This window comes from Roseinatronobacter alkalisoli (assembly GCF_028745735.1).
GTDB lineage: Bacteria > Pseudomonadota > Alphaproteobacteria > Rhodobacterales > Rhodobacteraceae > Roseinatronobacter > Roseinatronobacter alkalisoli.
This window is the reverse complement of the sequence record NZ_JAQZSM010000002.1, coordinates 57,672-115,342: the sequence shown is the minus strand read 5'-3', so window position 1 is coordinate 115,342 and position 57,671 is coordinate 57,672. Positions and strand designations below refer to the sequence as shown.

Sequence of the window (57,671 nt, the reverse complement as noted above, 5' to 3'; positions counted from 1 at the left end):
AAATCCAGCGCATCCTTCATTTCGTCAAAAGATGGCGCGACCCCGTCCTGTTCCATGCGCGTATGAATCAATTTCAATAGATCAATCTGTTTTCGCGTCAGCATATTGCCCCCTGACAGGTCATGGAATACGGATATTCACCTTATGTTCTATGCGCGATCCCTAATCATGTCAAGCCGCCTTACAGTGGAATATACCGCATTTGTTCGCCTGCCTTGCGCGGCCCGCCCCCCGCCGGATGAACCAGCAGCGCGTCGGCGCTGGCCAGCATTGTCAGCAAAGAGCTGTCCTGATTGTCCATCGGCGTAATTGTTGGTCCGGGCGAAAGCGCTGCGCGTATGTAATGCGTGCGCGGGCCGTTTGCGGGCAGATCGCACCCCAGGGCCGCTGTTGCGGATGGCATGGGCCACTGTCCCAAACCCTGCATGGCGCGCAAGGCGGGGCGCATGAAAAGATGCGCGCATACGATTGAGGATACAGGGTTTCCCGGCAGACCCAGCAATACCGCACCTTTCAATTTTCCGGCCATCAGGGGTTTTCCGGGGCGCATGGCAATCTTGTAGAAGCTGCGTTTTGTGCCCAGTGCGTCAACGACCGGCCCGACCAGATCGTGATCCCCGACAGATGCGCCGCCGATGGTCACAATCATATCCGCCCCGGCGGCCAGTTCAAACACGGACCGCAAGGATGTTTCCGTGTCTGCAGCGATTGGCAAAATACGCGCCTGCGCGCCTTCGGCTTCTGCCAATGCCTTGATTGCAAAGGCGTTGGAGGCGATAATCTGATCCGCGCGCGGGGTTTCGCCGGGCATGACCAGTTCGTCGCCCGTTGCGATGATAGCCACATCGGGACGGCGGCTGACCGTGACATTCGGGCAGTTCATCGCGGCCAGCAGCGCCAGCGCCACAGGCGACAGCCTGCGCGGTGCCGTGATGGTGTCCCCGGTTTTGAAATCAACCGCTTGCGCCCGTATATGCGTTGATTTGCCCAGCGATTCAGGCAGCGTAATCAGGTCGCCATCGCGGGCGATATCTTCCTGCAGAACCACACGCGCCACACCTGCGGGTACGGGTGCGCCAGTAAAAATGCGCACAGCTTCGCCTGTAGAAATTCCTCCCGGAAATGCGTGCCCGGCGGCGGCCTGCCCTGTCACGCGCAGCCGGTCCCCGGGCTGCGCATCTGCGGTCACCCCATAGCCATCCATTGCCGAAGCCGCAAAAGGTGGCTGGTCGCGCCCTGCCGTCACAGCGTGGCGCAATACCCGGCCAGCAGCGTATTCCAGCGGGACATCTTCAGTGCTCAGCGGCTGCACAAGCGCGAAGACACGGGCAAGCGCTTCTTCGGGCGTAATCATGTGCGTCCCTCATACCGGCCAGATTTGCCGCCATCTTTCAGCACGACGCGGGTGGCAGTTATGGTCATCGATTTTTCGGCGGCCTTGAGCATGTCATAGACTGTCAGCGCCGCGACAGATGCCGCGGTCAGGGCCTCCATTTCGACGCCGGTCTGGCCTGTGGTGCGCACCTCTGCACGGATGCGTATGCCCGGCAGCGTCTCATCGGGGGTCAGGTCCACGCTGACCTTGGTAATCGGCAACGGATGGCATAGCGGGATCAGATCCGCGCAGCGCTTGGCCCCCATGATGCCCGCAAGGCGTGCAACCCCCAGCACATCCCCCTTCTTTGCGCGACCTTCGGTAATCAGTGCCAACGTTTCGGGCAGCATCTGCACTGCACTTTCCGCAATAGCGATTCGCGCGGTGTGGGACTTTTGCGACACATCCACCATATGCGCATGGCCTTCGGCGTCAAAATGTGTCAGTTTTTCCACATCACACCTTTTCTGACGGATCACGCGCAAGCAATTGCCGCGTGGCCGCCGCAACATCTGTCTGCCGCATCAGGCTTTCACCAATCAGGAAACTGCGCGCACCATAGGTGGCAAGATCAGCCAGATCTGCGGGGGTATATATCCCGCTTTCGGCCACCAGCAACTTGCCGTCCGGCACCAGTTTCGACAGGCGGCGGGTGGTTTCCAGAGTCACCTCGAACGTGTTCAGATTGCGGTTATTCACCCCCAGCAACGGGGACTTCAGGACAAGCGCGCGTTCAAGTTCCTGCTCGTCATGCACTTCGACCAGAACATCCATGCCCCAAGCGACGGCGGCATCTTCCAGTTCACGCGCCTGCAAATCACTGACCGAAGCCATGATGATCAGAATGCAGTCGGCATGCAGGGCGCGGGACTCGGCGACCTGCCATGTGTCATACAGGAAATCCTTGCGCAGCGCGGGCAACTCCACAGCACTGCGCGCGGCCACCAGAAATTCATCCGCGCCCTGAAAACTGGGGCCGTCAGTCAGCACACTTAAACAGGTGGCACCGCCTGCCGCATAGGCGCGCGCCAGCGCGGGCGGGTTGAAATCGGCACGGATAAGCCCTTTCGACGGGCTGGCTTTCTTGATCTCGGCAATCAGGCCATAGCCATCGCGCTGCGCACGAACCAGTGCATCGACAAAACCGCGCGGGGCGCTGGCATTGCGCGCCGCATCCTCGACCTGCGCCAGCGGGCGGGCGGCCTTTCGGGCTGCGACATCTTCCAGCTTGTAGGCTTTGATCTTGTCCAGAATAGTGGCCATCTGCCGTCCTTTGTTTCAGTCTCTCACAGGGCTGATTTTCGCCAGCGAATCAACCGTGCGCATCGCCGCACCGGATGCGATGCTGTCACGTGCCAGCGCCACCCCTTCGGGCAACGTTTCCGCCTTGTCGGCGACCACAAGCGCGGCGGCGGTGTTCAGCAATACCGCATCGCGGTAGGCCGGACGCCCCACCCCCTGAAGCACCGCCAGCAATTCTACCGCGTTTTCCTGCGGACTGCCGCCCAGTAATTCCTCAAACGCGTGGATGGGCAGACCGGCATCTTCGGGGTGCAGTGTGAATTCGCGCAGGCCATCCGCATCCAGCACAACAACCCGGCTTTCAGCCGCGATGGACAATTCGTCCGTGCCGTCCCCGCCATGCACCAGCCAGGCCTTTTCCGACCCGAGCGCCTGCAAGGTTTCAGCCATGGGGCGCAACAGGTCAGGGGAAAACACGCCGGTCAACTGGCGTTTGACCCCCGCGGGGTTGGTCAGCGGGCCAAGGATGTTGAAAATCGTGCGCGTACCAAGTTCCGCGCGCACCGGGCCAACATGGCGCATGGCGGGATGATGCATCGGTGCCATCATGAAACCGATGCCGACATCACGCAACGCGCGTTCCACCACCTGCGGGCCGACCATCACATCAATGCCCAGCGCGCCCAGCGCATCAGCCGCACCGGATTTGGATGACAGGTTGCGATTGCCGTGTTTTGCAACCGGCACCCCTGCCCCCGCCACAACAAAGGCCGTCGCCGTGGAAATGTTCAGCGTGCCCTTGCCGTCACCGCCGGTGCCGACAATATCCATCGCCCCCTCCGGCGCGTTGACCCTGACGCATTTCGCCCGCATCACGCTGGCAGCAGCGGCATATTCGTCAACGGTTTCGCCGCGCGTGCGCATGGCCATCAGAAAGCCGCCGGTTTGTGCCGGCGTGGCCTGCCCGTCAAACAGCAGGTTAAAGGCAATCTCAGCCTCGGGGCGGGTCAGGGCGCGTGTGGCGGCAATGCCGATCAGGGGCTTGAGGTCATCCATCACGCAACAGCCTTCGCCATGTCCAGAAAATTGCGCAACATCGCGTGGCCATGCTCAGACCGGATGCTTTCGGGGTGAAACTGCACCCCTTCAACTGGCAATTCACGGTGCCGCAACCCCATGATCAGCCCGTCATCCAGCCAGGATGTGATTTCCAGACAATCAGGCAGCGTCGCGCGGTCCACGACCAGCGAATGATAGCGCGTTGCATTCAGCGGCGAGGGCAGGCCCGCAAACACGCCCTTGCCCGCATGGTGCATCGCGCCCAGCTTGCCATGCACGATCTGGGGTGCGCGCACCACATTGCCGCCGAATGCCTGTCCGATGGTCTGGTGGCCCAGACAGACGCCCAGCAAGGGCACACGCGCGTCGGCGGCGGCCAGCGTCAGCGGCAGGCAAATGCCTGCCTGATCGGGGTCGCAGGGACCGGGCGACAGCACAATCGCCGACGGGTTCAGCGCCATCGCCTGCTGCACGTCCAGCGCATCATTGCGCCGCACCACCACATCGGCGCCAAGTTCACCGAAGTAATGCACCAGATTATAGGTGAAACTGTCGTAGTTATCTATCAGCAGCAGCATGGGCGGGGCCTTGAAGATTAGGGCAGGTGCCCTGAAAACGGGACATCTGTCATACATGCCCGCGCGCAGGCCGGAAGGTCAAGCCTGCTGGCCGCAATCTGTTTGATTGCAGTGCGCTTTTGTGGGAAAGATTGGGCAGGCGCCGGGGGCTGACGGGTTTATACCCCCATGACGGCGCAGGGGCGCATATTGCGTCTGCATAATGCGGGTTAGAGCGGGGAAATCAGGTGAACAGCATCGGTGTTGCGGGTTTCGGCCTTGGTTTGGCAATTGCCGTGGCGGGTCTGGTGGGTGTGGCGGTTGTTTTTCCACTACCGTCACCGGAAGTTCCTGCGCAGCCTGTCATGCAACAGACATCGCAACCGCCTGCGCCCGAACCTGTCACACCCGCACCGGAACTGACGCTTTCGGATGCAGATGATCCCGGGCAGGATGATGGCGTGGCAGATATTCCCGAACCACAGCCGCCCGACACTGCGCCCACGCCGGTGCCGACGGAACCCGACCTGCCGCGCCCTGTTGCAACCGCAGATATGGCAGATGCGCCGCCCCCGACCGCGCCAGATTCCGATCAGCCCGCCGTGATGCCGGATGCAACAGGCGATCTGGTGCCGCTTGCGGACCTGCCGGACATGCCATCCCCCAACGCGGAACCAGCACAGGACCAGCCCCGGTCAACGGGTGCGCCAGCCGCCATTCTGCCCGACACAACTGCAATGACCGTGCCGCCACAAGCCGTGGACACGGATATGGCACCGCTTGTGCCGCAACATGGCATGCCGATGGCCGCGCTATCCATTCCGCAAGGCCCGGAGGGCGCGCCACACGCACCCGATGGCGTGCCGCAGATTGACCCGCCCCCCCCCGCCGCGCCAGCCGACGCAGCGCCGGTCATCGATGCGGTGGAACCGCCCGCCCCGGAGGGTGAAATGCCGCCCGCGCCCGCCGACGATCTGGCAGAACCTGAAACGCCCGCCACCCCGCGCGACACTATGCCCGGAACCCGTATCAGCGGTTTGCCCGGCATGCCGCGTGCGCCGCGCGACCCCATTCCCGCCCTGCCCGATGCAGGCCCTGCCGCCGACGCGCCGCACCCCCTGACCGCGCTGGAACGCAATGCCATAGCGGTAGACCCCACGCCCGGTGGGGCATTGATGGCGCTGGTCCTGCATGACCCCGGCCTGCCGATGCCGATGCGCCGTGATCTGGCCGCCCGGGAACTTCCGTTCACGGTTGCGCTGAACCCGATGGACCCCAGCGCCGCCGAAGCTGCGGAACTTTATCATCAGTCCGGCAAGGAAGTGCTGATTCTGGCCAATGGCATTCCTGCAAGGGCCACACCATCCGATATTGACGTGACATTCGGCGCCTATTTCGAAAATGTGCCGCTGGCTGCGGGGGTCATCGACCTGCCGCGCGACGGTTTCGTGCGCAATGCGCAGCTTTTGTCGGAGGTCATGAAAGTCATCGCGCGGGACGGGTATGGGCTGGTAACCTTTGCCGGTGGCACGGGTCAGGCAGCGCGGTCCGCACAATCCATGGGCGTGCCCCATGCCGAAGTGTTTCGCAGCCTTGATGCCGGTGACGAAAGCGCCATCACCATAAGGCGGTTTCTGGACCGCGCCGTGTTTCAGGCCAGTCAGGTTGGATATGTGATCGTATTTGGTGAAGCCAGCAACGAATCCACGCTCAACGCGTTGGACTTGTGGCAGTCCGAAGGGCGCGTCGATCAGATAGATCTGGTTCCTGTATCCTCAATCCTGCTGTCGCGCTGATGCGGAAACGACTTGCGCCCTGCAATGCGGAACGCTAGGTCAGGGGCATGGCCGCTTGCTGGAACTGGTAGACAGACCAGACTTAAAATCTGAGGCCCGTCAGGGCGTGCGGGTTCGAGTCCCGCAGCGGCTACCAGACTTGTTGAAACCGCCCCGGAATCAGGCCGTTTTCAATCAGCGCAGCATCAGATGAAAATGCGGGCACCTGCCGGGCGCGGGCCGGATAGACCAAGCGTGACAATCTGCTGGAAAAAATCACTTTTTTGTGGTAACATTTTTTTGTTTTTTATCGCAAAAGGTAATTGCTATGTCACGCCTTCCACTTGCGCTTGCGCTTGCCTTAGGGTTCGCCACACCTGCCTTTGCCGCCGACAGCACTCCTGGACCCGTCGCTCCTGCAGCTCCTTTTGCTGCCAAAACAAAGTCGCGCCCTGCTATCGGGTTGGGGCTGACAGTCGCATTCGGATCGGGCCGGGTTGAAACCGGGATTGGCCTGCGCGTGTTTTCCGGCAACCGCCGCAACCGGGCCGTGGGGTCGCTGAGTCTGGACTACATGTTCAACAGCCAGAGTCTGCGTGCGGGTGTTGGCGTGGCGTATCTGGGCAACAATATTTTCGGTGGTGCGGATGTGGGGTATAATTTCACCCATCGTGATATCGATTTCGGGCTCAACCTCGGCGGTGCTAACACACGGCGTGGAAATGTGCAGGCCCCTGCGCCGGTCGCCCCGCCGGTGACTACAGCTGAGTGAGATCCCAGGCCCATTCCGCGCAACTTCTGACACGATGCGCGCTTTCAAGGCATCGCAGACAGGCGGTCATGCCGCCTTGAATTTTCGGGAAGACCTGAATTTTTAGCGTTGCGCGTTCATTTGCATGCCCACGCCCCACCCTAACTCTTCCGCATGGCCGGAAAACGCAACACCGGTTCCCACTTTTGCGCGACATGCGTCAGGTGCGTCCCTCGCGCAGCCATGCCCCCAAACTGAGTCCTGCGGCCAGCAGCAACCATAGCCAGCCAGGCAACAGCGCAGCGCTGCGAAGTTCCGTCGTGACATAGGCGTCGCGCGGGGTCAGGCCCAGCCAGCCGCGCCCGGCAGCCGCGCGCCCATCCCGCACAAGGCGCAGATCCGGCAGGCCCGTTTCGACCTGCACAACACCGCCACGCCGGTCGTCAATCACTGTGCGCAGATGGGCTTCGGTGGCAATCGTTTCTTCGAATTCACGCGGGGCGCGCGGGCCAAGCGCAACCACTGCACTCAACTCCCCTTCCTGCAACTGGTACAGGCCTATTTCGGGCGCATCCCATTCAGCGCGGTATTCCCCCGGCGCATCCTCGTGCAGTTCCAGCACAGTATCCTGCCCGTCAGGCGCGGTAATGGTAACATCGCCCACCGCATCAAGCAGGCTGCGGCGCATGACGGTAATGCGGTTTCCTTCGGTGGTGGCGGTCAGGGTTTCTTCTTCCAGTTCCGGTTCCGCCATCATCCAGTGCGCAAGGCGGCGCAGCAATTCCAGCTGCGGCCCGCCCCCTTCGAAACCGCGATCCCAAAGCCATGTCTGGTCCGATGCCAGTAACGCCAGACGCCCGCGCCCGACACGGTCCAGCATCAGCAGCGGGCGGTCATCCACGCCCGACATGACCACCTGCCCATGCTGCGGGTCCAGTTCGATCTGGCGGAACCAGCGCCCCCATGCCGGACTTCCGTCATCTGATGCGGGGGCCAGATCTTCCAGCCCGGCGGTGACAGGGTGGCGCTTGCCCAGATCGGTCACAACGGGACGGAACCCTTCTTCGATGACACGCGCAGTGGGGCGGGCCGGAAAGATATCGCCCAAAGGCGAGCGCCAGATCGATTCCGCCCCGGCCAGTTCCGGCCCGCCCACAACCAACAGCGCGCCGCCTTCTTCGACATAACGCGCAATATTACTGAAATACGCATTGGGCAGAATGCCACGGCGGCGATAACGGTCAAAGATGATCAGATCGAATTCATCAATCTTTTCAACGAACAATTCGCGCGTCGGGAATGCAATCAGCGACAGCTCGTCCACCGGAACCCCGTCATGGCGGTCCGGCGGGCGCAAAATGGTGAAATGCACCAGATCAACCGCAGGGTCGGATTTCAGCAGATTGCGCCATGTGCGTTGCCCTGCATTGGGTTCCCCCGACACCAGCAACACGCTCAGGCGGTCGCGCACCCCGTTGATCTGGACAATGGCGGCATTGTTGCGGGTGGTCAATTCGCCCGGCGCTTCGTCCAGTTCAAACTGCAGAACATTCATCCCGCCCCGGTCCAGCGTCACCGACAGTTCCAGTTCCTCGCCAATCGGCACCATGGCGGTCTGCGCGGGCGCATCGTCAACCGCATATCGCAGGGTGGTGAAACGCGACGTGTCGGGCGGGACCGCGCCCTGATCCTCCACCTTCAGGGTCAGGGTGACAGGTTCACCCAGAATGGCAAAGGCGGGCGCATTGCGGATGATCAGCCTGCGGTCCCAGTCACCGGCCCGCCCGGTTTGCAGCAAATGGGTGGGCGCGGGCACCGAAAGCGGCACATCAGCATCATGCAACTGCCCGTCCGACACGACAAAAACCCCCGCCAGCCGGTCGCGGGGTATTTCGGCCAATGCCGCTGAAAGGGCGCTGTTCAGTTGTGTGCCTTCATTGCCGGTACCATCCGGCACGGAAACAACGCGCGTGTCCATGTCCAGCCCGGCCAGTCCGGTTTCCAGATGGGCCAGCGCGGCTTCGGTCTGCGCATCGCGCCCCCCGATCCGGTTCGATGCGGTTTCATCCACCATGACCAGCGCGATGTCGGACAGGGGTTCGCGGGTTTCGTCCTGCAATGACGGGTTGGCCAGCGCGGCCAGCAACGCCAGCGCCGCCAGCCCGCGCAACCACCAGCCGCGCAACCCCTGCCACAGCGCCAGCGCCACCATGGCCGCAGCAATCCCGGCCAGCCCCCATAACACCAGCAGCGGCACCAATGGGGCCAGAATGATTTCCTGCGCGGCACTCATTGTCCCAGCCTTTCCAGCAACGCGGGGACATGCACCTGATCGGATTTGTAATTGCCGGTCAGAACATGGGTAATCAGGTTGACCCCGAACCGATAGGCCATTTCGCGCTGCCGTTCACCCGTGACCCCCATGCCGATGCGGAACATCGGTAGGCCCGCATCATCCACCGCCCATGCGGCAGCCCAGTCATGCCCGCCGATAATCACCGGCGTGACCCCATCATTCAGGTTGCGGAAGGGCATGCCTTCGGCCAGTTCCGCATCGCGCGGCGCGGCTTCCACCCAGACATCCTGACCGGTGTGGCGGCCCGGAAATTCCTGCAACAGATAGAATGTGCGCGTCAGCACATGGTCTTCGGGCACCGGTTCCAGCGGCGGAATGTCCAGCGGGCGCGCAATGGCCTGCAGGCGGCGCGCTTCGGGGGTGGTGCGTGTCAGCCCGGCCAGTTCCGCATCGCGCGTGTCAAACATGATCATGCCGCCACCGCGCAGATAACGGTTCAGCTTCGCATAGGCCGCGTCGGACGGAATGGGCGAATCCTCAGTCACGGGCCAGTAGATGAACGGAAAGAAAGTCAGCTCATCACGTTCCAGATCAATCCCGATCGGGGTTGCCGGTTCAACCGATGTGCGCTGGTACAACACCCGCCCCAGCCCCAGAAGCCCTGCCGCCGCGACATCATCAACACGGGCATTTCCCGTCATCACATGCGCCAGAACCACATCTGCGGTTGCCGCCAATGCCAGCCGGTCATCAGCGCGGGCGCCCTGCTCGGTGCCCATGACCAGAAATGCCATGGCCAGCAACGCAACAGTCGCGCCGCGCCGCAACCGCCCCGACAGCGCAAGCGCGGCCAGAATATCCAGACATAATGCGCCAAGGCCAAGCAACAGGAACAGCGCCTTCAGATCGCGTTCCTGCGCAACATTATCGCGTTCCACCGTGACTGTTGCGGGCCAGCGGCTTGGCGCAAGCGCCATGTCCGGCTGACCAAGGTTCAGCGCGAAACTGCCTACCGCACTGGAATACACTCCCGGCGGCAGGTCCGGCCCGAATTCGCGCCCCGCAAGCGCGCTGCCCGCAACGACAGGGGCTGAACTGGAATCCAGAACCTGCCCGAACCCGTCAAGCGCGCGCTGGGGCTGCCAGTCCATGCTCGCCAGTTCCTGTGCATCCGGTGCCGCGGGGCGCGTGGAAACCGCCAGCCGTTCCAGCATGTCCACAAACAACCCCGAAAGCGGCAGGTTCGACCAGTCGGCATTGGCGGTGGTATGTATCAGCACCACTTGCCCGCTGCCGCTGAACTTGCGCGTGATCAGCGGTGTGCCATCAGCAAGCGATGCAATCGTGCGCTCACCCAATCCCGGATCAGGCTGGGCCAGCACCTGCGCGCTGATGGTGACATCGTCGGGAATTCGCAGCCCCGCAAAGGGCGACTCCGGCGTGAAATCGCGCAGGCGCCGCGGCTCTCCCCAACTCATCGCGCCACCGACAGTGCGCCCGCCAATGCGCAACCGTACCGGCAACAGCGGGTCTTCGTCATTGCGCGCAACATCGCTTGCCGCCAGCCGTGGCCCCGCGAAACGCAACAACATGCCGCCATCATTGACAAAATCCAGCACCTGCGCGGTTTCCACTTCGGACAATTGGGCAATATCCACAAGGATCAACACATCAGGCGCAGTCAGCAGCAAATCATCCACAGACGCGCTTTCAATCAGTTCCGACACCGGGCCAAGCGCCTGACGCAAGTAAAGAAACGGCGATAACAGGTCCAGCCCTTCACGCCCTTCACGACCGGTCAGCAGGGCAACCTTGCGCCGTTGCAGAGCATCATCAGTCAGCGCTACGGCACCGGCGCTGCGTTCACCCGCAATCTGAAATCGCGCAATCCGGTTGCGCAGTTCCGGCTGCAAGGTCAGATCCAGCGTTGCCGTTGCTGCGCCATCGGCAAAACCGGCAGCCCCACTGGCCAGCACCCGTTCCACCCCCGCAGGGTCGCGGCCTGTGGCAGTTATCTGAATATCCTGTGCGGCCAGCCCGGCGGGGCGATGCGCGGAAATCTGGACCACACCATCGCGCAGCACCGGAGGTGCCAGCGCCATGACCACGCGCGAGGTTTCAAAAACCGTCACTGTGCCATGCGTTTGCAGCCTGTCCAGAAGCGCGCCGCGATAGGGGTGGTCCAGCCCGTCTGACAGCCAGTAACTGTCGAAACCCTCGGGCAATTGCGCCAGCCAGCTGTCCATCGCATCAGCATTCGCAGCAAAAGGTGCAGGCACCAACGCAGGCAGGCGTTCCAGCCAGTGATCTGCCGCGCGAAAGGTCAGCTCACCCGCAGGCAGGTCCGTCAACGCCACCACGGCCACAGGGCGGCCAGCGCGGCCCGCCTCGGTCAGGATATCACGCATCCGCGCCTGACGCTGCGGCCAGTCGCGGGCACTGGCCCAGCTTGCATCGCTGATGACCAGCAGCGGCCCTGTCCCTTCACGCGCGGGTTGCGGGTTCAGCACCGGCCCTGCAAACGCGATGATCAGCGCCGCCACCGCCACGGCCCGCAGTACCAGCAGCCACCAGGGCGTCTTGTCGGTCTCTGACGTTTCATCCTTCAGCCCGATCAGCAGCGCCACCCCCGGAAACCGCCGGATGACAGGCGCAGGCGGCACCGCACGCAGCAACCACCACAGCAATGGCAGCACCAGCAATACAGCCAGCAGCGCAGGGGTCGCAAATCCTATCGGGCCAAGCGTGAACATCAGACAGCCCGCCTTGCATCCAGTTGTTGCCACAGCCACATCAACGCTAGGCCAGCGGGCTGGTCGGTATGGTGGGTCAGCATGTGCCAGCCCGTCGCGCGGGCCAGTCCGGCCAGCATATCCTTGCGTTCGGCCAGACGGTCGCGGTAGCGCGCGCGCAGATCGGCCGCGCGCAGGGTTTCATGGCGCAAGCCCCCGCCCATGGATGTGAAAATGGACCTGCCGCGATAGGGGAATTCTTCCTCAGCGGGGTCCAGCACCTGCACCAGCGCCCCGCGCACGCCCTGATCCGCGGCACGGCCCACAGCCGCTTGCAGCCCTGCGGGGTCACCCAGAAAGTCAGACAGAAAAACCGTGCGGCTATGCGCCGGCAACACGGACAACGGGGGACTGCCATAGTCTTCGCCCCCCCCGTCGCCAAGCAGCCCTGCCGCCAGCGGGTCAAGCTGCGCGCGCCCCGCACGCGGGGGCATATCCGGCATCAGCCCGACACGTTCGCCACCTTTCAGCAGCAGGACCGCCAGCGCCAGCGCCAGCAGCTTTGCCCGGTCTGCTTTCGTCGCGCGGGATTTATGGCCGGAAAACCCCATGGCCTGCGACTGATCCACCCACAGATTCACAGCTTGCGCCGCCTGCCATTCGGTTTCGCGCACGAAATGCGTGTCGGACCGCCCTGACCGCCGCCAGTCGATCCGCGCGCCCCAATCTGATGCGGTTGCGGGCCGGTACTGCCAGAATTCATCACCCGTGCCCGCACGCCTGCGCCCATGCGCGCCCGGCAGAACCGAATTTGCCAGATGCTCTGCCTGCGCCAAAAGCGCGGGCAGCGGGGCTGCAAGCCCGTCTGCACGGGCGCGCAGCGTCGCCTGCGGGTCGGCATGCGGTTGGGTCAAGCAGCCTCCTCCATGCGGGTGGCGGCGGCGGCAACACGGTCAATGATGGCGCCCAGATTTTCGCCGCGCGCCCTTGCGGCAAAACCCAGCGCCATGCGGTGGCTCAGCACCGGCCGCGCAAGCGCCGCCACATCTTCAAGCGCGGGGGCAAGCCGCCCGTCCAGCAGCGCACGCGCCCGCACTGTCAGCATAAGCGCCTGCGCCGCGCGCGGCCCCGGCCCCCAGCTGACAGCATCGCGGACTGCATCATGGGCTTCGAGTTCGTCGGGGCGACAGGCGCGCACCAGATCAAGGATCGCATCCACCACTGTCGCGCCCACAGGCATGCGGCGCAGCAATGCCTGCGCATCCTGCAATTCCGCCGCCGTGAACACCTGATGCGCCGCGCCATCTTCCAGCCCGGTGGTTGCCAGAAGGATATCGCGTTCCGTGTCCCGGTCGGGATAGACAACATCAATCTGCACCAGAAACCGGTCAAGCTGCGCTTCGGGCAACGGGTATGTGCCTTCCTGTTCAATCGGGTTTTGCGTGGCCAGCACATGGAAGGGGCGTTCCAGCCGGTGATGCGCGCCTGCGACAGTGACTTCGCCTTCCTGCATCGCCTGAAGCAGGGCGGCCTGCGTACGCGGGCTGGCGCGGTTGATTTCATCTGCCATCAGCAACTGACAGAAAATCGGCCCTTCAATAAACCGGAAGGCGCGCTTGCCATCCTCGGAAATCTCCAGCACTTCGGACCCCAGAATGTCAGCGGGCATCAGGTCGGGGGTGAACTGGATGCGATTGCCTTTCAGCCCCATGACGGTGGACAAGGCGTCCACCAGCCGCGTCTTGCCCAGACCGGGCAGCCCGATCAGCAGGCCATGACCGCCGCATAACATGGCCGTCAGCGTCAGATCGACCACGTTTTTCTGGCCGATAAACCGGTTATTGATACTTGCGCGGGCTTGCGCCAGCTTGTCGCCCAAAGCCTCGATCGCGGCGATCAGGTCGGTTTCGTTGCTCATCCGGGCGCTCCTTCGGGGTGATTTCTTGTATCAAACGACTATCTGTCAGATAGTGACATATCGCATAGGCCGCCAATGACAAAAACACCTGATGAACAAAATAGCGTGACTCCATCGGCAGATATGCTGGCCCAGGCTGCAAAAGCGGCCAGCAAAGGCAAGGGTCTGCCGCCGGTGCATCTGTGGAACCCGCCCTTTTGCGGGGATCTGGACATGCGCATTGCGCGGGACGGAACGTGGTTTTATCAGGGCACACCGATTGGTCGGCCTGCGCTGGTGCGGCTGTTTTCAACCATCCTGAAACTGGAAGATGGCAAGTATTTCCTCGTCACCCCGGTTGAAAAGGTTGGGATCACGGTTGATGACGCCCCTTTCGTTGCGGTGGATTTCCGCGTCGATGGAACCGGGCAGGACCAGAATCTGGTCTTCACAACCAATGTCGGCGATGAGGTTCGCGCGGGCGCGGACCACCCCATGCGCGTGATCCGCGACGATGAAACCGGCGAGCCTGCGCCCTATATCATGATCCGCAACGGGCTGGAGGCATTGATAGACCGCAAAAGCTTCTACCGGCTGGTGGATTTGTGCCGCCATGAAACCCATGCCGGGGGGCAATGGTTCGGCATCTGGTCGGGCGGGCAGTTCTTTCCTGTGATTCCGTCGGGGGAACTGGGGTAGCCTGACCTGCCTGATGGCGCTGCCGCTTGAACCGGGCATGAAACGCGCACTCCCAAAGGCGCGGAGCAAAGGGCGCGGGCTTCGCGCCTTTGGGATACGCTATATCTGCTGTAGACATGCCCCGGCGGTCACACCCCGATCATCGTGCCTTGCAACACTGCCACCACTTTGCGCGCCTCCCCTGCGACCGCCACCACTTCGGCGCGCACAACGATAAGCCTGCGGCCTGCGCGGATAACTTCGCCGGTGGCTTCCAGCCTGTCACCAATGGCCGGGGACAACAGGTTGATCTTCATTTCAGCGGTCATCACCTCCTGCCCATCGGACATGGATGACAGCGCCGCGTAACCTGCGGCGGAATCCCCCAGCGCGAAGGCCACTGCCGCATGCGCCGCGCCATGCTGCTGGCCGAATTCAGCCAGGATAGGGGCATGAATGACACAGCGCCCCTGCATGGCTGCTTGCAATTCAGCGCGCAGGCTGGCCATCATGGATTGACGGGCGAAGCTGTCTGCGATGCGCGGGTCAATCATGGTCGCAATTCCGGCTTTCAGATAAGGGACAAGGGCATGTTGTATCAGGAACTTATCCGGCGCAAGCGTGATGGCGGCACATTGACCGCCGCAGAACTTGGCGCGATTGTTGCGGGTATTTCCGATGGCAGCATGGGCGATGCGCAGCTTGGCGCATTTGCGATGGCCGTGTTGCTGCGCGGCATGGACCTGACGGAACGCGTCGCCCTGACCACCGCCATGCGCGATTCGGGCGACGTGATGGAATGGGACCGCGGCCCGGTCATCGACAAACATTCCACTGGCGGAATCGGGGACACAGTATCCCTGATGCTGATGCCTGCGATGGCGGCCTGCGGGGCTGTTGTACCAAGCATCGCGGGGCGGGGTCTGGGGCATACAGGCGGCACGCTGGACAAACTGGAATCAATTCCCGGCTATGACATTGCCCCCGATGCCGCGCGCCTGCGGCGCATCGTGGCGCAAACCGGCTGCGCGCTTGTGGGCCAGACCGCCGCGCTTGCGCCCGCCGACAAGCGGTTTTACGCCATCCGCGATGTCACCGGCACCGTCGAATCGCTGGACCTGATCACAGCGTCCATCCTGTCCAAGAAACTGGCCGAGGGGCTGGATGCGCTGGTGCTGGATGTGAAATGCGGCAACGGGGCCTTCATGGAAGATCTGGATTCCGCGCGCAATCTGGCCCGCGCGCTGGTCGATGTGGGCAATGGCGCCGGGTGCCGGACCGTGGCATTGATTACCGACATGTCGCAGCCCCTCGCCCCTGCTGCGGGCAATGCGCTGGAAATGAACCTGACGCTGGATTTTCTGACCGGCCGCGCAGTGGATGCGCGCCTGTGGCGGGTGACCTGCGCGCTGGGTGGCGAAGCACTGACCCTTGCGGGGCTGGCAAATGACCCGGAACAGGGGGTTTCCATGCTGGAAAATGCCTTCCGGTCGGGGGCGGCGGCGGAATGCTTTGGCCGGATGGTCGCCGCATTGGGCGGGCCTGCGGATTTGCTGGAAAATGCGCAGGCATATCTTCCGGCGGCACCGGTCACGCAGGTCGTGGCCGCCCCGTCAGCAGGGGTGGTGACAGGTTATGATACGCGCGCCATCGGGCTGGCAGTCATCGGGCTGGGCGGCGGGCGACGGCAGCCATCTGACCGGATTGACCCGCGCGTGGGGTTCGCGGAAATCGCGCCTGTGGGCCAAAGGGTTCAGGCAGGCGACCCGCTGGCGATTGTCCATGCAGCAGATACGGACAGCGCGGCACTTGCCACCAAGGCATATCTGGCCGCTTGCCGGATTGGCGACACCCCCGCCGCCGCCCCCGCGCCGCTTGTTCTGGACCGGATCAGCGGCTGATCAAGCGGGCCGCGCCCCGCTGCGCAACCGCAGGGCAACCATGGCCCCCAGCACCGCCAGCAGGGCAACCCATACCGGCACATCGCCCACGCGCGCATAGAGTGTCGCGGGCAAGGCCGTCGGCAAAGGCGCGTCCAGAAACCCGGTTTCACCCAATCCCAGTTGCGCGACAATCCCGCCACGCGCGTCAATCACAGCCGACACACCGGTATTGGCCGCGCGCAGCACCGGCAACCCCTGTTCCACCGCGCGCAGTCGTGCCTGTGCCAGATGCTGGAACGGGCCGGTCATTTCCCCGAACCATGCGTCATTGGTGATCTGCAACACCCAGTCGGGGCGGTCTGTGCCGCGCAAATGCCGTGGAAAAATGGATTCGTAGCAGATCAGCGGCAGCGCATGGCCCAGCGGCCCCATATCCAGCAAGGCGGGGCCGGGACCGGGGCTGTAGCCTTGCAACACCTGCGCGGCGAAACCAGCCATCCCGCTGCCCAGCAGAAATTCCGACAGCGGCACATATTCGCCGAAGGGCACCAGATGGTGCTTGTCATAAATCTGCGTGACCTGTGCCGTGATGTCCAGAACCGCAAGACTGTTGAAATAGCGCCCATCTTCATAGCGCTGCACGCCGAAACCCAGCAGGGTTTCGGGGCCATGTGCATGCGTGGCTTCGGCCATCATGGCAAGCCCGTCGCCTGCATGTTCCAGAAAGAAAGGCACAGCCGTTTCCGGCCAGACAATCAGCGCAGGCGCGGGGCTGGCGGGTGCGGCAGTCTGGTCCAGCAGGCGGTTGAAAAACCGCTGCGGGTTGTCGCCCTGCCATTTTTCGGCCTGCGGGGCATTGGGCTGCGCCAGCCTTATGACGTGGTTCTGTGCGGGCGGCAGGTCGCTCTCGCCCCCGCCCCAGACCCACAGGCCCGCAACAAGCGCCAGACCAGCCAGCAGCCCGCCAGCGCGCTGCAATCCTGTCTGCCCCAGCGCAGGCAACAGCGCCACAACCAGCACCAGCAGACTAAGCGCCCCCGCGCCCCCCCATGCGGCCAGTTGCATCAGCGGTGTGCCCACCAACACATGCCCCAGCATGGCCCAGGGAAAGCCTGTGAATATCCAGCCGCGCCCCAATTCCAGCGCAACCAGTGCCGCCACCAAGGCAACCAGCCGCCCGCGCCCATGGCCAGCCCACGCGGCCAGCCACCCCGCTGCGGCCCAGAACAACGCCATACCCCCCGCCATCAGCACCAATGCAAACGGGGCCATCCAGCCATGGCGTTCAGGTTCAATAAAGAACGGCTCCACAATCCAGAACAGGCTTGCGGCGAAATACCCTGTTCCCGCCGCCCATAAACGCCAGCTCCAGTTCCGGGGCGTGGCCTGCAATGGCAATAGGCAAAACAGCACCGCAAGCGCCGCGATTGTCACCCACCACCACCCAAGCGGGGCCTGCCCCGCCGCCATGACAGCGCCAAGCCCGCCATAAGCGGGAAAGGCCACCCAGGCCATCTTTTGACGTGGCGCGCGCGGGTCTTGCTGCGGGGGCGGCGCTGGCTGGCCGTTACCTGTCATTGCGGAACAGATTCACGCAAGGCTTCCGGAATATGGATGCGCAACCGTTCAATCCTGCGCGGGCCTGCCTCGATCACCTCGAATTCAAGGCCGGATTCATGCGCGATCAACTCGCCGCGCACAGGCACCCGCCCGACCAGCACAAAGACCAGCCCGCCCAACGTGTCGATTTCTTCATCCTCATCTTCAGCCGTCAGCGCAAAGCCCAGCCGAAGTTCCAGTTCTTCCAGCGGCGTGCGGGCATCGGCCAGCCATGTGGCGGGTGTTTCTTCCTTGATATGGGCTTCTTCGGCGGTGTCGTGTTCGTCTTCAATCTCGCCGACGACCTGTTCCAGCAGATCCTCGATGGTGACCAGCCCGTCCACCCCGCCATATTCATCGATCATCAGGGCGAAATGTGTGCGCTCTGCCTGCATCTTGCGCAGCAACACGCCCAGCGGCATGGACGGGGGCACATACAGAATGGGCCGCAACAGCGGGGCCAGATCAAGGCTGTGATGGCCGTTGAACCCGTAATGCAATGCAAGATCCTTCAGCAGCAGCAGTCCGACCGGGCTGTCCAGCGTTTCCGAATAAACCGGAATCCGTGAATAGCCCGAATCGCGGAATGCCTGAACAATCTCATCCAGTTCAGCGCCTTGTTCCACGGCCACAATCTCGGCTTTGGGGACGGCGACATCTTCGACGCGCATATCCGACAGGTTCGCCAGTCCCGGCAATGCCGGACCCAGACGGTTACTGCCGCTGTCGTCATCATTCTGGTCGTCGGGGGAAAGTGCATCAAACAAGCGGCCAAACAAGCCGCGCGATTCGCTGTCCTTGGGATCATCCTGCGCGCGCTGCGCCGCCATAGATCCGTCTGTCGTGTCGCCCATGGGTCCTTTCCAGTGCTAAAGTGGCATTTCTGCCCCGTCCGCATATGGGTCTGCCACCCCCAATAATGCAAGTATGCGGATTTCGATTTCTTCCATCACGGCGGCATCTTTGTCACGGATATGGTCATATCCCAGCAAATGCAGGGTTGAATGCACAACCAGATGGGTCAGGTGGTCATCAAATGTCTTGCCTTGTTCCTGCGCTTCACGCGCGCAGGTGTCATAGGACAACGCGATATCACCCAGGGATTCCGGGTCGTCGGGGTCGCCATCCGGCGCATCATCGGGGCGGCCCCCGTCAGTTTCAGCGCTCAAATCCCAGACTGGCCAGCTCAGCACATTGGTCGGGACGGGTTTGCCGCGAAACTGGGCATTCAGCTCCGCAATGCGCGCATCATCGCAGGCCATAAGCACGATTTCATAGCCTGCGGGTGCAATATTCAGCCCGGCCAGAACAGCGCAGGCCGCGCGTTCGGCCAGTTCCTGCAGCGGCACAGTATTCCAGCGCGCATCCTCGATAACCAGATCAACCAGCGGCGCAGTATCAGCCATCCTGTTCTTCGTCGCGTTCATAAGCCTGAATGATGCGGGCCACCAGCGGGTGGCGCACCACATCAGCAGATGTGAAATAGCTGAACCCGATGCCCTTGACCCCGTCAAGAATGCGTTCGGCAGCCCGCAACCCCGACTGCGTGCCGCGCGGCAGGTCAACCTGGCTGCGGTCACCGGTAATGGCCATGCGCGACCCTTCACCCAGACGGGTCAGGAACATTTTCATCTGCATTTCTGTGGCGTTCTGCGCCTCGTCCAGCACAACAAACGCATTGGACAGCGTGCGCCCCCGCATGAAGGCCAGCGGCGCGATTTCGATGCGCCGTTCTTCCATCAGCTTGGCCAGTTGCTTGCCCGGCAGAAAATCATTCAGCGCATCATATAGCGGCTGCATATAGGGATCGACTTTTTCCTTCATGTCACCGGGCAGAAAACCCAGACGCTCGCCCGCTTCAACTGCGGGGCGCGATAGCAAAATCTTGTCGACATGGCCATCGCTGAACATCTGCACCGCAACCGCCACTGCGATATAGGTCTTGCCGGTGCCTGCGGGACCAATGCCGAAATTCATCTCGTTTTCCAGCAGGGCGCGGGTATAGGCCTGCTGCGCTTCAGTGCGGGGGATGATGGATTTCTTGCGGGTGCGGATTTCCAGTCGGCCGGTGCGGAACATTTCCAGTTGTTCCTGCGGTCCGTCCTCGCTCGGGGCGGCCCGCCCCATGCGGATCAGCGCCGCAATATCCCCGGATTCGATCTGACGCCCTTCTTCCAGCATCTGATATAATGCCCCAAGAACCTGCATAACCAATGCGCGGGCATCTTCGGGGCCGATCACTGTCAGTTGATTGCCGCGCCGCAAAATCTGCACACCAAGCTGGCTTTCCAGATGGGTCAGGTTGCGATCATATTCACCGCAGAGATCAACCAAAAGGCGGTTGTCGGAAAATTCCAGATGCGACTGTGCCGCTTCCAGCGGGTTATCTTGCGGGGTCAAGGCGTTGATGCCCAAGTAGGTCTCCTATGATGATCGCGGATGCGCGCGGTACCGTTTCTTCATGCTGCCAATTGCGCTGCCCGCTGGCAAGGATTGTTTGCATGGTCCTGTGCGATGGCCCTGTTTATCGGCAATGCCCTGCCATTTTGCGCCCGGAATGTAGCGCCGATGTGACACGCGGGGCAAATTGCCTGCGGTCGCAGAACAAACCCCTGCCCCGCCATGCGCCCCAGTATCACACCTGTGTCACGCCAGAATCCCGGCCAGCGAATTCGTATTACTCTCAACGATTCTGACGCGCGCGATCTGTCCTTTTTCCACGCGCGGATCAGCCACATGCACCGCGTGCAGATACTCCGACTTGCCAGTCATCTGCCCCGCCGCCCGTCCGGGCTTTTCGAACAGCACATGCACGTCGCGCCCGACCATGCTGTTCTGCGCGGCGCGTTGCTGTTCCGTCAGCAGCGTCTGCAACCGGTGCAACCGGTCCGTCGCCACATCATCAGGCACGCCCGCACGTTCTGCTGCAGGGGTGCCCGGTCGCGCCGAATATTTGAAACTATAGGCCTGCCCGTAACCCACCTGCCGCACCAGCGCCATGGTATCTTCGAAATCCTGATCGGTTTCGCCGGGGAACCCCACAATGAAATCCCCCGACAGCAGCAAATCGGGGCGGGCATCCCGCAGGCGTTCAATCACCCGCAGGTAGCTTTGCGCCGTATGCTTGCGGTTCATTGCCTTCAAAATGCGGTCACTGCCCGATTGCACCGGCAGATGCAGATAGGGCATCAGCTTGGGCTCATCCCCATGCGCGGCAATCAGGTCATCATCCATGTCATTGGGATGCGATGTGGTAAAACGGATACGCTCCAGCCCGTCCACGCGCGCCAAAGCGCGGATCAGCCGCGCCAATGACCATGTGCCCCCGTCGCCCGCGCCATGATAAGCGTTGACATTCTGGCCCAGCAGCGTGATTTCACGCACCCCGCGTTCCACCAGATCGCGCGCTTCTGTCAGAATACGCTCCACCGGGCGCGACACTTCCGCCCCGCGCGTATAGGGGACCACACAAAAGGCGCAGAACTTGTCGCAGCCTTCCTGCACGGTCAGAAACGCTGTCGGTCCTCGCCCGGTGCGGGGGGGCTTGGGCAAATGCGCGAATTTGTCTTCTTCCGGGAAATCAGTGTCCACAGGGCGCGCGCCATCGCGCATGGCCTTTTCCATCGCGGGCAGCCGATGATAAGTCTGCGGCCCGACCACCAGATCCACCAGCGGCTGGCGGCGCATGATTTCCGCCCCTTCGGCCTGCGCGACGCATCCCGCAACACCGATTTTCAGGTCGGGATTGGCGGCTTTCAGCGGCTTGAACCGGCCCAGTTCCGAATAAACCTTCTCGGCGGCCTTTTCGCGGATATGGCAGGTATTCAGCAAGATCATGTCGGCATCTTCTGCCTGATCGGTCAGCGTATAGCCGGACGCGCCCAGCGCTTCGGCCATGCGTTCACTGTCATAAACATTCATCTGACAACCATAGGTCTTGATGAATAGCTTCCTGGCGTCGGCCATAGGCCCCCCTTGCAACGCTGGATCGGGTTTATGTGGCCATAGCGGAAACCGGCCCCACCCTCAAGCCGGTCAGATAGCCGCGTCTGCCACCTGCGGCAAGCGAAGGGCGGCACGAATCGGCAGATGGTCGGACGCCTTGCGTGCCAGGTCGCTGTCATGCGTGCGCAGATCGCTGATGAGCGCCTGCCGACAACCGATGATCCGGTCCAGCGGCAGCACGGGCATTTGCGCCGGAAAACTGGCGATGGTGGCCGCAGACCGTTTCACGGCCCGCAATTCACGCCGCATGGGCATCAGCGAACAGCGCGCGCCCAGCCGCCATTCATTGAAATCACCCATCACCAGTGTCGGCCGCCCGTCGCCCCCGTCAATTTCTTCAGACAAGCGCCGGGCCTGTAACAGGCGCGACTGATGCAACAGCCCCAGATGCGCAGAAATCACACGCAGCGGCTGGCCGTTCAGCCGGATATCGGCAACAATCGCCCCGCGCGGTTCCAGCCCCGGCAGCGTAATGGCGCGCGCCTGTTCCACTTCCGCACCGCGCAGCAATAACAGATTGCCATGCCAGCCATGCGCATGCGCACCCAGCCTGTCGGTCAGAACCAGCGGACTCAGACCTGTTTCAGCGCGCAACATATCGGGGTCAAGCACACCCTTGCGGTCCCCGAAACGGCGGTCCACTTCCTGCAACGCAACAATATCGGCCCCGATTTCACGAATCACACGCACAGTGCGCGCCGGATCCCGTCGCATGTCGGTTCCGACTGCCTTGTGAATATTGTAGGAACTGACGATCAGATCGGACATCGGCCTTTGGGGGTTTAACACAGCATGTATATCATATGCGGATCATGGGCGCGGTTCACAATAGCCCGATGTGCTCAAGAATATGTTAAGGGGCACATATGACCGCGAATGACACAACAGACGCACTGGTCATCGGGGCCGGACCCGCGGGCCTGATGGCGGCACAGGCTCTGGCGCAATCGGGGCGCAAGGTCGTGATATGTGACGCCATGCCATCGCCCGCGCGCAAATTCCTGATGGCCGGGAAATCGGGGCTGAACCTGATGAACGCCGCCCCCCTGAACGCGCAGATTGCGCAATACGGGGACGCAGCGCCATGGCTGGCCCCGATCCTGCACGATTTCGGCCCTGACCATATCCGCGACTGGGCGGACGGGCTGGGGGCCGATCTGTTCACCGGCTCATCCGGTCGCGTCTTTCCGCGCGCCATGAAAGCCTCGCCCTTGTTGCGGGCATGGCTGGCACGGCTGGAAGGCGCAGGCGTGACATTGCGCCGGGGCTGGCGCTGGCAAGGCGGCGCATTCGGCTTCGCAACCCCCGATGGCCCGCGCCAGCTGACACCGAAGGTCTGCGTGCTGGCGCTCGGCGGGGCAAGCTGGGCGCGGCTTGGCTCTGACGGGGCATGGACGGGTGAACTGGCCACGCGCGGCGTGGCGCTTGCGCCGCTCACACCCGCCAATATGGGGTTCATGGTGGATTGGTCGGACCATATGCGCCCCCATTTCGGCATGCCGGTCAAAGGGGTGCGCCTGATGGCGGACAAGCATTCCGTGCGCGCGGAATTCGTCATTTCGGCCCGCGGGGTCGAAGGGGGCGGGATTTATGCGCTCTCGCGCCATTTACGCGACGGCGCGACACTGACGCTGGACATGTTTCCGGACCGTTCCGTGCAGGGTATTGCGCAGCGGCTGGCCACGCAGCCCGCGAAACTGTCCACAACGAACCGCCTGCGCAAGGCACTTGGCCTGTCAGGCGTGCGCCTTGCGCTGGTGCAGGAAATGGCCCGCCCCTTGCCCACGGACCCGACCGAACTTGCGCAAAGCCTGAAGGCCCTGCCCATCGCCCTGCAAGGCCCCCGCCCGCTGGATGAGGCGATTTCCACCGCTGGCGGCATCATGCGCGCGGCCCTGACCGACGGGCTGGAATTGCGCGACTGGCCCGGTGTCTTTGCCGCCGGCGAAATGCTGGACTGGGAAGCGCCGACCGGCGGCTATTTGCTGAGCGCCTGCCTTGCGACCGGTCATTGGGCGGGCAGGCATGCCGCAACACATCGCTGAATTCATCTTGCCCCTTATGCAGGCCGCAGGTTCAGCGCGCGTTCCTGCACCGGCAAATGCACGATGGCCGAAAACAGCCCGACCCCCACACCAACCCACCAGACCAGCGTGTAGTCCCCATGCAGGTCATACAGCGCCCCACCCAGCCAGACGCCCAGAAAACTGCCCAGCTGATGGCTGAAAAACACAATCCCGTATAGCGTGCCCATATAGCGCAGCCCGTAGATATGCGCGATCAACCCCGATGTCAGCGGCACAGTGGCCAGCCACAACGCCCCCATGATGACGGAAAACACCAGCACCGACCCCGGCGTGATCGGCGACAGGATGAAGGCCGCCGCAACCACAGTGCGCGCCATATAGATCGATGCCAGCAGGTATTTCTTGGAGTAGCGCTTGCCCAGCCACGCGGCCAACAATGTGCCACCAATATTGGCCAGCCCGATCAGCGAAATGGCCACCGCCCCCAGCGCTGACGTGGTGGTAATGCCAATGGCCGCCAGCATGCCGTCCGGGTTGATGGGGCCGCACATTTCGGTCACCATGGCGGGGAAATGCGCGGTCACGAATGCAAGCTGGTATCCGCAGGAAAAAAAGCCCAGAAAAATCAGCGTGAAACTGGGGTCACGAAATGCCTGTTTCAGCGCGGCCCCCATGCTTTGTTCCAGTTCCGCACGGCTGGCGGGGGCGGGGCTGCGCATCATCGGCAGGGCAAACAGGCTAAGCAATACCAGCGCCGCGAAAATGACGAACACGCTTTGCCACGAATAAAACGACAGCAGGATTTCCGCCATTGGCGCACCAAATACCTGCCCGGCACTGCCCGCAGCGGTCGCAATCCCCAATGCCAGCGAACGGTTTTCATCCGATGCAGCGCGCCCGACAACAGCCAGAATCACGCCAAATCCCGTGCCCGCAACCCCAAACCCCACCAGAATTTCCAGAAACTGATGCGCGCCGGGGGTCACCGCGAAGGATGACAGCACCAGCCCGGCTGCGTAGATCAGCGCACCCAGAAAAATGGCGCGGCGGTCCCCGAAACGTTCGGCAATGGCCCCGAAAATCGGCTGGCCAATGCCCCATGCAAGGTTCTGAATAGCAATCGCCAGCGAAAATTCGGCGCGCAGCCAGCCGAATTCTTCGGCAATCGGGATCTGGAACACCCCGAAACTGGCGCGGATGGCAAAGCTGATCATGATGATGACGCAGCCGCCAATCAGAACAGGGGTCATCAGGGGGGCGCGGGCAGTCTGTGGCATGGCAGCAGCTTTCAGAAATATGTCCTGAACATGTTCAATTCTGCAGACAGCGTCAAGCGACCACACGCATCATTCCCCTGAAACCGCGGGCCGGGCGCGACCGGTCCGGCACTATGCACCGCAGGCCGCTATGCCTGGGCCGGACACGGCCGCATCCGGACCTGCGTGACAACAATTGGCCCGGTGCCAGGACGCAGCCGGGCATTCTGACGCGGGCTATCTGGTCCGAATGGTTCGTCACCCGAATGCGGGAATTGCAAATGGCCCCCCGGACACGGGCTTCTGTCTGCGCCGGTCCTGCGCGCCTGCGGGGCTCCCCCCTCGCGCATGACGCAATTCACCATACTCGCACTGTCACTGTCCGGGGGTATATCCACTGTCCGGGGGTATATCGCGGAACACGCCCTGACTTTTTTGGAAAATCAGCGCCCGCTTTTACACCCGGGGCGGGTCAGATCATCGGTTGTTCCCGTAACCGTTGCCGCAGCAACAGCACCAGATTGGCGACAGCGCCGCTTTCGCGCGCCCCGGCAACAGCTGCAATGATCGTGTCGTCATGCAGGCTGCGCCCCAGCGCTTCGGTGAATTGCAACGCATAGCCGCGCCGCAGGGCACAACCCGCGTTCCGCAGCAGGTCACAGGCCATATGGACATCATCGCGCAACGCCGCCGGGTCATGGCGCGGGGAGGTTCCGGCAGGGGTCTGATGCCATAAATCAAAGAAGACCGGGGCCAGAAGATCACGAAACCGCGCCATGCTGGCAACCGGTTTGGCCAGAAAATGGTCAGCGCCCGCATCCAGCGCGAGGCCTTCCATCTCTGGCTGGCCGGATGTTGCAACGACAAGGGCCACACGCGGTCTGCGCCGGTCCAGCATCCGCACCAGATCCAGTCCGCACCCATCCGGCAGGCCGATATCCACGATCACCGCGTCAGGCGTATATAATTCCAGATGGCGGCGGGCCGCGCGCAAGGTATCGACACGGCGCAACCGCGCGGCGGCACCCCGGAACATCAGGCGAATGGCATCGCTTGCGACATGGCTGTCCTCCACCAGCAGCAGGGTCCGCCCTTGCGCATACTGACGGGGCAACACCATCAAGGCCCCGATATTCCGCCACATGGGCCATGTCGTGTCCGGCGTGTTCATCGCACCCTCCATCTTCTGCTGAAGAAGGCCAGTTCACCGCAAATACCCTAATATCGCGTAAAGATGCCGGTCCTGCGCCATTCGGTCACGGCGGTTCTTCTTGCATCATCCGAAAATCCCCAGCATAAGCCTGCGCAATATTGTTACCTTGGGGGATTGCCATGATCGGACGCCTGAACCATGTCGCCATCGCTGTGCCGGATCTGGATGCCGCGGCGGCACAGTACCGCAACACGCTGGGCGCCGATGTCGGCGCACCACAGGACGAACCCGACCATGGTGTCACGGTCATTTTCATCACCTTGCCCAATACCAAGATCGAATTACTTTATCCGCTGGGTGACAACAGCCCCATTCAGGGCTTTCTGGACAAGAACCCGTCTGGCGGCATTCACCATATCTGCTACGAGGTCGAGGATATTCTGGCCGCGCGTGACAAACTGAAGGCCGAAGGCGCGCGTGTTCTGGGCACGGGGGAACCGAAGACCGGCGCGCATGGCAAGCCTGTGCTGTTCCTGCACCCGAAGGATTTCAACGGCTGTCTGGTTGAACTGGAGCAAGTCTGATGTCGATCATGTCCGCAATTGCCCTTTATGGCGTTATCTGGTTCATGACCATGTTTCTGGTCCTGCCCTTCCGCATGAAAACCCAAGGGGAAGCGGGCGAAGTTGTGCCGGGCACGCCGTCATCCGCACCATCTGACGCGCGGATGCTGCGCAAGGTCAAGTTAGTGACCGTCATTGCGACAGTGGCGTTTGCGGTTATCGCGGGCATTATTCTGTCCGGAATCATCACCTTCGAGATGATAGAGGGTATCACGCGCGGGTGGTGACCGGTCCCTGCGGCACGATAAGGGCACGCTGACGCATTCCGTCTGCGGGGTGAAGCGGGCGCTGTGCACCAAGCCCGCGCCAGCGGTGGGCCGGGGACTGCCGGTCCGGCGTTGAAGGGGTTCCACTTTATGCAGGCGAAATACCCCGACAACAAAGGCTTGGCGTGTCGCTGGCGAAATCGGCAGGCCGCGGGACGGCCAGACCTATGGCGCGGGCCAGCCTCGCGGCCTTGATTCCGCGCTCTCTGAGAATCGCGCCTCCGGCTCAATCCCCCATCACAACCTAGCCGATAAACCGCGTCAGGCCCGCAACATCAGGGCGCGGGCGTTCGGGCGGGGCTGCACGCGCGGTGCCAAGATGGATGAACCCCGCAACCCATTCCTGCGGCTGTAAATCCAGCGCAGGCGCAATGAAGTCCCGGTCATGCGCGGCCCAGCCGGTCAGCCAGTTTGCGCCAAAGCCGCTGGCAAGCGCCGCATTCACCAGCCCCAGACATACCGCGCCCGCGCTTAATGTCTGTTCTATCTGCGGCACCTTGTCCGATGGTTTGGGGCTGGCAATGACCGCGACCACCTGATGCGCCTGCGCGAAGGCAGCGCTGGCCTTTGTCACCACATCCGCCGACATGTCGCGGTCCGCACCATAGCTGTCAATCATCCCCGCAAACCGCATACAGGCAGCGCGTTCCAGCACTGCGAAGCGCCAGGGTTCCAGCTTGCCGTGATCGGGCGCGCGCGATGCCGCTGTCAGCAACCCCATCAATGTGTCGCGGTCTGGCACTGGCAGGCCCAGCAGCTTGGCCGGTCTGGAACGACGTGTTTGTAAAAATGCCATCACGGCGGGATCAATATGCATCAGGAACTCATTTTTTTTCGGTTTCGCGGCGTTACATAAGCACTTCTTCATCCACAGGAAAGTGTCCCTGCAAACCCTGCGTTTCAGGTGACAGAGGTTGTGCCAATTCGCGGCAACTGCCTGTTCTGCGCAAATCACGCCATATGATGGACATAAATTTCTGGCACATGGCGTTGAAAATACGCGCGCCCCTTTCAAAGGGGCACGTTTTGCCGCACAACCTGTAGCGGATTTATCTGCGTTCCGGAGAGTATTTTTGTATGAGTAGCGTTTCACAAACCCCCAATGTGCTGGTGACCGGCGGGGCGGGCTATATCGGGTCACATGCCTGCAAATTGTTGTCACTGGCCGGATATACGCCGGTGACACTGGACAATCTGTCAACCGGTTGGGCCCGCGCGGTGAAATTCGGCCCATTTGTGCAGGCGGATCTGCTGGACCGCACGGCGCTGGATGCGGCTTTCGCGCAGTATCAGCCTGTGGCGGTGATGCATTTTGCAGCCCTCAGCCAAGTGGCGGAGGCATCGCGCGATCCCGGCCTTTACTGGCGCAACAATGTCGGCGGTTCCCTGAATCTGGTGGAGGCGATGTTGGCAGCAGGGTGCCGCAACATGATCTTTTCATCCACCTGCGCAACCTATGGCGATCAGGATGGCGTGGTTCTGGATGAACACACGCCGCAAATGCCGCTGAACGCCTATGGCGCATCAAAACGCGCGGTAGAGGATATGCTGCGCAATTTCGGGGACAGTCACGCGCTGAATTCTGTTATCCTGCGGTATTTCAATGTGGCCGGTGCCGACCCCGAGGCAGAGGTCGGCGAATGGCACCAGCCCGAAACGCACCTGATCCCCCTGATGATAGAAGCAGCCGCCGGCGCGCGCGATGCGCTGGTCATTCATGGCAATGACTACCCCACACATGACGGCACCTGTATCCGCGATTATGTGCATGTGATGGATCTGGTTCATGCACATGTCCTTGGTCTGGAATGGCTGCGCGCGGGCAAAGGGTCGCGAGTGTTCAACCTTGGCACAGGTGTCGGGTTTTCCGTGGCCGAAGTCATCCGCCAGTGCCGCGCGGGAACCGGTCACAGGGTTCCGCACAGCTTCGGTCCGCGCCGCGACGGGGACGCGGCGGCACTGGTATCGGGCAGCAGCCGCGCAATAGAGGAACTGGGCTGGGTGCCGGAACGTTCGTCCCTGAAACAGATGATCGAAGATGCGTGGCGCTGGTATCAGACAGGCGGCTATTCGGGCTGAAACGCTGGCGCTGATCGATTCCGGGTTGAAGGGGCACCCAAGGCGCGGAATCAAGGCCGCAGGGTTTGAAGGGACCGTCGCGCCAGTGGCGCGGCGAAAGCCCGGAAAACGCGCCTTGGGTGGGCCGTCCCGCGGCCTGCCGGTTACGCCAGCGTCAGTTCAGTCCTTGGATGCCGGAGTATTCCGCCTGCATGAAGTGAACTTATCCCACCTCGGACCGGCAGACCCCTGCCCACTGCTGGCGCGGGCTTGGTGCATTCCCGACGCCCCCTTCACCCTGCGCGCTGCCGCATCGCAGTCTTGCATTCCGCCACCATGAAATCGGCAAACAGCCGTATTTTCGGGTCTTGCTGGCGCCTGTGCGGGTAAACGCAGGCAAATATCGCCGGTTCAGGTGGGGTTTGCTGCAGGATTTCCGTTAACCGGCCCGCGCGCAGATATCCGGCCAGTTCATGGCGCGGGCGGTTGACAATACCCGCCCCGTCCAGCGCCCAATCAACCAGAACGCCTGCATCATCGCAATCCAGCTGGCCCTGCAAATCCAGCCGCACCGGCCCATCCTGTGTCTGCAATGTCCAGAAATATTCGGGCGAACGCGGATAGCGCAGCAGCAGGCAATCATGTCCGCGCAGATCATCAGGGCTTACCGGCGTGCCGCGCGCCGCCAGATAGCCGGGACTGGCCGCCAGAATGCGCGGGGCGTCCATGATCTTGCGCTGTTTCATGCTTGAATCCGGCAACGCCCCCAGCACAAAAGCCACATCTATCTGATCCTCGACAATATCAACACGCCGGTCAGACAGGCGCAGATTCAGGCGGATTTCGGGGTAGTCACCGGCGAAACGCCGCGCCAGCGGGGCAATCAGTGTCCGCCCCATGCCCAGCGGCGCGGTCACGCGGATTGTCCCGCGCGGCTGACCCGACAGGCCCGCGATTGCGGCCTCTGCCTCTTCCAGGGCGGTGATGACCTTGCGCGCATGGTCATAGAAATCGCGGCCAATTTCCGTCGGCATCAGTTTGCGGGTGGTGCGGTTGAACAGCCGCACACCAAGCCGCGCTTCCAGTTCCTTGATCCGTTTGCTGGCAACCGCAGGGGTCAGCCGCAGATCCCGCCCGCCAGACGTGATGGACCCCAACTCACTGACCCGCACGAAAACGCGCAACGCTTCCAGATAGGACATCTGCGCCCCCGATTGCCCTGATTTGCGGCATAGTTGCCAACAAAATGTTGAAACAGTCTAACCTTTTCCCCTGTTTCGTTGAAAGTGGGAATAAGCGATTATCTGTTATTGATGCACCCCGCAAAAGACCAGAGGACCGCTATGCCAAGGCGCCAGGACATCCGCTTCTTGCTGAACGACCGCCATGTCACCCTGTCAGGTGTCGGGGCCGGTGACATGTTGCTGGACCATCTGCGCCTTGATCAGCGCCTGCGCGGCACCAAGGAAGGCTGCGCCGAAGGCGATTGCGGCGCCTGCACCGTTCTGGTGGGGCGCGTGGGCGCTGACGGGCTGGTCTATGAACCGGTGAATGCCTGCATCCGCCCGCTTGCATCCTGTGACGGGTGCCATGTGGTGACGGTTGAACATCTGCGCGGGCATGACGGCGCGCTGCATCCAGTGCAGCAGGCCATGGTTGACCATCACGCCAGCCAATGCGGTTTTTGCACGCCGGGGTTTGTGATGGCACTTTATGCGCTATGGATGAACAACCCGCACCCGTCCGAAACCGATCTGGAACGCGCGCTGCAGGGCAATCTGTGCCGCTGCACCGGCTATGCGCCGATCATGCGCGCGGGGCTGGCGATGGGGGGCTATGGCACCACGGACCCGCTACTGACCGAACGCGCGCAGGTGGCACAAACCCTGCGCAGCTGGCAGGACGGCGCGCGGGTGGATGTGGCAAAAGCTGGCAGCCGCGCCATTCTGCCCGCGAATGCCGATGATCTGGCCAGCGTTCTGGCCGAATACCCCGATGCCCGCATTATCGCCGGTGCAACCGATGTGGGGCTTTGGGTCACGAAGTTCCTGCGCGATCTGCCGCTGGCGGTGTTCATCGGCCATCTGGATGATCTGCGCGCGATTGATGAAACGGATGATGCCCTGCATCTGGGCGCGCTGGTCAGCTACACGCAGGCACATATGCCGCTCAGCACGCATTTCCCGCATCTGGCGCGCTATTGGGACCGGATCGCGGGCTGGCAGGTGCGCGCCATGGGTACGCTGGGGGGCAATATCGCCAACGGATCGCCCATAGGCGACACGCCACCGCCGTTTATTGCGCTGGGGGCGCGGCTGGTGCTGCGCCATGGTGATGCGCGGCGCGACATCGCGCTGGAAGATTACTTTCTGGACTATGGCAAGCAAGACCTGCGGGCGGGCGAATTCGTCGAAACCATCATCCTTCCCAAAGCCATGCCAAACACCCTGCACGCCGCCTACAAGATTTCCAAACGCCGGGATGAAGATATTTCCGCAGTGGCCGCAGGCTTCGCCCTGACAGTGGAAGGGGGCACCATCACCAGCGCGCGGCTTGCCTTCGGCGGCATGGCCGCAACCCCCAAACGTGCATCCCATGCCGAAGCCGCGCTGACGGGCCAGCCCTTCACCATGGCCAGCCTGCAACGCGCCGCAGACGCCCTGCCGCAGGATTTCACGCCGCTGTCCGATATGCGCGCCAGCAGCGAATACCGCATGCGCGCCGCGCAAAACCTGTTCACCCGTTTCTGGCTGGACGCAAACGGCACCCCCGCCACGCTGGAGGATGCAACATGAAGGACGCAGACCGCATTCACGGCGCGGCCCATGAAAGCCATATCCACGATTCGGCCATCAAACATGTGACGGGCCGCGCGGAATATACTGATGACATCACCGAACCGGCGGGTTGCCTGCATGCCTATATCGGCACAGCAGGTATTGCGCATGGCCATATCACCGCGCTGGACCTTGACGCCGTGCGCGCAGCCCCCGGTGTCGTAGCCGTACTAACCGCAGATGACATTCCCGGCCGCAACGACATCTCGCCCAACGGGCTGGATGATGAACCGGTATTCACATCTGATCTGGTGCAGTTTTTCGGCCAGCCGGTCTTTGCCGTGGTGGCCGAAACCCGCGATCTGGCGCGGCGTGCCTGCCAGTTGGCAAAGATTGATTACGCCCCCCTGCCCCATGCCTGCGATATTGATGCAGCAGAGGGCGCGGATTACCCCGATGTCACCGCGCCGCTGACGCTGGAACGCGGGCAGGTTGGCCCCGCCCTGAACAGCGCGCCGCATCGCATTCAGGGGCGCCTGCGCGTGGGTGGTCAGGACCATATGTATCTGGAAGGGCAGATCGCGCTGGCCATCCCCGGCGAAGATGACGAAATCGCCCTTTTCGCGTCCACCCAACACCCGAGCGAGGCGCAGCATATGGTCGCCCATACGCTGGGTGTGCCCGCGAATGCCGTGGTGGTGAATGTGCGCCGCATGGGCGGGGGCTTTGGCGGCAAGGAAACGCAGATGAACCTGTTCTGCGTCATCGCAGCACTTGCCGCGAAGAAACTGGGCCGCGCGGTTAAACTGCGCCCTGACCGCGATCAGGACATGGAAATCACCGGCAAGCGCCATGATTTCCGCATTGATTATGATCTGGGCTTTGACGATCAGGGGCGCATTCTGGCCGTGGACGGGGTGTTTGCGGCGCGCTGTGGCTGGTCATCCGATCTGTCCGGCCCGGTGACCGACCGTGCCCTGTTTCATGCCGATAACGCCTATTTCTACCCCGCCGTGCGCCTGCAATCACGCCCCATCAAGACGAACACTGTCAGCAACACGGCCTTTCGCGGCTTTGGTGGTCCGCAAGGCGTGATCGCCGCGGAACGCATGATCGAGGAAATCGCCTATGCACTGGGCCGCGACCCGCTGGAGATACGCCGCGCCAATTTCTACCGCGACGGCGCGGACATAACCCCCTATCACCAGACGGTCGAGGACAACATCCTGTCACGGCTGGTCGATGAACTGGAGCAGTCAAGCGACTATCAAACGCGGCGGCGCGCGGTGCTGGACTGGAACGCGCGCGGCGGCCCCATCCGCAAGGGCATCGCGCTGACGCCAGTGAAATTCGGCATCAGTTTCACCGCGACATGGTTTAATCAGGCGGGCGCGCTGGTGCATGTCTATAATGACGGGTCGATCCATCTGAACCATGGCGGCACGGAAATGGGACAGGGGCTTTACACCAAGGTCGCGCAAGTCGTGGCCGAGGCGTTTCAGGTGGATATTTCCCGCATAAAGATCACGAAAACCACCACTGAAAAGGTGCCCAACACATCCGCCACAGCGGCCAGCAGCGGGACGGACCTGAACGGTATGGCAGCGCTGGACGCCTGCACCCGGATCAAGGCGCGGCTGGTGGAATTCGCAGCAGCGCATTGGAACGTGCCTCGCGAAACCGTGCAATTCCTGCCCGGTCGCGTGACCATGGGCGCGCAAACGGTATCCTTTGATGAATTGATCAAGGCCGCCTATATGGCGCGCGTCCAGCTGTCCAGCACGGGGTTTTACAAGACGCCGGAAATTCACTGGGACCGCGCAGCGGGCAAGGGCCAGCCTTTCTATTACTTCGCCTATGGCGCGGCCTGTTCGGAAGTGTCGGTTGACACTCTGACCGGGGAAACCCGCGTGGACCGCGCCGATGTGCTGCATGATGTGGGCCGGTCGCTGAACCCTGCGCTGGATCTGGGTCAGGTCGAAGGCGCGTTCGTGCAGGGCATGGGCTGGCTGACATCGGAAGAACTGGTCTGGGAAGGTGCGGGCCGGTTGCGCACGCATGCGCCCTCTACCTATAAAATACCGCTGGCCTCTGACCGGCCCCGCATTTTCAATGTCCGGCTGGCGGATTGGTCGGAAAACGTGAAACCCACCATCAAACGGTCCAAGGCCGTGGGGGAGCCGCCCTTCATGCTGCCAATTTCGGTGTTTGAAGCCATCGGCATGGCAGTGGCGTCGCTGGCGGATTACCGCATCTGCCCGCGTCTGGATGCGCCCGCCACGCCGGAACGGGTGCTGATGGCGGCAGAACGGCTGCGGGCCAGCACATGACAGGCGCACGCGACATTCTGACGGGGGCGCAATCCGTCATCCATGCCCGGATCACCCGCGTTCAGGGGTCTTCCCCGCGCGAAGAAGGCGCGGAAATGTTCATCACCGCCACCGCCATGGCGGGCACCATCGGCGGCGGGCAGGCAGAATGGCAGGCACTAGGCCGCGCGCGCGACATGCTGGCACAAGGGGATATGCGCGCCACGCTGGAAATCGCGCTGGGGCCGGAAATCGGCCAATGCTGCGGCGGGCGGTTGCGTGTGGCGCTGACGCGGCTTGGCGAGCATGCGCGCGCCGCGCATCTGGCGCGGCTGGAAACCGCCGCGCGCCCGCATCTGCTGATCCTTGGTGCCGGGCATGTGGGCCGCGCATTGGCGCGGGTCGCGGTGACCCTGCCGTGGCGCGTAGTGCTGGTGGACACCCGCGCGGATGAACTGGCAAAAGCCCCCCCCGGGGTGGACACCCGCCTGACCCCCCTGCCCGAAGCGGAGATTGCCGCAGCCCCCCCTGCCAGCGCCTATGTCGTGGTAACACATGACCACGGGCTGGATTTTCTGCTGACGCTGGCGGCCCTGCGCCGCAAGGACGCGGCCTATACAGGGTTGATCGGATCGGCCACCAAACGCGCCCGGTTTGCGCGTTTCGCGCGCGAAACAGACAAGTTTATCGATCTGTCAGGGCTGGTCTGCCCCATCGGCGCGGCGGGGCTTGGCGACAAGCGCCCCGAAGTGATCGCCTTGATGACCGCGCAGGAAATCTTTACCGCCTTGCACAGGGTTTCCCCGGATGTCGCAGTCACAGCGGCCCAACTCTGAAAGCGTTGTTCATGGACCGAAAAATAATCCGCGCGCGGCTGCTGCATTTTTTGCGCGAACCACAATCCCCCGACGATACCGGCAGCTTCCGCTATATCGAGGATGGTGGTTTGCTGATTGAGGATGGCCTGATCCGCGCTTGCGACGATTTCGGCCGGATCGACACGACAGGCACGGAACTCATCGACCACCGCCCGCATTTGCTGATGCCCGGTTTCATCGACACGCATCTGCATTTTCCGCAAACGCAGGTCATCGCAAGCTGGGCGGCGGAATTGCTGGACTGGCTGAATGACTACACCTTTCCCGAAGAAACCCGCTACAGCGACCCCGCGCTTTGCGCACGCATGGCCGGGGCGTTTCTGGACCGGCTGGCCGAGCATGGCACCACCACCGCCGTGGCCTATGCATCCGTTCATGCCGCATCGGCAGAAGCGCTGTTTACCGCGGCCCATGCCCGCAATATGCGCCTGATCACCGGCAAGGTGATGATGGACCGCAACGCGCCCGAAGCGCTGTGCGACACCGCGCAAAGCAGTTATGATGACAGCAAGGCCCTGATTGCCCGCTGGCATGGCAAAGGGCGGCTGTCCTATGCCATCACCCCGCGTTTCGCCATCACATCAACGCCGGCGCAACTGGATGCGGCGCAGGCGTTGGCGGTTGAGCACCCCGATTGCTATATCCAGACCCATCTGAGCGAGAACCACGCCGAAATCGCGCTGTCATGCCAGCTTTACCCGGATGCGCTGGATTATACCGATATTTACGCCCGGTATGGCCTGCTGGGGCCGAAATCGCTTCTGGGCCACGCGATTCACCTGTCAGACCGCGAAATCGGTGCATTGACTGATGCGGGGGCAAAACCTGTCTTCTGTCCCACGTCTAACCTGTTTCTTGGCAGCGGGTTGTTTGACGACGCCAAGCTGCGCGAAGCCGGGCTGTGCAACGCCATCGCCACGGATATTGGCGGCGGCACCAGTTATTCCATGCTGCAGACCCTGGCCGAAGGCTACAAGGTTCTGCAATTGCAACGCCAGCGCCTGCACCCGTTCCGTGCCTTTCACTGGATCACGCGCGGCAACGCCGTGGCGCTGGGGATGGAAGGCAGAATCGGCACGCTGGACGCAGGCACAGAGGCCGATTTCGTGATCCTTGACGCCCGCGCAACCCCTGCCATGGCCCAGCGCATGGAGCGCGCGCGCGATCTGAGTGATGAGTTGTTCACCTTGCAGGTCATGGGCGATGACCGCGCCATCGTGCAGACCTATATCGCGGGGGAACCCCGGAAAGCGGCACGGCAGGGCTGAAGGGAACTTTGGGACATGTATAAAGCCCGCGCCATCGGTGGGCCGGGGTCTGCCGGTCCCACGTTGGATGGGTTCACTTTATGCAGGCGGCACAATCGTAAGTTCAAAGGCTTGGCGTGTCGCTGGCGCAATCGGCAGGCCGCAGGACGGCCAAACCTGTGGCGCGGGCCAGCCTCGCGGCCTTGAATCCGCGCCAATGGATGTCCCCTTCAGGTGGGAATCGCGCAGCCTTTCGGGTGGGTGCCCCTGACGTAGCATCACCGCCGCAACAGACGCAGCCAATAGCTGTGATCGCCCTTCTGCGGGGGTGAGCCGTCATCGGCATCCGCCGACTGACTCAGGTGCCGCACCTGCTGCAACACCCGCTTCAGCCGTCGCATAGGCACGGGTTTGGTCATCAGCATCATACCTGCGGATTCCGCGCGCCGGGCAAGTTCCGGCATGTGATTGGCGGTAATCAGGATCGCGGGTATCTGGCCATAGCGACCACGCATCTGGGCAACAACGTCAATCCCGTTTTCCCCGTCATCCAGCTGGAAATCAGCCAGAATGATATCCGGGGCCACGCCCAGTTCCGCCACCTGCTGGTCCGCCTGTGCCAGACAGGCGGCTTCCAGCGGGCTGGCGCCCCAATGTTCCAGCACTTCCATCATCGCGGCGCGCACTGTGGGGTCATTTTCAATGACCAGCACCAGAAGATCATCCAGCGGGTTGCGCGCCGTGTCCGGCCCTGCGGGTTCACACAGCGCGGCAACCGCCATGTCCGACAGCGGCACCGTCAGCGTGAAAACTGTGCCCTTGCCGACAATCGAGCGCAGTTCCAGCGGATGCCCCAGCAACGCACTGGCCTGCTCGACAATCGCAAGACCCAGCCCCATGCCGGATTCCGCATCAGGGGCCAGCCGGGTGAATTCCTGAAATATCTCGGATTGCTTGTCCTGCGGTATCCCGGTGCCGGTATCCCACACTTCCAGACGCACATGCCTGCCCTGCCGCCGCGCACCGACCAGAACCTTGCCCCGCAGCGTGTAGCGGATTGCATTGGATATCAGGTTCTGCAGGATCCGCTTCAGATAGACAGCATCGCTATGCACAACGGCGCGGCTTGGCATGACGATCAGTTGCAGGCCGCGCGTCTGTGCAACCGGGGTGAATTCTTCCTGCAGGCGATCCAGCAGCGGGCCAAGGGCAATAGGTTCAGGTCTGGCACGCGCGGCACCAATGTCAAACTTGGAAATATCCAGCAATGCACCAAGGATCTGCTCGACACTGCCAAAGGCACTGCGGATACGTTCGGTCAGGCGGGCCTGCCCCGGATTCAGCGCAGTCGAGGACAGCGAGCCAAGAAACAGCTTGGCCGCGTTCAGCGGTTGCAACAGGTCGTGGCTGGCAGAGGCCACAAAGCGCGATTTCGACGTATTCGCGCGTTCCGCCAGATCGCGTGCGGATTCAAGTTCCAGCGTGCGCGCGCGCACCCGCGCTTCCAGTGTTTCATTCAGCCGGTGCAATTCCGCAATGGCGCGGCGTTCCTTGGTCAGGTCGGTCAGCGACATCACGAAACCACTGTCGGGCATGGCCTGCGCGGAAAGTTGCAGGATGGTTCCGTCATCCTGTCTGATTTCCAGTGCCAGCGGCGGACGGGCGGATGGCCCCTGCACCCAGTCGGTCAGGATCTGGCCCACGCGCCCCGGCCCCAGCTGGCGGCGGCGGGTCAGGTCATCCAGGATACTGGCAAAGGGCGTGCCGATGGACAGCAGTTCCACCGGCGGCAGGAACATGTCGCGCAGGGTCCGGTTATACCCGGCAAGCCGCGCCTTGGCGTCGAACATGGCAACGCCCTGATCAATATGATCCAGGGTTGCGCGCACCATCTGCGCCTGTTCATCCAGCAGTTTTTCGCGTTCATCGCGTTCACTGCGCACCATGGCTGTCACATCGGTCTGGGTCACGGCGGTCCCGCCCGAAGGCATGCGCTGTTCGCTGACCTGAATCCATTGGTCATCGCGCAGCGGGACAATGAAATTCACATTCTTGCGTCGGTGACTTTCCAGACGACGGGTCACCCAATCCGCGCGGGACTGCCCGTCGGGCAGATGCAGAAAGGGGCTTTCGGACACCAGACGCACGTAATCGCGGAACCCAAGACCCCGGCCAATGCGGCGGCGCAGGTCCGGCAGGCCAGCGCAGAAACGCGAATTCCACATGGTCAGTGAATCCTGCGCATCAAACAGCGCAAATCCTTCGCGCATGGCTTCCAGCGCGTCCGTCAGGCTGTTGCGCGCGCGCACGGCCATGCGTTCGGCCTGTGACAGGCGCGAATTGGCAATGCGCAGCTTGTCCAGTGTTTCCGCAAGATCACGGGTGCGGGTGCGCACCTGCTGTTCAAGTGCGACCACATGCTGCAACTGCCCGGCGGGCCTGCTGGGGGATTGTCCGCGTTCGGACCTGTCCATCAGGGCCGCGACAATGGCGCGCAGGCGCAGGTTTTCCTCTTCCGGTGTCAGCCCGGGGGGCAGGAAGTCTTCATGCATCCGCCACCCCGCTTGTAACGAAAGACAATGTTTCCGAGTCAGGCTGCGGCAGGTGAAAAGCAAGACCCGTGAAGGTCTGATTGACATGAACAAGGTTGAACTGTTCGCCATAGGTGTTGAAACCTGCCACCTGATAGCGGTCCAGCACATCGCTTATGTTGCGGCGTTGCTGGGTATTCTCTGCCTCCAGCCTGCGCAGAATGCAATCGCAGGCCAGTATTGCGGGCAGTGGCCCGTTGCCCGCCAGCCCTGCAAGCTGGCTTTCCAGATGCGCCACCAGATCAACGCTGGTCGCAAGCCGCAGCACCAGACCGGGTTCCACCGCTGAAAAGAAGCGCAATGTTCCATCCGGTTCGACCCGCTGGATGGCCAGCACATGATGATGATCGCCGATCTTGGACACGACCGGGTTGGCCGCAAATATGAAGGGCGACAAATGCTGCGGGTCCTTGCCCAGAAGCCGCGCATATTCCGGCCCGGCAGGCATGCCATTGATCTGCCGCACCAACCGTTGTTCGGGGTCGGCATCGGTGACCACCATGCGCATTTCCGTGGGTTCCAGATGATCAAAACGAAAGGCGGTCACTGTGCAGGGGGTGCGCAGCACGGCCAGAACGGCAGCATCGGTGATGAACCGCCCCTGATACAGCACATGGGTCTGACCAAAGCGCAGCCCGTCGCCCGCCGAACCGCCGACAAGCGGCGACTGGCTAAGGGCTTCTGACAAGGCCCAGACAAGCTGATCTTCCATCAGGGACAGACCATCTGTCAGCAAAAACGCCACTTCATTGGACCAGTCTGCGGTCGAGAATGTCAGTTCCGCGCGCAATTCAAACGCCAGATCGCGCGCTTGTTCAGGTTTGAAATTCCGCAAGCCGGGAATATGCCCCACTGCCACGCGGAACAGATCACGCGGCAGGCCGATGGCCACGATATGCCCGTCCAGATAGCCGCCATTGCCGATTTCCCCGGCAGTGGTGCAGCCCATTACCGGCAGTTTGGGCGACAGCGCGGTCAGCGCGGTTTCAATCGCGCGCAGGTCATGCCCTTCGCCGACGAACAGGATGACCAGCGCCAGCTCAGCGCATGGCAGGGCCGCCAGTATTTCCGACATGGCTTCTGCCGTGTCGGTGGCGCCTGATTGCGCATGTCTGAACATTGCAACGCCGCGATTCATCGCCCCGCGCCCCCCCTTTCGCCGGTATTCAGCCACGGCGCGCCGCCATCCCCGGCACCCATGGCATTCCATGCAGCAAGCCTATCCCAAAGCGCCACCCGGACAAGACTGTAATATGGAACACCCCGTCAGGACATGCCTGTATCGCGCAGGATGGACGCAAAGGACGCGGAACTGGCGATATGCACGGCCTGCGTGCGGCTTTGCGCGCCCAGCTTGCGCAGAATCGCGGTGACATGCGCCTTGACCGTGGTTTCACTAATCGAAAGTTCAAAAGCGATCTGTTTGTTCAGATACCCTTCGCAGACCAGTGCCAGAATTCTGCCCTGCTGCGGCGTCAGTGTCGCCAGCTTGTCCACCACTGTATTGTCGCCGCCGCTGGCGCCCTCTGCCTTGGGGGGGGCGTAATTTTCGGGCAGATATGTGCCGCCGGCCATGACCTGCCGGATGGCAGAAACAAACCCTTCGCGCGGGCTGTGCTTGGGGACGAAACCTGCAGCACCTGCTTGCAGCACTGCCGCGACAATCCGGTCATCGGCCATGGACGACACAACCACAACCGGCACGCCTGGCACGGCATTGCGCAGCCGTGTCAGCCCGTCCAGCCCCGCGACATCGGGCAGGTTCAGGTCCAGCAAAATGGCATCCGGCGCCGGGCTGCCGCGCAGATCATCCAGGGCCTGCCGCAGTGAACTGGCCGTGTGAATGCGGGTGACAGAAAGGGTTTCGCGCAGTGTCATCTGCAGCGCTTCGCAAAACAGCGGGTGATCGTCGATAATCATGATCATGTCGGTGCCGTCATTGGTTGCTGCCCCGATGGTGATCATTCTGGATCGCATTTCGTGCCTGTCATTTTCGTATTCACGTCATGATAGCGCATTCCGGCAAGAATATGTGCCCCTTCTTAAGTCTTATAGCGCGGACTGCGCCAAAGCCGTGTTCAGGTCGCCAGCAACGCCACCACGCGCCGCAATGCAAGCTGATAGCCCAGCGTGCCACAGCCTGCGATAACCCCGTCCGCGCGCAGACTGACATAGGAATGATGCCGGAAGCTTTCGCGTTTGTGGATATTGGAAATGTGAACTTCCAGCACCGGACCATCAAATGTGTTCAGCGCATCCAGAATGGCCACGGATGTATGTGAATAGGCACCGGGGTTGATGATGATCGCACTGGCCGCGTCGCGCGCGGTATGGATCATCTCGACAATCCCGCCTTCGTGGTTGGACTGGAACAGCGCGGTTTCCACGCCCAGTTCCCGCGCCAGCGCCGCGCAATCGCGGCCCACGTCATCAAGGGTTTCATGACCATAAATTTCCGGCTGGCGACGGCCCAGCAGGTTCAGGTTCGGGCCGTTAAGTATATGGATCATCGGAAGCGACATCGGTTATCCTTTTGCAACTTGCTGTGTTTGTGCCACAGCAGCGCCATTGCGAAAAGCATCAAGATACGAAGTCTGCACTTGTGCTGGCAGTCAGGGTACATAAAAACGCGCGCGCGGCATTTCATTCGGGACAGGTTCAGCTTACATCTGCACGCAGAACCAGTAACCGACCAAAGGCCAGATATGTCCAGCACCCCCCTGACCAAAACCCTGTCCCCAGTGACAGAGGCCCTTTTGGCCGCCGCGCGCGCGGCAGGCGCGGAGTCCGCCGATGCCATCGCGGTTGAAGCGCGTTCAGTGTCCATTGATGTGCGCAAGGGCGGGCTGGAACAGGCCGAACGCGCCGAAGGGCTGGATATCGGATTGCGGGTTTTCGTGGGGCAGCGTCAGGCCTGTATTTCATCATCTGACACCCGGCCCGAAACACTGCAGGCCATGGCCAGCCGCGCAGTCGCCATGGCGCGCGAAGCCCCGGTTGACCCCTATGCCGGACTGGCCGGTGCGGACCAGCTTGCCACGATGCGCGCCGCAGACAGGCTGGAACTGTTCGACCCAAGCCCCGAACCCGACCCCGCCGCACTGCAGGAGGATGCGCGCCGCGCCGAAGCGGCCGCGCTGGCGGTCGAGGGTGTGACGCAGGTTCAGTCCGCATCCGCCGCTTACGGCCAACAGGCCATCTGGCTGGCGGCCAGCAACGGGTTCGCGGGCGGGTATGCACGCAGTTCGCGCCATATCTCCTGCGTGGCGATCAGCGGCGAAGGCACCGGAATGGAACGCGACTGGTGTGGCGAGGGGCGCATTTTCCAGGCTGATCTTCCCAGTCCCGAATATGTGGGAAACCTTGCCGCGGAACGCACGATTGCACGATCCGGGGCGCGCAGGCCAAAAACCGGCACCTATCCGGTGCTGTATGATGAACGCATCGCGTCCAGTCTGATCGGGCATTTGCTAGGCGCCATCAACGGCAGCGCCATTTCGCGCGGCTCAAGCTGGTTGCGCGATGCGATGGGCACGGCGGTTCTGCCTGATGGCATGTCGCTGGTGGAAGACCCGCTGCGCACCCGCCGTTCCGGCAGCCGTCCGTTTGATGCCGAAGGGCTGGCCAGCCGCGTGAAAAATCTTGTGCAGGATGGCGTGCTGCAATCCTGGGTGCTGGATCTGGCAAGCGCGCGCAAACTGGGGCTGGAAAGCACCGGAAATGCCGTGCGTGGCACATCCGCCCCGCCCAGCCCGTCAACGTCCAATGTGATCCTGACCCAAGGGTCGAACACCCGCGAAGACCTGATGCGGGATATGGGAACGGGGCTGCTTGTCACCTCGCTTATCGGGTCCACGATCAACCCGAATACGGGCGATTATTCGCGCGGGGCCAGCGGGTTCTGGGTTGAAAACGGCGAAATCGCCTATGCAGTCAATGAATGCACCATTGCGGGCAATCTGCGCGACATGCTGCGCCGGATCATCCCGGCCAATGACGCACAGGACCATTTGTCCAGTGTCGTGCCGTCGCTTCTGGTGGAAGGGATGATGCTTGCTGGCGAATGACGACCTTGCCCTGCTGACCGGCGCTGCGCATGATGCCGGGCAGATCGCGCTGCGCCATCTGAACGCGGGGCCGAAGGTCTGGGACAAACCCGACGGGCAAGGGCCGGTCACAGACGCCGATCTTGAAATTGACCGGATGTTGCAGGGCGCCCTATGCACGGCCCGTCCCGATTACGGCTGGCTTTCCGAAGAATCCCGCGACACGCCCGACAGGCTGGGGCGTGCGCGTGTGTTCATTGTCGACCCGATCGACGGCACCCGCGCTTTTGCGCAGGGGCAGCAGGGCTTCGCCCATGCGCTGGCAGTGGTGGAGCATGGCCAGCCGATTGCCGCGGTCATTCACCTGCCGGTTCCTGACCTGACCTATCATGCGCTGCGTGGACATGGGGCGTTCCTGAATGGCAGCCCGATCCGGACCACTGACCGCCACGCGGTGACAGGCGCGCGCGTTCTGGCCACGCGGTCCCAACTGGCCGCGGAGCACTGGCAAGGCGGCGCGCCCCTGATGACACCGCATTTCCGCCCGTCACTTGCATGGCGCATGGCGCTGGTCGCCGAAGGACAGTTCGACGCCATGCTGTCGCTGCGCCCGACCTGGCACTGGGATATTGTCGCAGGGGCACTGCTGATTGCCGAAGCCGGCGGCAAGGTCAGCGATGGCGCGGGGCAAGACCTGCTGTTCAATACCAAAGCCCCGGTTTCAGACGGGATTATCGCGGCGGGCGCAGTCATGCATGACGCCTTGCTTGACCTGCGTATCCCGCCGCAATCCGCATAGGAAAAATCCTGCGCAGACATGGCCGCGCACCGGCTTTTTGTGCAAACTGCACATGCCCAAACAAATTATTGTTTTTTTCGCTGCTGCATGGTGAAAAACGCCTGCCCCCGATGTAAGGAAGCGGCTAGCATGACAGCTATACCCGGCGTTGAAAGGAAACATCATGAAAAAACGGCTGCACCTCGTTTTCGGCGGCGAACTGAAAAACCCGCGCGGCACTGAATTTGTCGATACGGATGCAATCGACATTGTCGGTCTGTTTCCTGATTATGCATCGGCGCATGCAGCGTGGAAGAATGCCGCCCAACGCACTGTTGACAGCGCCGAAACGCGGTATTTCATCGCCCATCTGCACCGGTTGATCGAAGAAGGTGATGAAACCAGCGCCACCAGCACGCTGGACGGCTGACAGGCAGCGCAATCATGCAGCATTCGGCCGCTGAACGGTTATATCTGATGTGGCACCATCGCGCGGGAAAAAGCGTGGGGTCCGCATCCGTGCCGCATCTGGAAGGCCCGGTACTATGGCTGCATGCGGACAACCGGCGCGCGCTTCGCCAGCTTGATACCTTGTCGCAGGTCCTGATGCAGCAGCACGCCCAACGCGGCAAGCATGTGTCGGTTCTGCTCAGCTATGCGGTGGGGCTGAAACCACCGGTGGACATACCCGCACGCGCGACCTTGCCGGTCGTTGCGGATGATGCTGGTCGAATGTCCGAAATCATGGCCCGCCTGTCCCCGGTGGCGGTTCTGCTGGCCACGCGACGCCTGCCTGTCGCCTTGATCAGCATTGCCGGTGCCGCTGGCGCGAAGGTCATGATTGCGGGGATGGACAGCCCGCGCTTTGTCGGGTTCTGGGGGCATGTGCCAGGCTTGGCCAGCAACCTGATGCGCCATGTTCACCGGGTCTTTCTGGCCGGTCCTGCCCAGCGCACCGCATGGGCAAACGCTGGCGTACCGACAGACCGGATGGTTTTGTCCGGTCCGCTGAATGACGCGCCGGTGGCCCTTGGTTGCAACGAAACCGAACGCGAGGCGCTGGCGCAGAATTTCCGCCAGCGCACTGTCTGGCTGGCCGTGGGGGTGCCCGAAATTGAAGAAGCCGTGATTGTTGCCGCGCATCGCGCTGCCTTGCGCGATTCCCACCGCGTTGCACTGATCCTGCACCCTGCGGACCCAATGCGCGGCGCGGCGCTGAAAGATGAACTGACACCAAAATTCAACACGGCGCTGCGGTCTGTCGATGACCCGGTAACCCCTGAAACCCAGGTCTATATTGTTGATACCGAAGGGGAACGCGGCCTTTGGTACCGGCTGTCGGTTGCCTGCTATATCGGGGGCAGTCTGGACAAATCAGGCGCGACCATTACCCCGATGGAAGCCGCAGGGCTGGGCTGTGCCATTGTCCATGGCCGCGAGACAGGCCGCTTCGCCGACGCGTTCCAGCGCCTGTCCAGCGCCGGGGCCACCAGCCGTATTCAGCGCCCCGAGGCACTGGGGCAGGCCATTTGTGCCGCCTTGCGCCCTGATCAGGCTGCGGAAATGGCGCATCAGGGCTGGCAGGTCATTTCAGAAGGGGCGGAAACCGCGGATATGATTGTTGCCAGCCTGCTGGAAACCATTGATACCACAGGCAGCAGCTGATGCACCCACCGGCATTCTGGCATACGCATCCCGACAAGCCCGCTGCGCTGGCCCGTCTGCTGGCCCCTTTCGCAGCATTTTACCGGGCAGAAACCGCCCGCCGCGTGGCCCGCCCGCCGCAATGGCGCCCGCCGGTGCCGGTTATCTGTGTCGGAAACCTGAATATCGGCGGCACCGGCAAAACCCCCACTGTCATCGCCATTGTCCAGAAACTACAGGCGCTTGGCTGCGCGGCGCATGTCATTTCGCGGGGCTATGGTGGCCGTCTGGAAGGGCCTGTGCAGGTGCGCGAAGGCCAGCACAGTGCCGCTGATGTGGGGGATGAGCCGCTGTTGCTGGCGGCCTTCACCCCGGTCTGGGTTGCGCGCGACCGCGCTGCGGGCGCGCGCGCGGCAGTGGATGCGGGCGCGCAGGTGCTGGTCATGGATGACGGGTTTCAGAACCCGTCCCTGCCGAAGGATCTGGCGCTTGTCGTGGTGGATGCGGCGACGGGTTTCGGCAATGGCCGTGTCATCCCCGCAGGCCCGTTGCGCGAACCTGTGGCAGTGGGGCTGGCGCGCGCCGATCTGGTCGTGACCATCGGCGGGACCGGAGCGCAGCGCCAGTTCCGCAGTCTTTGGGGTGCGCAGGTCACATGTCCGCGACTGACCGCGCGACTGGAACCGCTGCAAATGGGCATGACATGGCAGGGGCTGCGCGTGCTGGCCTTCGCGGGGATTGGCCAGCCGGAAAAATTCTTTGCGACCCTGCGCCAGGAAGGGGCCGAAATTCTGCGCGCAGAGGCGTTAAGCGACCATCAGCCCCTGACGGATGCATTGATGAAACGGCTGGAACTGGAAGCCACCGCGCTTGGCGCGCAACTGGTCACCACGGAAAAGGATGCTGTGCGCCTGCCCTATGGTTTCCGGCGCAAAGTACTGACCTTGCCTGTACGGCTGCAATTTGACGAATCAGGCGTGCTGGACACTGCGCTGACTGCCCTGACCGGAGCGGGCGGTGATTCCCATTAATCCGACGGAACCCACCGGATTTTCTTGCGTTTGTCACATGGATTTCCTATGCGGGCGGCTCATGTCACTACACAAGAAGGGTGGGACAGGTCATGCCAGATAAAGTCTTTCAGACCTACGGGATTCACCGTTGGGGGGCAGGCATGTTCGCCCGGATGGAGAATGGGGATCTGGGCATCGTCAACCCGGCGCGGCCTGATGCGCCCCCAGCCAGCCTGCCGGAATTGCTGAACAACCTTGATGCGCGCGGCGTGCAGACGCCGGTTCTGGTGCGCGTGGGGGCCTTTCTGCGCCGCCAGCTGGAATCACTGAACAACGCCTTTGCGCAGGCCATTGCCGCAAACGGGTATCAGGCCCCCTATCGCGGGGTTTTCCCCATCAAGGTGAACCAGCAGGCCGAGGTGATTGACCGGATCGTGGATTACGGGCGGCCCTATACGTTCGGGCTGGAAGCCGGGTCCAAGCCGGAATTGATTCTGGCACTGTCGCGTGACCTGCCGAAAGATGCGCTGCTGATCTGCAACGGAATCAAGGATGCCGAATTCATCCGCCTTGGTATTCTGGCGCGCAAGGCCGGGATCAACTGCGTTCTGGTCATCGAAAGCCCCGCAGAGGCCGATACTGTTATCGCCGAAGCCAAGCGCCTTGGGGAAAAACCCGCGCTGGGTGTGCGCATCAAGCTGACGCGGCGGGTCACCGGCAACTGGTCCGACAGTTCCGGCGACCGGTCCACATTCGGGCTGACCACCAAGGAAGTGGTGGACCTGATCGACAAGTTGCGCGCTGAAAACATGCTGGATTGTCTGGTATTGCAGCATTCGCATCTGGGCAGCCAAGTGCCGCAGATGATGGATATCCGTCAGGCCGTGGATGAAGCCTGCAGGTTTTATACCGAACTGCGCCGCCTTGGTGTGCCGCTGACCTATCTGGATCTGGGGGGCGGCCTTGGGATTGACTACACCGGCGAGGCCCGCGCGACCGATAATTCGGTCAATTACACGCTGGAAGAATACTGCACCAATATTGTTGAAGCCGTAAAATACCAGATGGATGAAGCCGAAGTGCCGCACCCCACGCTGGTCACCGAATCCGGCCGCGCGATTGTGGCGTATTCATCCATGCTGCTGTCGGATATTCTGGAAGCCAGCTATTTCGACCGCTCTGCGCCGACAACCCCGGAAGATGACGACCATCACATGCTGTCGGACATGGCGGCGATTGTGGGGTATCTGTCGCCGCGCCGGGTTCAGGAATGCCTGAACGATGCCGAATATTACCGCGAGGAATTGCGCGCCCTGTTCCGCCGTGGGGTCATCGGGATTGAAGAAGTTGCCCGCGCGGAACAGATTTTCCTGTATGTCGTGGGCCGCATCAAGGATCTGGTGGCACAAACGCCGGATGTGCCCCAGGAAGTGCTGGAAGAACTGTCCGCGCATCGCGATATTTATCGGGCGAATTTCAGTCTGTTCCAGTCCCTGCCGGATGTCTGGGCGATTAACCAGCTTTTGCCGATCGCCCCCTTGCAGCGCCTGAACGAAACACCGGGTCGCCGCGCGGTGTTGTCCGACATCACCTGTGACAGTGACGGCAAGATAGAGCAGTTTGTTCTGGGCGATGGCATTGGCAATGCGCTGCCCATCCATGAACTGCGCCCGAAGGAACGCTACTTTATCGGCATTTTCCTTGTCGGGGCCTATCAGGAAACGCTGGGCGATCTGCACAACCTGTTCGGCGATACCAATGTCGTGACAGTGGATTTCAACGATGACGGCGTTCTGGAATTGCAGCACGAGGTCGAGGGCGACACTGTGGCCGAAGTGATGGCCTATGTCGAATATGAACCGAAGCAATGCCTTGACGCCTTCAAGCGTATCGTGGAACGCGGCGTGCGCAACGGCACGCTGAACCCGTCGCAGCGGCGCATGCTGATGGAAACCTATCGCCATGCCATCAATGGCTACACCTATTACGAACATGAGGAGCACACCCATGGCTGACAACAAGGACGTTCTGGTTATCGGCGCTGGCGGCGTCGCATCTGTCACGCTGCACAAGATGGCAATGAACCGCGATCTGTTTCCGGGCCGTATTGCGGTGGCCAGCCGCACGCTGTCAAAATGCGAAGCGATTGCCGCTTCCATCAAGGACCGCACTGGTCAGGTGATCGAAACCTATCAGGTGGATGCCGATGACGTGGCGCAGACTGTGGCCCTGATAGAAGCCGTGAAACCCGCGCTTCTGGTCAATCTGGCGTTGCCCTATCAGGATCTGGCCCTGATGGAAGCCTGTCTGAAAACCGGCGTGCATTATCTGGACACCGCGAATTATGAGCCGCCAGAGGAAGCGAAATTCGAATATTCGCACCAGTGGAAACTGCATGACCAGTTCAAACAGGCGGGGCTTATGGCAACGCTGGGTGTCGGGTTCGACCCCGGCGTGACCAGCATTTTCGCCACCTATGTGCGCAAGCACCACCTGTCGGGCATTCGCCAGATCGACATTCTGGACTGCAATGGCGGTGACCATGGCCATCCGTTTGCGACCAATTTCAACCCCGAAATCAACATCCGCGAAGTCACCGCCGACGTGAAGCATTGGGAAAATGGCGGCTGGGTCACCAGCCCGGCCATGTCCACCAAAGTACCCTTCGATTTTGAAGCGGTCGGCGAAAAGAACATGTATCTGATGTATCATGAGGAGTTGGAGTCGCTTGTCACCCATTTTCCGGAAATAGAGCGCGCGCGCTTCTGGATGACCTTTGGCGATGCCTATATCAACCATGTCACGGTGTTGCAGAATGTCGGCATGACAGGGATTGACCCTGTCGAATATCAGGGCCAGCAGATCATCCCGCTGCAATTCCTGAAAGCCGTGCTGCCCAATCCCGGCGATCTGGGTGAACGTACCAAGGGCAAGACCAATATCGGCGATATCATCACTGGTCCCGCCAAGGACGGGTCGGGCGAAAAGACCGTCTATATCTATAACATCTGCGATCATGAGGAATGCTTCCGCGAAGTGGGGTCGCAGGCGGTCAGCTACACCACCGGCGTGCCCGCCATGATCGGGGCTGCGCTGATGCTGAATGGCACATGGTCGGGCGCGGGCGTGTTCAACACCGAACAGCTGGACCCCGACCCGTTCATGGACATGCTGAACCAGCACGGGTTGCCATGGCAGGTGGTGGAGCTGTCAGGGCCGGTTGATTTCTGATGGCGATGCAGACCCATGCGGGCGATCCGGGCGCGTTCCGGGGGTTTGACCTGACGCGCGTTCCGTCCCCCTGTTTCGTCGTGGATGAAGCGCGGCTGGAGCAGAACCTGCAGGTTCTGGCCGATATTCAGGCGCGGTCTGGCGCAACAGTGCTATGCGCATTGAAGGCGTTTTCCATGTGGTCGCTGGCCCCTTTGGTCAGCCGCTACCTGTCGGGCGTTTGCGCATCCGGGCTGTGGGAAGCGCGCCTTGGGCGTGAGCATTACGGCGGGATCATTGAGACCTTCGCTGCGGGTTACAAATCGGATGAAATGGGCGAAATCATCGCGCTGTCTGATCATATCGTGTTCAACACCCCCGCCGCAAAGGACCGTTTTCTGCCGATGATCACGGCCGCTGGCAAGGAGGTGCATGTCGGCCTGCGCTTCAATCCCGGTGTGGCCATGGGCGAAGATGCGAAATACGACCCCGCCGCGCCCGGTTCCCGCCTTGGCACACCGCTGGAACAGATTGACGACGCCGCCCTTGCGGGCGTGGACGGGTTGCACATGCACACCCTTTGCGAACAGGGGCTGGAGCCGCTGCTGGCCATCTGGGACCATATCGCGCCGCGTATCCGTGAACTGGCCCCGCAGTTGAAATGGATCAATTTCGGCGGCGGTCATCACATTACCCGCAATGATTATGACCGCGAGGGGTTGATTGCCTTTTTGCAGCGCGTGACCGCTGAGACCGGATTGCACTGCTATCTGGAACCGGGCGAGGCTGTTGCGCTGGATTGCGGCATTCTGGTGGGCGAAGTGCTGGATATTGTCGAAAATGACGGACCGAACGCCATTCTGGACATTTCCGCCACCTGCCATATGCCCGATGTGATCGAAGCCCCCTATCGCCCTGCGCTGCTGGGTGAAGCGGGTGATTGTCATGTGCGCCTTGGCGGGCCAAGCTGTCTGGCGGGTGACGTGATCGGGCGTTATGCGTTCGGCAAGACACCGGAAATCGGCGCGCGCGTCGCCTTCCTTGATCAGGCGCATTATTCGATGGTCAAGACAACCACGTTCAACGGTGTGCGCCTGCCGTCACTGGCCATCTGGAACAGCACCACCGATGCGCTGCGGTTGGTGCGGCAATTCGATTACACCGACTTCAAGGGCCGCCTGTCATGATTTTCCTGAATTCCGAACTCTCGGTCGCTGAACGCAGCCCCAAGGCGCGCTTTCATGTTGTGCCCATGCCGCTGGAAAAAACCGTATCCTACGGGTCTGGTACTGCGCAGGGCCCTGCTGCACTGATTGCAGCCTCGGACCAGTTGGAACGGCTGTGGCGCGGGTTTGAACCCTGCACTGCGGGCATCTGCACAACACCGCCGATTGACTGCTCCGGACCGCTGGACACGGCATTGTCTGCGCTTGCCACCCGCACCGAAGGGATTGCGCGCGCAGGGCAGCTTCCCGTCACGCTGGGGGGGGAACACAGCCTGACATGGGCTGCCGTGATGGGTGTGAAACGTGCGCTGGACCGCCCCGTCGGGATAATCCAGATTGACGCGCATGCTGATCTGCGCCGCGCCTATCAGGGGTTTCGCCATTCGCATGCATCCGTCATGCAATTGCTGACTGAGGAAGAAGGTCTGCCACTGGCGCAATATGGTGTCCGCGCGCTTTGCGCCGAAGAAGCGGAGTGCCGCGCGCGCAACAATGTCATCTTCATCGATGCCGAAGATCTGGTCACTGGCAACATCCATGACATCACCCTGCCCGATGACTTCCCCGAAGATGTCTATGTCACGTTTGATGTGGACGGGCTGGACGCGGCGATCATGCCCGCCACCGGCACCCCGGTTCCCGGGGGTCTGGGCTATTACCAGTCGCTGGCGCTGGTGCGGTCCGCGCTGAAGGGTCGGCGCTGCGTGGGCCTTGATGTTGTCGAACTGGCCCCCATTGAAGGTGCGGATGTGTGGGACTTTACAGCGGCACAACTGACCTACGCGCTGATCGGGATTGTGCTGCAGAACGAACAGGCCTGATGCAGCCCCGGCCAATGCGCCGGGGTCGCTTTCGCCATCATATCTGCAAACACTAAATATTGTGTCTTGGGCGTGACAATCCCGCACGAACTGCCTATAACTACGGCAGTCTAAGAAGGATATTCCTGCATGTCTGCTGAAGCCGCGAAGCGCGAAGAATATGGCGCCGATTCGATTAAGGTTCTCAAGGGGTTGGATGCCGTGCGCAAACGCCCCGGCATGTATATCGGCGACACGGATGACGGGTCCGGTCTGCATCACATGGTCTATGAAGTTGTCGATAACGGCATTGACGAAGCATTGGCCGGCCATGCCGATTTCGTGACCGTCACAATCCATGCCGACAATTCCGTGTCGGTCACGGATAACGGGCGTGGCATTCCCACCGACATCCACACAGATGAGGGGGTTTCCGCTGCCGAGGTCATCATGACCCAGTTGCATGCAGGCGGTAAATTCGACAGCAATTCCTATAAGGTGTCGGGCGGTCTGCATGGCGTCGGCGTTTCGGTTGTCAATGCCCTGTCGGACTGGCTGGAACTGCGCATCTGGCGCGCAGGCAAGGAACATATCGCGCGCTTTGAACGTGGCGACACTGTGCGCCATCTGGAAGTGGTGGGCGATGCGGGCGACAGGACCGGAACCGAAGTGCGGTTTCTGGCATCGCTCGATACGTTTTCGCATCTTGAATACAGCTTCAAGACGCTTGAAAACCGCCTGCGCGAACTGGCTTTCCTGAATTCCGGTGTGCGCATCATTCTGGAAGATCACAGACCCGCGGAAATGCTGCGGTCGGAACTGTTCTATGAAGGTGGCGTGCGCGAATTTGTCCGCCATCTGGACCGGTCCAAGGCGCCGGTCATGCCAGAGCCCATCTATATTCAGGGCACCCGCGATGATATCGGCGTTGAAGTGGCGATGTGGTGGAATGACAGCTATCATGAAACGGTGCTGCCCTTTACCAACAACATTCCGCAGCGCGATGGCGGCAGTCACCTGGCGGGCTTTCGTGGTGCATTGACACGGACCATCAACGCCTATGCCCAATCCAGCGGGATTGCCAAGAAAGAAAAGATCAGTTTCACCGGCGATGACGCCCGTGAAGGGCTGACCTGTGTGCTGTCGGTCAAGGTGCCGGACCCGAAATTTTCCAGCCAGACCAAGGATAAGCTGGTATCCAGCGAAGTACGCCCCGCTGTGGAATCGCTGGTCAATGAAAAGCTGTCGGAATGGTTTGAAGAAAACCCCGCGCATGCCAAATCCATCGTCAGCAAGATTATCGAAGCCGCCATCGCCCGCGAAGCCGCGCGCAAGGCGCGCGACCTGACACGGCGCAAAACCGCGCTGGACGTGGCCAGCCTGCCGGGAAAACTGGCCGATTGCCAGGAACGCGACCCTGCCAAGTCGGAATTGTTCCTGGTGGAGGGGGACTCCGCCGGGGGGTCCGCCAAACAGGGCCGGTCGCGCCAGAATCAGGCCGTCCTGCCGTTGCGCGGGAAGATTCTGAACGTGGAACGTGCGCGGTTTGACCGGATGCTGGGGTCGCAGGAAATCGGCACGTTGATTACCGCGCTTGGCACCGGGATCGGGCGCGATGAATTCGACATTGCGAAACTGCGCTATCACAAGATCGTCATCATGACCGATGCTGATGTGGATGGCGCGCATATCCGCACGCTTCTGCTGACCTTCTTCTTCCGGCAGATGCCGGAACTGATTGAAGGGGGATATCTGTATATTGCCGAACCCCCGTTGTTCAAAGTGGCCCGTGGCAAGTCCGAAGTGTACCTGAAGGACAAGCCAGCACTGGAAGATTACCTGATCGCGCAGGGCGTCGATGGTGTCATATTGCGGCTGGCATCGGGCGAGGAGATCACCGGGCAGGATCTGGCGCGCGTGGTCACCGAAGCGCGTGTCGTGCGCCGGTCACTGGCGGCGTTTCCCACGCATTACCCCCAGCATATTCTGGAACAGGCCACCATCGCCGGGGCCCTTCTGGCCGAAGCGCTGGCCAGCCACCCGCAGGAACTGGCCGACAGCGTGGCCAGCCGTCTGGACCTGATTGCCGCAGAATATGAACGCGGCTGGCAGGGGCGGCCAACACAGGATGGCGGTTTGCGGCTGTCGCGCGTGCTACGCGGCGTGGAAGAGGTGCGCAGGCTGGACGGGGCTGTTCTGCGTTCCGGCGAAGCCCGCAGGCTGAGCACGCATACACAGGCGCTTCAGGACATCTACAGCCAACCCGCCGAACTGCTGCGCCGCGACCGCAAACAGAAAATCTTTGGCCCGGTTGACCTGCTGAATGCCATTCTGACCGAAGGCGAAAAGGGGCTTTCGCTGCAGCGCTACAAGGGCTTGGGCGAAATGAACCCCGACCAGTTGTGGGAAACGACGCTGGACCCGGAGGCGCGCACCCTGTTGCAGGTCAAGATTGATGATCTGGCCGAAGCAGATGACATTTTCACCAAGCTGATGGGCGATGTTGTCGAACCGCGCCGCGATTTCATCCAGCGCAATGCGCTGAACGTGGAAAACCTGGACGCATAAGCGGTGTTCCCCCGGCGGAACCGCTGGGTCGGGTGTTTTCTGGCCTGAAGCAACCGTTGGATTATGCACGAAGCCAGCGGTGGGTCGGGGTCTGCCGGTCCGAGGTGGGAGGGATTCACGTTATCCGGGCGGCATACTCCTGAGTTCAAAGGCTTGGCCCGACACCAGCGAAACCGGCAGGCCACGGGACGGCCCACCAACGGCGTGGGCCACCTTTGGCCTTTGGAATTCCCAACCATCCGGTTCAGACCAGAAAACGCCCGGCCCTGCCGCACCATACGGCATAATCCCGCGCTATCTGCTTGCCAGCGGGCCGTGACCCTGCCTAAATCGGCACCATCAAGGCAGGCAGGGGCAGCATGGGAAACACGCGCAAACGCATCTGGGGGTGGTGGGCCTTCGACTGGGCAAACCAGCCTTACAACACGTTGCTTCTGACCTTCATTTTCGCACCCTATTTTGCGGGGTCTGTCGCGCCGGACCCGGTTACAGGGCAGGTCATGTGGGGCTGGATGCTGGCCATTTCCGGCCTGCTGACAGCGTTTTTCGCGCCCGTCCTTGGGGCCATCGCCGACAATTCCGGGTATAAACGCTTATGGATCCTGCTGTGGTCGCTGCTGTATGTGGCGGGGACTTTCGTGCTGTGGTGGGCGGTCCCCGATGCGGGACAGGGCACAATCCTGCTGGTGCTGGTTGCATTCGCGGTGGGGTTGGTGGGGCTGGAATACGGAATCGTGTTCACGAACTCCGTGCTGCCCAGCCTTGCCCCGCGCGCCGAACTGGGGCGCATTTCCGGCACTGGCTGGGCCTTGGGCTATGTGGGGGGGCTGGCGTCGCTGGCGGTGGTGTTGGCGCTGCTGGCGGAAAACGATGCAGGCGTCACCATGCTGGGGATTGCGCCGGTTTTCGGGCTGGACCCGGACATGCGCGAAGGGACGCGCGCTGTCGGTCCCTTCACCGCGCTGTGGTATATCATCTTTGTCATCCCGTTCTTTCTTTGGGTCAGGGAACCGCCCGCCCCCCGCAAAGCACCCGGCGCCGTGATGCGCGGATTGCGCGAGTTGAAAGAAACGCTGCGCACCTTGCCCACACGGCACAGCCTGTTCGCCTATCTGGGGTCATCCATGCTGTACCGCGACGCGCTGAACGGCATCTATGCCTTTGGCGGGATTTACGCAGCCGGTGTGCTGGAATGGACCATCATCCAGATCGGCGTGTTCGGCATTCTGGCGGCGGCGGTGGGGGCGGTAGCCTGCTGGCTTGGCGGCAAGCTGGATTCCCGGTTCGGCCCGAAACCCGTGATCATCGGCTGTATCCTGTTGCTGATTGTCGTGTGTATCATCATCGTCAGCACCGACCGCAGCATGGTGCTGTTCACGCCGGTTGACCCGTCGTCAAACCTGCCCGACATCGTGTTCTACATATGCGGCGGGCTGATCGGCGCGGGTGGTGGCACGCTGCAGTCCGCATCGCGCACCATGATGGTGCGGCAGGCCAACCCCGAGCGCATGACCGAAGGTTTCGGCCTGTATGCCTTGTCGGGCAAGGTGCTGTCCTTCATCGCGCCTGCACTGATCGCGCTGGCCACCACGGCGACAGGCAGCCAAAGACTTGGGGTAGCCCCGTTAATAGGGCTGTTCGCACTGGGGCTTGTTCTGCTAATCTGGGTGAAACCCAAGGGAGAGCCGGAATTTCAATGCGCGGAACAATCCTGACCCTGATCCTTATTGCCATGCCCGCCCTGGCCATGGCGCAATCACTGGCCAATCAGATGTTTGGCGCACATGCCATGCCATCGCTGCAGGCGCCCGAGGCGATAGGATCCTATGCCAAGGGTTGCGCGGCGGGGTTGGTGCGCCTGCCGGAAACCGGTCCGACATGGCAGGCCATGCGCCTGTCGCGCAACCGCAACTGGGGCCACCCGGATGCGATTGCCTATGTGCAGGATCTGTCGCGCAAGGCGGTGCAGATCGGCTGGCCGGGGCTTTATATCGGCGATATCAGCCAGCCGCGCGGCGGGCCCATGACATCCGGCCATGCCAGCCATCAGATCGGGCTTGATATCGACATATGGATGCTGCGGCCGTCGCGGCTGAACCTGTCGCGCAGCGAACGCGAAAACCTGAGTTCGATTTCCGTGCGCACCGAAGACCAGCGCAGTGTCAATTCCAACTGGACGCGCGCGCATCACGAACTGATGAAACAGGCCGCCCTTGACCCGCGCGTGGACCGCATTTTCGTGGCCGCTGCTGTCAAGCTGGAAATGTGCAAGACCGCCACCCGCGCCGATACTGCATGGCTTCAGAAAATCCGCCCTGCGGTTGGCCATAACTATCATTTCCATGTGCGGCTGGCCTGTCCGCGCGGAAACCGGCATTGCGTAACCCAGTCGCCCACAGTGGCGGAACTGTCCAAGGGCGGTAATGGCTGCGATGAAACGCTGGAATGGTGGGTCACCGATTTCCTGAACCCGCCCAAGCGCGAACGCACAGAACGCACAGAACCCCCTGCCCCGCGCCAGCGCCACCCGCGCGAATTCACGATGGCGGACCTGCCCACGCAATGCCAGCAGGTTGTGGCGACGCAATAAGCGCCATGCTTGCTTTTCTATGGCAGTCTCGTTATCTGGCGCCATGCCGCTTGCGGCACAAGTCTCCGCAACCTTGAAAAAAACGGAATACATAGCATGACCCGCGTCCACCTGCCCGGCATTCTTGCCATGGCGGCGATTGTCGTCGCATCGAATATCCTTGTTCAATTCCTGTTCGGAAACTGGCTGACATGGGGGGCGTTCACCTACCCGCTGGCGTTTCTGGTCAATGACGTGATGAACCGCGTTTACGGACCACAGGCCGCGCGCCGCGTGGTCTGGGTGGGTTTTGCCGTTGGGATGGCCTGTTCCCTGATCGGCACGCAGATCATGGGCGAATTCGGCCCGCTGGTCACGCTGCGCATTGCGCTGGGGTCGGGCATTGCATTCCTGACCGCGCAGCTTGTGGATGTCGCCATTTTTGACCGCCTGCGCGAAGACAAACATGGCGGGCCGTGGTGGCGCGCGCCGCTGGCATCGACGCTTGTTGGCTCCACCCTCGACACTGCCTTGTTTTTCAGCATCGCCTTTTCCGCCACACTGAGCTTCATCGAACCGGGCAATGATGTGTCCTGGGCTGGTGAAATCCTGCCCATGCTGGGCGTCGGACCGGAAATACCGCTATGGGTCAGCCTTGCTGTCGCGGACTGGGGCGTGAAACTGGGTCTGGCATTGCTTGCTTTGGTGCCGTTCCGCCTGATCGTCAGGAAAAAATCGCTACCTGTCGCATAATTTCTTTTGACAAACACAAAATATGTGCCA

The 57,671-nt window shown here is 62.0% G+C and carries 50 protein-coding genes and 1 tRNA gene (1 of these 51 only partly in view); 26 read left to right on the top strand and 25 right to left on the bottom strand.

Features of this window, described 5'->3' with window-relative positions:
- The 6 genes from lexA to PUT78_RS02890 all read right to left on the bottom strand — a co-directional run.
- Nucleotides 1-104: the start of a transcriptional repressor LexA gene (gene lexA / locus PUT78_RS02915; protein ID WP_274350601.1), read on the bottom strand. It extends 589 nt beyond the left edge of the window; only the first 104 of its 693 coding nucleotides appear in the window; it begins with the start codon at nt 102-104; the stop codon falls past the left edge of the window.
- Between the two features lie 77 nt (nt 105-181).
- A complete protein-coding gene (locus PUT78_RS02910; protein ID WP_274350599.1) occupies nt 182-1,354 on the bottom strand; it encodes a molybdopterin molybdotransferase MoeA in 1,173 nt (390 codons plus the stop codon).
- Nucleotides 1,351-1,830, bottom strand: coding sequence for a cyclic pyranopterin monophosphate synthase MoaC (gene moaC, locus PUT78_RS02905; RefSeq protein WP_274350597.1), 480 nt, complete (start codon nt 1,828-1,830; stop codon nt 1,351-1,353). The genes PUT78_RS02910 and moaC overlap by 4 nt, the downstream gene beginning before the upstream one ends.
- 1 nt (nt 1,831) lies before the next feature.
- Nucleotides 1,832-2,638: an indole-3-glycerol phosphate synthase TrpC gene (gene trpC / locus PUT78_RS02900; protein WP_274350596.1), complete on the bottom strand. Its 807-nt coding sequence runs from the start codon at nt 2,636-2,638 to the stop codon at nt 1,832-1,834.
- Nucleotides 2,639-2,653: 15 nt separating this feature from the next.
- Nucleotides 2,654-3,676 carry an anthranilate phosphoribosyltransferase gene (gene trpD / locus PUT78_RS02895; protein ID WP_274350595.1) on the bottom strand — a complete coding sequence of 341 codons (1,023 nt, stop codon included), beginning with the start codon at nt 3,674-3,676 and terminating at the stop codon, nt 2,654-2,656.
- Nucleotides 3,673-4,254: an anthranilate synthase component II gene (locus tag PUT78_RS02890; RefSeq protein WP_274350594.1), complete on the bottom strand. Its 582-nt coding sequence runs from the start codon at nt 4,252-4,254 to the stop codon at nt 3,673-3,675. The genes trpD and PUT78_RS02890 overlap by 4 nt, the downstream gene beginning before the upstream one ends.
- Before the next feature lie 227 nt (nt 4,255-4,481).
- Here PUT78_RS02890 and PUT78_RS02885 point away from each other — a divergent pair, with 227 nt between their 5' ends.
- The 3 genes from PUT78_RS02885 (at nt 4,482) to PUT78_RS02875 (ending at nt 6,780) form a co-directional block, all read left to right on the top strand.
- Complete coding sequence (locus PUT78_RS02885) at nt 4,482-6,029, top strand: divergent polysaccharide deacetylase family protein (protein ID WP_274350592.1); 1,548 nt, start codon at nt 4,482-4,484, stop codon at nt 6,027-6,029.
- A 49-nt stretch (nt 6,030-6,078) separates the two neighbouring features.
- Nucleotides 6,079-6,165: transfer RNA gene (locus tag PUT78_RS02880), tRNA-Leu, on the top strand.
- A 171-nt stretch (nt 6,166-6,336) separates the two neighbouring features.
- Complete coding sequence (locus tag PUT78_RS02875; RefSeq protein WP_274350590.1) at nt 6,337-6,780, top strand: hypothetical protein; 444 nt, start codon at nt 6,337-6,339, stop codon at nt 6,778-6,780.
- Between the two features lie 199 nt (nt 6,781-6,979).
- On the opposite strand, the gene PUT78_RS02870 is transcribed toward PUT78_RS02875, so the two are convergent.
- Genes PUT78_RS02870 through PUT78_RS02855 form a run of 4 tightly spaced genes read right to left on the bottom strand, consistent with a single transcriptional unit; the run spans nt 6,980 to nt 13,705 of the window.
- On the bottom strand, nt 6,980-9,052 hold the full coding sequence (locus PUT78_RS02870) for a hypothetical protein (RefSeq protein ID WP_274350589.1): 2,073 nt from the start codon (nt 9,050-9,052) through the stop codon (nt 6,980-6,982).
- Nucleotides 9,049-11,808 carry a DUF4159 domain-containing protein gene (locus PUT78_RS02865; RefSeq protein WP_274350588.1) on the bottom strand — a complete coding sequence of 920 codons (2,760 nt, stop codon included), beginning with the start codon at nt 11,806-11,808 and terminating at the stop codon, nt 9,049-9,051. The genes PUT78_RS02870 and PUT78_RS02865 overlap by 4 nt, the downstream gene beginning before the upstream one ends.
- Nucleotides 11,808-12,701 (bottom strand): DUF58 domain-containing protein, encoded by an 894-nt coding sequence (locus PUT78_RS02860; protein ID WP_274350586.1) that lies wholly within the window; start codon nt 12,699-12,701, stop codon nt 11,808-11,810. Before PUT78_RS02860 ends, PUT78_RS02865 begins: the two co-directional genes overlap by 1 nt.
- A complete protein-coding gene (locus PUT78_RS02855) occupies nt 12,698-13,705 on the bottom strand; it encodes an AAA family ATPase (RefSeq protein ID WP_274350585.1) in 1,008 nt (335 codons plus the stop codon). The genes PUT78_RS02860 and PUT78_RS02855 overlap by 4 nt, the downstream gene beginning before the upstream one ends.
- A gap of 75 nt (nt 13,706-13,780) precedes the next feature.
- On the opposite strand from PUT78_RS02855, the gene PUT78_RS02850 reads away from it, so the two are divergent.
- Complete coding sequence (locus tag PUT78_RS02850; RefSeq protein ID WP_274350584.1) at nt 13,781-14,383, top strand: DUF1285 domain-containing protein; 603 nt, start codon at nt 13,781-13,783, stop codon at nt 14,381-14,383.
- Between the two features lie 128 nt (nt 14,384-14,511).
- On the opposite strand, the gene PUT78_RS02845 is transcribed toward PUT78_RS02850, so the two are convergent.
- Nucleotides 14,512-14,916, bottom strand: a complete 405-nt coding sequence (locus tag PUT78_RS02845) for a PaaI family thioesterase (RefSeq protein ID WP_274350583.1) — start codon at nt 14,914-14,916, stop codon at nt 14,512-14,514.
- Between the two features lie 36 nt (nt 14,917-14,952).
- Between PUT78_RS02845 and deoA the strand changes: the two genes are divergently transcribed.
- The gene (deoA, locus tag PUT78_RS02840; RefSeq protein WP_274350582.1) at nt 14,953-16,263 is read left to right on the top strand and encodes a thymidine phosphorylase; all 1,311 of its coding nucleotides are present in this window, start codon (nt 14,953-14,955) and stop codon (nt 16,261-16,263) included.
- On the opposite strand, the gene lnt is transcribed toward deoA, so the two are convergent.
- The 6 genes from lnt to PUT78_RS02810 form a co-directional block, all read right to left on the bottom strand.
- Nucleotides 16,264-17,760, bottom strand: coding sequence for an apolipoprotein N-acyltransferase (gene lnt, locus PUT78_RS02835; protein ID WP_420793453.1), 1,497 nt, complete (start codon nt 17,758-17,760; stop codon nt 16,264-16,266). It abuts the gene before it with no gap.
- 59 nt (nt 17,761-17,819) lie between these two features.
- Complete coding sequence (locus PUT78_RS02830; protein WP_274350580.1) at nt 17,820-18,698, bottom strand: transporter associated domain-containing protein; 879 nt, start codon at nt 18,696-18,698, stop codon at nt 17,820-17,822.
- A gap of 15 nt (nt 18,699-18,713) precedes the next feature.
- Nucleotides 18,714-19,250: an rRNA maturation RNase YbeY gene (gene ybeY / locus PUT78_RS02825; protein ID WP_274350579.1), complete on the bottom strand. Its 537-nt coding sequence runs from the start codon at nt 19,248-19,250 to the stop codon at nt 18,714-18,716.
- Complete coding sequence (locus tag PUT78_RS02820) at nt 19,243-20,259, bottom strand: PhoH family protein (protein WP_274350578.1); 1,017 nt, start codon at nt 20,257-20,259, stop codon at nt 19,243-19,245. Before PUT78_RS02820 ends, ybeY begins: the two co-directional genes overlap by 8 nt.
- 231 nt (nt 20,260-20,490) lie before the next feature.
- Complete coding sequence (gene miaB, locus PUT78_RS02815) at nt 20,491-21,810, bottom strand: tRNA (N6-isopentenyl adenosine(37)-C2)-methylthiotransferase MiaB (protein ID WP_274350577.1); 1,320 nt, start codon at nt 21,808-21,810, stop codon at nt 20,491-20,493.
- Between the two features lie 69 nt (nt 21,811-21,879).
- The gene (locus tag PUT78_RS02810) at nt 21,880-22,617 is read right to left on the bottom strand and encodes an endonuclease/exonuclease/phosphatase family protein (protein ID WP_274350576.1); all 738 of its coding nucleotides are present in this window, start codon (nt 22,615-22,617) and stop codon (nt 21,880-21,882) included.
- Nucleotides 22,618-22,715: 98 nt separating this feature from the next.
- On the opposite strand from PUT78_RS02810, the gene PUT78_RS02805 reads away from it, so the two are divergent.
- Entirely contained in the window at nt 22,716-23,894 is a 1,179-nt protein-coding gene (locus tag PUT78_RS02805) for a BaiN/RdsA family NAD(P)/FAD-dependent oxidoreductase (protein ID WP_274350575.1), read from the top strand.
- A 14-nt stretch (nt 23,895-23,908) separates the two neighbouring features.
- On the opposite strand, the gene PUT78_RS02800 is transcribed toward PUT78_RS02805, so the two are convergent.
- Together PUT78_RS02800 and PUT78_RS02795 are read right to left on the bottom strand one after the other, a co-directional pair.
- Entirely contained in the window at nt 23,909-25,153 is a 1,245-nt protein-coding gene (locus PUT78_RS02800; RefSeq protein WP_274350574.1) for an MFS transporter, read from the bottom strand.
- A 451-nt stretch (nt 25,154-25,604) separates the two neighbouring features.
- Nucleotides 25,605-26,303, bottom strand: a complete 699-nt coding sequence (locus PUT78_RS02795; protein ID WP_274350573.1) for a response regulator — start codon at nt 26,301-26,303, stop codon at nt 25,605-25,607.
- 161 nt (nt 26,304-26,464) lie between these two features.
- Here PUT78_RS02795 and mce point away from each other — a divergent pair, with 161 nt between their 5' ends.
- Together mce and PUT78_RS02785 are read left to right on the top strand one after the other, a co-directional pair.
- Nucleotides 26,465-26,869: a methylmalonyl-CoA epimerase gene (mce, locus tag PUT78_RS02790; protein WP_274350572.1), complete on the top strand. Its 405-nt coding sequence runs from the start codon at nt 26,465-26,467 to the stop codon at nt 26,867-26,869.
- Nucleotides 26,869-27,135 (top strand): DUF1467 family protein, encoded by a 267-nt coding sequence (locus tag PUT78_RS02785; RefSeq protein ID WP_274350571.1) that lies wholly within the window; start codon nt 26,869-26,871, stop codon nt 27,133-27,135. Before mce ends, PUT78_RS02785 begins: the two co-directional genes overlap by 1 nt.
- Before the next feature lie 283 nt (nt 27,136-27,418).
- On the opposite strand, the gene PUT78_RS02780 is transcribed toward PUT78_RS02785, so the two are convergent.
- Nucleotides 27,419-27,991 carry a nitroreductase family protein gene (locus PUT78_RS02780; RefSeq protein ID WP_274350570.1) on the bottom strand — a complete coding sequence of 191 codons (573 nt, stop codon included), beginning with the start codon at nt 27,989-27,991 and terminating at the stop codon, nt 27,419-27,421.
- Nucleotides 27,992-28,251: 260 nt separating this feature from the next.
- On the opposite strand from PUT78_RS02780, the gene galE reads away from it, so the two are divergent.
- Nucleotides 28,252-29,253, top strand: coding sequence for a UDP-glucose 4-epimerase GalE (gene galE / locus PUT78_RS02775; RefSeq protein ID WP_274350569.1), 1,002 nt, complete (start codon nt 28,252-28,254; stop codon nt 29,251-29,253).
- Nucleotides 29,254-29,525: 272 nt separating this feature from the next.
- Here the strand turns inward: galE and PUT78_RS02770 are convergent, their stop codons facing one another.
- A complete protein-coding gene (locus PUT78_RS02770) occupies nt 29,526-30,434 on the bottom strand; it encodes a LysR family transcriptional regulator (RefSeq protein ID WP_274350568.1) in 909 nt (302 codons plus the stop codon).
- A 141-nt stretch (nt 30,435-30,575) separates the two neighbouring features.
- On the opposite strand from PUT78_RS02770, the gene xdhA reads away from it, so the two are divergent.
- The 4 genes from xdhA to guaD are packed head-to-tail and all read left to right on the top strand — an operon-like array spanning nt 30,576 to nt 36,464.
- Nucleotides 30,576-32,027, top strand: a complete 1,452-nt coding sequence (gene xdhA / locus PUT78_RS02765) for a xanthine dehydrogenase small subunit (RefSeq protein ID WP_274350567.1) — start codon at nt 30,576-30,578, stop codon at nt 32,025-32,027.
- Nucleotides 32,024-34,339 carry a xanthine dehydrogenase molybdopterin binding subunit gene (gene xdhB / locus PUT78_RS02760; RefSeq protein WP_274350566.1) on the top strand — a complete coding sequence of 772 codons (2,316 nt, stop codon included), beginning with the start codon at nt 32,024-32,026 and terminating at the stop codon, nt 34,337-34,339. The genes xdhA and xdhB overlap by 4 nt, the downstream gene beginning before the upstream one ends.
- Nucleotides 34,336-35,154, top strand: a complete 819-nt coding sequence (xdhC, locus tag PUT78_RS02755; protein WP_274350565.1) for a xanthine dehydrogenase accessory protein XdhC — start codon at nt 34,336-34,338, stop codon at nt 35,152-35,154. Before xdhB ends, xdhC begins: the two co-directional genes overlap by 4 nt.
- A gap of 11 nt (nt 35,155-35,165) precedes the next feature.
- Nucleotides 35,166-36,464, top strand: a complete 1,299-nt coding sequence (gene guaD / locus PUT78_RS02750; RefSeq protein WP_274350564.1) for a guanine deaminase — start codon at nt 35,166-35,168, stop codon at nt 36,462-36,464.
- A 257-nt stretch (nt 36,465-36,721) separates the two neighbouring features.
- Here the strand turns inward: guaD and PUT78_RS02745 are convergent, their stop codons facing one another.
- From PUT78_RS02745 to aroQ, 4 genes are all read right to left on the bottom strand, one after another.
- The gene (locus PUT78_RS02745) at nt 36,722-38,995 is read right to left on the bottom strand and encodes a hybrid sensor histidine kinase/response regulator (RefSeq protein WP_274350563.1); all 2,274 of its coding nucleotides are present in this window, start codon (nt 38,993-38,995) and stop codon (nt 36,722-36,724) included.
- Nucleotides 38,988-40,172 carry an FIST N-terminal domain-containing protein gene (locus PUT78_RS02740; RefSeq protein ID WP_274350562.1) on the bottom strand — a complete coding sequence of 395 codons (1,185 nt, stop codon included), beginning with the start codon at nt 40,170-40,172 and terminating at the stop codon, nt 38,988-38,990. Before PUT78_RS02740 ends, PUT78_RS02745 begins: the two co-directional genes overlap by 8 nt.
- Before the next feature lie 128 nt (nt 40,173-40,300).
- Entirely contained in the window at nt 40,301-41,011 is a 711-nt protein-coding gene (locus PUT78_RS02735) for a response regulator (protein ID WP_274350561.1), read from the bottom strand.
- A 101-nt stretch (nt 41,012-41,112) separates the two neighbouring features.
- Nucleotides 41,113-41,556 (bottom strand): type II 3-dehydroquinate dehydratase, encoded by a 444-nt coding sequence (gene aroQ, locus PUT78_RS02730; RefSeq protein WP_274350560.1) that lies wholly within the window; start codon nt 41,554-41,556, stop codon nt 41,113-41,115.
- 183 nt (nt 41,557-41,739) lie between these two features.
- On the opposite strand from aroQ, the gene PUT78_RS02725 reads away from it, so the two are divergent.
- The 13 genes from PUT78_RS02725 (at nt 41,740) to PUT78_RS02665 (ending at nt 57,641) form a co-directional block, all read left to right on the top strand.
- Nucleotides 41,740-43,101, top strand: a complete 1,362-nt coding sequence (locus tag PUT78_RS02725) for a TldD/PmbA family protein (RefSeq protein ID WP_420793443.1) — start codon at nt 41,740-41,742, stop codon at nt 43,099-43,101.
- Nucleotides 43,088-43,879: a 3'(2'),5'-bisphosphate nucleotidase CysQ gene (locus tag PUT78_RS02720; protein WP_337994655.1), complete on the top strand. Its 792-nt coding sequence runs from the start codon at nt 43,088-43,090 to the stop codon at nt 43,877-43,879. The genes PUT78_RS02725 and PUT78_RS02720 overlap by 14 nt, the downstream gene beginning before the upstream one ends.
- Before the next feature lie 163 nt (nt 43,880-44,042).
- A complete protein-coding gene (locus PUT78_RS02715; protein WP_274350559.1) occupies nt 44,043-44,288 on the top strand; it encodes a DUF4170 domain-containing protein in 246 nt (81 codons plus the stop codon).
- Between the two features lie 14 nt (nt 44,289-44,302).
- Nucleotides 44,303-45,523 (top strand): 3-deoxy-D-manno-octulosonic acid transferase, encoded by a 1,221-nt coding sequence (locus PUT78_RS02710; protein WP_274350557.1) that lies wholly within the window; start codon nt 44,303-44,305, stop codon nt 45,521-45,523.
- Complete coding sequence (gene lpxK / locus PUT78_RS02705; protein ID WP_274350556.1) at nt 45,523-46,533, top strand: tetraacyldisaccharide 4'-kinase; 1,011 nt, start codon at nt 45,523-45,525, stop codon at nt 46,531-46,533. Before PUT78_RS02710 ends, lpxK begins: the two co-directional genes overlap by 1 nt.
- A 92-nt stretch (nt 46,534-46,625) precedes the next feature.
- Entirely contained in the window at nt 46,626-48,530 is a 1,905-nt protein-coding gene (gene speA / locus PUT78_RS02700; RefSeq protein WP_274350555.1) for a biosynthetic arginine decarboxylase, read from the top strand.
- Nucleotides 48,523-49,746 carry a saccharopine dehydrogenase family protein gene (locus PUT78_RS02695; protein ID WP_274350554.1) on the top strand — a complete coding sequence of 408 codons (1,224 nt, stop codon included), beginning with the start codon at nt 48,523-48,525 and terminating at the stop codon, nt 49,744-49,746. The genes speA and PUT78_RS02695 overlap by 8 nt, the downstream gene beginning before the upstream one ends.
- Nucleotides 49,746-50,912, top strand: a complete 1,167-nt coding sequence (locus tag PUT78_RS02690; protein ID WP_274350553.1) for a carboxynorspermidine decarboxylase — start codon at nt 49,746-49,748, stop codon at nt 50,910-50,912. The genes PUT78_RS02695 and PUT78_RS02690 overlap by 1 nt, the downstream gene beginning before the upstream one ends.
- Complete coding sequence (speB, locus tag PUT78_RS02685) at nt 50,909-51,772, top strand: agmatinase (RefSeq protein ID WP_274350552.1); 864 nt, start codon at nt 50,909-50,911, stop codon at nt 51,770-51,772. The genes PUT78_RS02690 and speB overlap by 4 nt, the downstream gene beginning before the upstream one ends.
- A gap of 129 nt (nt 51,773-51,901) precedes the next feature.
- Nucleotides 51,902-54,319: a DNA topoisomerase (ATP-hydrolyzing) subunit B gene (gene gyrB / locus PUT78_RS02680; RefSeq protein WP_274350551.1), complete on the top strand. Its 2,418-nt coding sequence runs from the start codon at nt 51,902-51,904 to the stop codon at nt 54,317-54,319.
- Between the two features lie 359 nt (nt 54,320-54,678).
- Nucleotides 54,679-56,034, top strand: a complete 1,356-nt coding sequence (locus tag PUT78_RS02675) for an MFS transporter (protein ID WP_274350550.1) — start codon at nt 54,679-54,681, stop codon at nt 56,032-56,034.
- Nucleotides 56,016-56,909 (top strand): penicillin-insensitive murein endopeptidase, encoded by an 894-nt coding sequence (mepA, locus tag PUT78_RS02670; protein ID WP_274350549.1) that lies wholly within the window; start codon nt 56,016-56,018, stop codon nt 56,907-56,909. The genes PUT78_RS02675 and mepA overlap by 19 nt, the downstream gene beginning before the upstream one ends.
- Before the next feature lie 96 nt (nt 56,910-57,005).
- Entirely contained in the window at nt 57,006-57,641 is a 636-nt protein-coding gene (locus PUT78_RS02665) for a queuosine precursor transporter (RefSeq protein ID WP_274350548.1), read from the top strand.
- Nucleotides 57,642-57,671 lie beyond the last annotated feature (30 nt).

Coding starts and splice junctions, on each gene's coding strand:
- PUT78_RS02690 (WP_274350553.1), top strand. CDS start 49,746: ATGGCGATGCAGACCCATGCGGGCGATCCGGGCGCGTTCCGGGGGTTT.
- PUT78_RS02875 (WP_274350590.1), top strand. CDS start 6,337: ATGTCACGCCTTCCACTTGCGCTTGCGCTTGCCTTAGGGTTCGCCACA.
- galE (WP_274350569.1), top strand. CDS start 28,252: ATGAGTAGCGTTTCACAAACCCCCAATGTGCTGGTGACCGGCGGGGCG.
- xdhC (WP_274350565.1), top strand. CDS start 34,336: ATGACAGGCGCACGCGACATTCTGACGGGGGCGCAATCCGTCATCCAT.
- PUT78_RS02770 (WP_274350568.1), bottom strand. CDS start 30,434: ATGTCCTATCTGGAAGCGTTGCGCGTTTTCGTGCGGGTCAGTGAGTTG.
- xdhB (WP_274350566.1), top strand. CDS start 32,024: ATGAAGGACGCAGACCGCATTCACGGCGCGGCCCATGAAAGCCATATC.
- PUT78_RS02805 (WP_274350575.1), top strand. CDS start 22,716: ATGACCGCGAATGACACAACAGACGCACTGGTCATCGGGGCCGGACCC.
- PUT78_RS02870 (WP_274350589.1), bottom strand. CDS start 9,052: ATGAGTGCCGCGCAGGAAATCATTCTGGCCCCATTGGTGCCGCTGCTG.
- PUT78_RS02890 (WP_274350594.1), bottom strand. CDS start 4,254: ATGCTGCTGCTGATAGATAACTACGACAGTTTCACCTATAATCTGGTG.
- mce (WP_274350572.1), top strand. CDS start 26,465: ATGATCGGACGCCTGAACCATGTCGCCATCGCTGTGCCGGATCTGGAT.
- PUT78_RS02795 (WP_274350573.1), bottom strand. CDS start 26,303: ATGAACACGCCGGACACGACATGGCCCATGTGGCGGAATATCGGGGCC.
- PUT78_RS02695 (WP_274350554.1), top strand. CDS start 48,523: ATGGCTGACAACAAGGACGTTCTGGTTATCGGCGCTGGCGGCGTCGCA.
- xdhA (WP_274350567.1), top strand. CDS start 30,576: ATGCCAAGGCGCCAGGACATCCGCTTCTTGCTGAACGACCGCCATGTC.
- PUT78_RS02745 (WP_274350563.1), bottom strand. CDS start 38,995: ATGCATGAAGACTTCCTGCCCCCCGGGCTGACACCGGAAGAGGAAAAC.
- PUT78_RS02665 (WP_274350548.1), top strand. CDS start 57,006: ATGACCCGCGTCCACCTGCCCGGCATTCTTGCCATGGCGGCGATTGTC.
- PUT78_RS02740 (WP_274350562.1), bottom strand. CDS start 40,172: ATGAATCGCGGCGTTGCAATGTTCAGACATGCGCAATCAGGCGCCACC.
- PUT78_RS02735 (WP_274350561.1), bottom strand. CDS start 41,011: ATGCGATCCAGAATGATCACCATCGGGGCAGCAACCAATGACGGCACC.
- PUT78_RS02725 (WP_420793443.1), top strand. CDS start 41,740: ATGTCCAGCACCCCCCTGACCAAAACCCTGTCCCCAGTGACAGAGGCC.
- PUT78_RS02800 (WP_274350574.1), bottom strand. CDS start 25,153: ATGCCACAGACTGCCCGCGCCCCCCTGATGACCCCTGTTCTGATTGGC.
- PUT78_RS02845 (WP_274350583.1), bottom strand. CDS start 14,916: ATGATTGACCCGCGCATCGCAGACAGCTTCGCCCGTCAATCCATGATG.
- PUT78_RS02710 (WP_274350557.1), top strand. CDS start 44,303: ATGCAGCATTCGGCCGCTGAACGGTTATATCTGATGTGGCACCATCGC.
- mepA (WP_274350549.1), top strand. CDS start 56,016: ATGCGCGGAACAATCCTGACCCTGATCCTTATTGCCATGCCCGCCCTG.
- PUT78_RS02675 (WP_274350550.1), top strand. CDS start 54,679: ATGGGAAACACGCGCAAACGCATCTGGGGGTGGTGGGCCTTCGACTGG.
- lnt (WP_420793453.1), bottom strand. CDS start 17,760: ATGGCCTGGGTGGCCTTTCCCGCTTATGGCGGGCTTGGCGCTGTCATG.
- miaB (WP_274350577.1), bottom strand. CDS start 21,810: ATGGCCGACGCCAGGAAGCTATTCATCAAGACCTATGGTTGTCAGATG.
- aroQ (WP_274350560.1), bottom strand. CDS start 41,556: ATGTCGCTTCCGATGATCCATATACTTAACGGCCCGAACCTGAACCTG.
- deoA (WP_274350582.1), top strand. CDS start 14,953: ATGTTGTATCAGGAACTTATCCGGCGCAAGCGTGATGGCGGCACATTG.
- PUT78_RS02850 (WP_274350584.1), top strand. CDS start 13,781: ATGACAAAAACACCTGATGAACAAAATAGCGTGACTCCATCGGCAGAT.
- ybeY (WP_274350579.1), bottom strand. CDS start 19,250: ATGGCTGATACTGCGCCGCTGGTTGATCTGGTTATCGAGGATGCGCGC.
- guaD (WP_274350564.1), top strand. CDS start 35,166: ATGGACCGAAAAATAATCCGCGCGCGGCTGCTGCATTTTTTGCGCGAA.
- speB (WP_274350552.1), top strand. CDS start 50,909: ATGATTTTCCTGAATTCCGAACTCTCGGTCGCTGAACGCAGCCCCAAG.
- PUT78_RS02785 (WP_274350571.1), top strand. CDS start 26,869: ATGTCGATCATGTCCGCAATTGCCCTTTATGGCGTTATCTGGTTCATG.
- PUT78_RS02715 (WP_274350559.1), top strand. CDS start 44,043: ATGAAAAAACGGCTGCACCTCGTTTTCGGCGGCGAACTGAAAAACCCG.
- PUT78_RS02780 (WP_274350570.1), bottom strand. CDS start 27,991: ATGCATATTGATCCCGCCGTGATGGCATTTTTACAAACACGTCGTTCC.
- trpC (WP_274350596.1), bottom strand. CDS start 2,638: ATGGCCACTATTCTGGACAAGATCAAAGCCTACAAGCTGGAAGATGTC.
- PUT78_RS02855 (WP_274350585.1), bottom strand. CDS start 13,705: ATGAGCAACGAAACCGACCTGATCGCCGCGATCGAGGCTTTGGGCGAC.
- PUT78_RS02830 (WP_274350580.1), bottom strand. CDS start 18,698: ATGGGCGACACGACAGACGGATCTATGGCGGCGCAGCGCGCGCAGGAT.
- PUT78_RS02865 (WP_274350588.1), bottom strand. CDS start 11,808: ATGTTCACGCTTGGCCCGATAGGATTTGCGACCCCTGCGCTGCTGGCT.
- gyrB (WP_274350551.1), top strand. CDS start 51,902: ATGTCTGCTGAAGCCGCGAAGCGCGAAGAATATGGCGCCGATTCGATT.
- lpxK (WP_274350556.1), top strand. CDS start 45,523: ATGCACCCACCGGCATTCTGGCATACGCATCCCGACAAGCCCGCTGCG.
- speA (WP_274350555.1), top strand. CDS start 46,626: ATGCCAGATAAAGTCTTTCAGACCTACGGGATTCACCGTTGGGGGGCA.
- PUT78_RS02910 (WP_274350599.1), bottom strand. CDS start 1,354: ATGATTACGCCCGAAGAAGCGCTTGCCCGTGTCTTCGCGCTTGTGCAG.
- PUT78_RS02810 (WP_274350576.1), bottom strand. CDS start 22,617: ATGTCCGATCTGATCGTCAGTTCCTACAATATTCACAAGGCAGTCGGA.